Genomic DNA, 57,122 nt, shown 5'->3' with positions numbered 1-57,122 from the left:
ACCACGTGTTCGCTGCGGCGCTGGCCGCCCGTAACCTCGCCATCGTGGAGAAGATGGGACTCACGACGATCACCACGCCGTGTCCGTCGTGTCTCATGGCGTTTAAGAAGGCGAACCATAATATGGCAGACGAAGCCTTCAAGGATGAAGTCAATGAGCTCCTCGACGAACCTTATAACTGTGGTGTGGAGGCAAAGTCATCGCTCCAGGTGATCTACGAAGATATCGGCCTTGACGCCATTGCGGCAAGGGTGACCCATATATTGCCTGATCTCAAAGCCGTTCCTTATTATGGATGTATCCTGAACAGACCCCCGGACATCGCCCGGTTTGACGACCCGGAGAATCCGACAGCCATGGATAAGCTCCTTGCCGCCCTCGGGGTCGAGGTTCGTGACTTCGCGTTTAAGACGGAATGTTGCGGTGCGGCTTTCAGTATGCCCAAACGTGAGATGGTGAACGAGCTCACCTACAAGGTTCTTTTAATGGCCGTAGAGGCCGGCGCGAACTGTGTGGTTGTGGCATGTCCGCTCTGCCAGCAGAACCTTGATCTGAGGCAGGGCCAGGTGAACAGTCTCATGAAATCGAATTTCAAGCTTCCTGTACTCTACTTTACTCAGGTCATGGGTCTTGCGTACGGATATTCCCCCAAAGAACTCGGTCTCGATAAGATATTTGTGAGCGCCGATCACGTGATCAGGCGCGTGACCAAGAAAGAATTCGAAGTTGAGAAAGCGGCAGAAGAGGCAGCTAAGAAAGCGTCCAAAACCAAAGCAAAGGGCGCATCAGAAGAAACCAAACCAGAGGAGACCTGATCCATGCGGGTTGGTGTATTTATTTGCCATTGTGGAAGCAATATCGCGGGCACTGTCGACGTGGCCAGGGTAGCAGCCGAAGCGAGAAAACTCCCCGGTGTTGCCTTTGCAACGAACTATATGTACACCTGTTCGGAGCCGGGCCAGGACGAGATCAAGGCCGCTATCAAGCGGGAGAAACTCGACCGGATCGTGGTGGCGGCATGTTCGCCCCGCATGCATGAGAATACCTTTCGTAAGACCATCGAGAAGGCAGGGCTTAACCGGTATTTCCTCGAGATGGCCAACATCAGGGAGCATGTTTCCTGGATAGGCCTCGATAAAGAATCAAACACGAGAAAGGCGCTCGACGAAGTGGCCATGGCCGTGGCCAAAGTGCAGCAGAATAAGCCTCTGTACGCGGCATCCTTCAAGATCAACAAACGGGTCATGGTACTGGGCGGCGGTGTGGCAGGTATGCAGGCAGCCCTTGACTGTGCAGACGGCGGTCTGGATGTGGTCATGGTGGAGAAAAGCCCGGCCATCGGCGGCATGATGGCCCGTCTCGACAAGACCTTCCCCACAATCGATTGCTCCATTTGCATCCTTGGGCCTAAGATGGTCGATGTGGGACAGCACGAGAAGATAAAGCTTTACGCTTACTCTGAGATCGAAGAGATCAAGGGATATGTGGGCAACTACCAGATCAAGATCAGAAAGAAGGCGGCCTATGTGGATTGGTCCAAATGCACCGGTTGCGGCCTCTGCATGGAGAAATGCCCTACCAAGAACGCCTATGACTATTTCAATTTCGGCGCCGCGCCGACGCGGGCCATTAATATCCCATTTCCACAGGCGATTCCGAAAAAGGCCAAGATAGACCCGAAATACTGCCGTCAGTTCACCAAAGGCAAATGCGGCGTCTGTGCCAAGGTCTGTCCTACCGGCGCCATCAGCTACGAGCAACAGGACGAGATCGTGACGGAAGAAGTGGGCGCCATCATTGTAGCCACAGGCTACGGGCTCATCGATCAGGAAAGGCTTCCTGAATACGGCGGGGGCAGATATCCCGATGTGATCACCGGCATCCAGTATGAGCGCTATCTCAATGCGTCGGGCCCCACCTCGGGGCACATTATCAGGCCCTCGGATCATGAGGAACCCAAGACGGTCGTCTTTGTCGCCTGTGCGGGCTCCCGTGACAAGTCCATCGGCGTGCCTTACTGTTCCAACTTCTGTTGCATGTATATCGCCAAGCAGGCGATCCTTACCAAAGACCATATCCCCGATTCACAGTCCTACGTCTTCTATATGGATATTCGTTCGCCGGGCAAAGGCTATGACGAGTTCACGCGTCGGGCCCAGGAAGACTATGGGGTAAAATACATTCGCGGCCGCGTATCGAGGATCTACCCAAAGGGCAAAAAGATGGTGGTCCAGGGCGTGGATACGCTCCTCGGCACGAGGGTCGAAGTGGAAGCCGACCTTGTGGTCCTCGCCACTGCCGCTACAGCGGCTGAAGGTGCGCCGCAGATGGCAGAGAAGCTCCATATCTCCTATGACACATTCGGGTTCTACGTTGAAAGTCACCCTAAACTGAGACCTGTGGAGACGAATACATCGGGGGTCTTCCTCGCGGGCGCATGCCAGGGGCTAAAAGACATTCCCGCATCGGTGACCCAGGGGAGTGCGGCGGCGAGTAAGGTGCTCTCGCTCTTCTCCAAGGACATGCTTGAGTCGGATCCAGCCATTGCTCAAGTCAATATGAATACCTGCGTGGGCTGTCTTAAGTGCCTCAAGACCTGCCCCTTCGGCGCCATCGTTGAAGACACGCTACGGAGTGGCAAGAAGGTCGCCAAAGTCATCGAGACTGTCTGCGCCGGATGCGGCGTCTGCACATCTACTTGTCCCTGCGGCGCTATTCAGTTGCAGCATTTTACGGATAATCAGCTCCTCTCGGAGGTTAATGCCATATGTCAGACGTAGCATCAAAGGAACTGCGCATCGTCGGCTTTCTCTGTAACTGGTGCTCCTACGGCGGAGCCGATACTGCCGGAGTGGGGCGGTTCAAACAGCCCACGGATTTGCGCATTATCCGGGTGCCGTGCTCCGGACGCGTAGACCCGCTCTTCGTGGTAAGAGCGCTACTCACCGGCGCTGACGGCGTGCTTGTCTCCGGTTGCCATCCCCGCGATTGCCATTACTCCGACGGCAATTTCTATGCACGCAGGCGTCTTGAGATGCTGAAAAGAATGCTTCCCTTCGTGGGCATTGACGATAAGAGGTTCCATTACACCTGGGTTTCCGCCTCGGAAGGCCAGAGGTGGCAGCAGGTCGTGACTAATTTTACGAAACAGGTGCATGAGCTTGGTCCGCTCCACGAGAACAAGGAGAAGGCAGAGTGAGTACGGAAAAACTGAAAGAAGCCATACGCAAAGTATTTCCCGATGTTGAAACGGTCATCTGCTGGCAGGAGGGCTTTGATAAGATCCACACCACACCCTTGTTTATGACCAGGGCAGATGATGCGGACAAGGCCGTATGGAACGCGCTCTGTGTTCAGAACCTAGCTGCTTACCTCCCCTCGCAGAAGAAGAAAGTTGCCGTGGCGGTTAAAGGGTGCGACTCCAGGACTATTGTCCAGTTTATGCAGGAAGGGCTTATCGACAGAAATAATGTGATCATCATCGGCATCCCCTGCAAAGGGGTGGTAAATATCAAGAAGGTTTTGAAGGCGATCGATTATCAGCCCATCGAGTCTGTGACTATAGAGGGCGGCAAGGTGGTGGTGAAGACCGCAAAGGGTGAAACGACCCTCAATGTTTCCGACGTGTGGCCCGACAAGTGTAAGACCTGCCGGTATCCCACGCCGGTCATATACGACGTGCTCGTTGGTGATGTCATCGAATCCGATAAGCCTGCCGTAAGCGTGTACGATGATGTACGTGACTTCGACGCCAAATCGCTTCAGGAGCGCAAAGCCTATTTCGAAGAACAGTTTTCAAAATGCATCCGCTGCTACGCCTGCCGCAACGCATGTCCCATGTGCGTCTGTCAGGACAGCTGCATCGCCGAGACGCGGGACCCCCATTGGATCACACAGAGAATGAGCCTTACCGAGAAGACCATGTTCCATATGATCCACTCGATCCACCTCGCCGGACGATGTGTGGAATGCGGCGAGTGCGAGCGGGTGTGCCCCATGGATATCCCTGTGGCCAAGATCAAGAAGAAAATCAATGCCGAAATGAAGGACCTTTTCGATTATTCGACGGGGGTCAATCCCGACGATAAACCACCTATGTATACATTCAATGTGGACGAAGCAAAAATCAAGGAGCACAAACTCTAATGGCCAAGACAGGATTTCTTCCAAAGGAGAAGGTACGGGCATTTCTCGATGCATTGAGTAAAGATGCCGTGGTCCATGTACCCGTGGCCGAAGGCGAGGTCGTCTCCTTCAAACCCTACAGGACAGACACCGAGATATGTCTTTCCAGACCGGCCAATACGTCCCCTAAATCAGTCATCTATCCGCAGTGCGACAGACTCATTTCCTTTACGTATACCAAAGATCCTGAAGACCCGAAGAAATCGAGCGTAGCTGTGAGCGACGCAAGGGATTATTCAAAGGCGGTCATCTTCGGATGCCGTCCCTGCGATGCCAAGGGATTCACCATATTCGACAGGGTCTTTATTGAAACCGACACGGCCGATCCCTACTATCAGGAACACAGGGAAAAGACAACCATCGTATCGCTTGCCTGTGAGACGCCTTTTGCCGGATGTTTCTGCGTGGCCGTGAACGGCGGACCCGTGGACAAAACAGGCTCCGATGTGCTGATGACCGATACGGGCAAAGGATACTATCTTGAATCGGGAAGCGAAAAGGGTGACGCCCTGCTTAACCTCCCCATGATCGAAAGCGGCGCGCCGTATGAAAAAGAGGCGCACAAGATACAGAAAGAAGCAATACCAAAGGTGAAGAACCCATTTCCGGCGGACGCCACGGCCACGGTCAACGCCACACTCTTCGATACCGATGAATTCTGGCAGCAGGTAGCGGCCAAGTGTGTGAGCTGCGGTGCATGCACCTATCTGTGCCCGACCTGTTACTGTTTTAACATTACCGATGAACAGGCCCGTGACAAGGGGGAGCGCTTGAGGACCTGGGATGCCTGCATGTTTCAGCACTTCACGCTTGAGGCGAGTGGCCATAATCCGAGACCGGCTAAGTCCCGGCGCTTAAGGAACCGTGTGGGCCACAAGTTCTCGTATTACCCTGAAAAATATAGCGGCGCTATCGCCTGCTGCGGTTGCGGACGGTGCATCAGGCACTGCCCGGTTTCCGTTGATATTAGCGAGATTGCGGGTTATCTCAAGGACCCGAAACAAGACCCCAAGAAGTGGGTTGAAAGAAACACAAAGGCCTAAAAAGGCGGAGTTTGTCATATGTCAGAGAATTGCCAGTGCAAGAACCCGTACCTGCCGGAGATCGCAACGGTCACACGGATCATCGAAGAGACGCCGAACATCAAGTCTTTTCAAGTCGTATTGAACGATCCCGAGAAGATGAAGACCTTCAAATTCGAGCCGGGCCAAGTGGGACAACTCTCTGTCTTCGGTGTAGGCGAATCAACCTTCGTGATCAATTCTCCGCCCACGCGCATGGGATACCTCCAGTTTTCTGTTATGAAGGCAGGCGAGGTTACCGCTGCACTCCACCAGATTTACGAAGGCGACCAGATCGGCGTGAGAGCGCCGCTCGGCAACTGGTTCCCGTACAACGAAATGAAAGGAAAGAACATCCTCTTCATCGGCGGAGGCATAGGCCTTGCGCCCCTTCGCACGCTCATCCTCTACATGCTCGATAATCGGGCTGACTACAAAGATATTACCATTATCTACGGATCGAGGACGCCCCCCGACCTGTGCTACAAGGACGACCTGAAAGAGTGGGAAGAACGATCTGATGTGAACCTCATCCTCACCGTTGATAATGAATTTCCCGGCTGGGACAAAAGGATTGGCTTTGTGCCCACGGTGCTTAAGGAAGTGGCGCCCAAGCCGGATAACACGGTGGCTATCACGTGCGGACCGCCCATCATGATCAAGTTCGTGCTTGAGGGTCTGGCGGGACTCAATTTCCCCGCAGAGAATATCCTGACCACGCTGGAAGCGAGGATGAAGTGCGGTATAGGCATATGCGGCAGATGTAATATGGGGCACAAGTATATTTGTAAGGATGGACCGGTCTTCAGTCTCAAAGAGCTTAATGAGCTGCCTGAGATTTGATCTGTAAATATATTGGCGATAACGACAGGCGGGGACTTACGTTCCCGCCTTTTTTATCGCCAATGTTGCATCTGGCCTCGCTCTTTTCGCGCCTAATACCGCTGACTGCGGGGCCGCGCGATGCTCAACGTATACTCGATACGCCTGCGCTCGGCAGCCCCTTGCCATCGGCATTATCCATCGAAAATAGCTTCGGCCTGAAGGATCCGAAGACGTAATATTGTTCGTTGACTACCGTTGGGCATCTTGTTATCATAAAGAAAATGTTCAATAGGTGGAGAATAAAGGGGACGAGTGGTCGATTTATAATAAATTGATTATGGCAAACGCAATCAAGATAAGATTTCTAAAGGAACTGACAAGAAGATTCGGTAAGGCCAAACAGCTGTCTGGTAGTTTGTCGCTATTCGATATAGGGGATGGTCTATCACGGATATATATAAGATATTCCAAAGTACACCCGGGAAATCGATCTTGGTATGGGTTGAGGGAGGATGACTTAAAGCAGCTTGAGGGTTTCGACTCTTTTATCTGTTTTTTGTGGGATAATCAAACGGAGCCGGTCTTCATTCCATTTTCAGATTTCGAGGATGTGTTCCGTTCTTTAACTCCGGCCTCGGACGGTCAATTTAAGTGTCAGATTTATCACGAGGATGGACTAGAACTTTACATCGCGAATGCCGGACGTTTCTCAATAGAAAGTTTCTACGGTTGAAAAATAATAGATGATCGTGTGGAAAAGGGCAAAATTGTGGCCATGCCCGAATTTAGTCATTCACAAATTCAGACATTGATAGGCTCTATTGGCGCGATTAAGGGATACAGCGTTTGGATACCTGTGAATGATAGAAACAAACTCGATTGGAATGTGGCTGAAAAGTTTGTTTGCATGGATGAGCTCCCTACAAGATATAAGCCAATTAGTGGTGTCGTGAGTGAAGTAGACGTTACATGGTTGCAAAGGGGTTCAAGCGAAATGCGAGCGATGTTTGAAATTGAGCATTCCACCCAGATCTATTCGGGTCTTTTGAGGTTTAACGATCTTCACTTGGCAGAACCAAATCTCAAGCCGAAATTCAGTATTGTGGCGAACGATGTGCGGCGAACTCTTTTTCTTCGACAGATCAGTAGACCCACTTTCAGACTCAGCGGTTTGGCAGAGGTCTGCAATTTTTTGGAATATAGAGATGTGCATAGTTGGTTCAACCGAGTAAAAGGGGTGAGCACATGAAGCTTTGGATATTGAGTTCGGTAAAACGAGGGTTCATCAGAGAACCGGAAATCTTCGACAATCCATTTGAAGCCAGAAAGAGAAAGAGGGAGTTGCTCAAAAACTTCAATCCCGACTACGACGAAATTGCGATATTCAAGAAACAAATCGAACCCCGTTCTCCTGCGGATGGGTCGTTGGCATAGCCAGCGTCTGAGACAGTTACTCCCATACAGCCTTGATATTCAATATTGTCTGGAATTAGAGAAGTGAACTAGACACCAGGCCGTTCTACTCCTTCTGTTCGTGTATTTAACGGGAGCCAAGGTATCCCCGTATCAGGGTTCGCTAATCCTTGCGAAAGAAATATGAGTTGTTTCTCACAGCAATCTCACCATCATCCGTGAAGCACACAGGCGGGGGACGCATCCGATGCGATTGCGCATGCCTTTCTGAGACCAGTAAGCTCAGTTGATACCCGCCGCATAATTTGCTTGACTTTCTTTTCGGAGAGAGGTAATATAGTATGACGATCATGCAACATAACTATAATGGAGTCAGTCGTGAAAAAGATGCAAGTAGATAAGGTCTCTCAAAGTGCGCTTCTGCTTTTCCCGTTGGTGAAACGCCTGTTTAACGGTGATCCGGGCGATCCGGCGCTTACATCGCTCAGAAATCAAACCTACCACATACTCCGCATATTGGAAAGGAAGGGGCCTCTTCCTGTGTCCGCTATAGGCAGACAGCTCTTCATCGCCAAACAGAACATGACCACCTTGATCGACAGGCTCATGAATGACGGTCTGGTCGAACGCAAGGATCATGCCGTGGATAGAAGAATAGTAGAGATCACCATAACGAAAGGCGGAAGAAAGTCTTTGGAGGCATTGACACTCGGTTTGAAGGAAATTGTTGAAGCAAACCTGGCTAGGTTGAGCCATGAAGACGTCGAATCACTCGGTTTAGCCTTTGAGATCATACGGACCATCGTGCGTAAACTGGAATAATAGAAGGTCATGATGAACCGTGCTGAGATATCGCTGAAGGAGGTAAATCTTGTTTGAGCAGAAAATGTCGAGACGTGCTTTTCTGGCATTGTCAGTGCTAGAAGCAGCCTCCCTTAGCCTCGGCCGGTCAAAGGCGGGTGCTGTGTTAGCGGCAACGGGTAGCAACGCGGATCGCCCGGTTGTAGTAATAGGGGCTGGCCTGGGCGGGCTCAGCGCTGCCGCGCATCTTACACGATTGGGCGTACCCGTGACCGTCATTGAGCAGCATGCGATCCCCGGAGGATACGCCACCGCCTTTTTAAGGGGGGATTTTACCTTCGATGTGTCGTTGCACCAGATTTCCTTGAGCGCCGGCACGGCCGCGGTTCTCAAAGAACTGGGAATACTTGACAAGCTCGATCTTGTGCCCCTGCCCGGGCGTGAGGATGAAAAGTCGCTGATAGAGAGGCTCGCCCGAGACTTTCCGGCAGAAAAGGATGGGATAGCAGGGTTTATAAAAGAGATCACAAGAGTCGCAGACGAGATATCCGACCTTTCAACGAACAGGGAGAAATCTCAGCGCGTTTCCGTTCTCAACTATCCAGGGATACGCAACATACAGGGCAAAACACTCGCAGATATACTCAACGCCTATGTGAAAGATCCGGAACTCAAAGATCGTCTCGCTTACGGCTGGGGTGCCTACGGTTTGCCGCCTTCAAAGCTCTCTGCCTTTTATTTCGCCGTTGCCCGCGGCGGCAGTTTGAGGAATGGATCGTGCTATATCCGACCCAGATCCCAGAAACTGAGTGATCTGATCGCTGAGGCGGTTACAAGCCACGGAGGTAAGATCCTTTACGGCGCCCGGGCACAAAAAATCAAGACCGGGGACGGCGCTGTTCAGGGCGTCCTATTGGAGGACGGCAGAGTTCTTCCTGCTGTGGCCGTAGTGAGTAACGCCAGTGCGATCACCACATTCAAAAACATGCTGTCCCCAGGGGTAGTCCCTGATGGTTACCTCAAGAGGCTTGACGGGTTGGTACCGAGTATTTCGAGCTTCATCGTGTGGCTCGGACTGAACGGGGATGCGAGACAGACCATCAAATCTTATCGTCAGGGATTTAGAACCGGTCGCGGCATTGAGGCCGACTGCGGGGCGTGTATGAAGGGTGAAGCTGAGAAGGTATCCTACAGCATGACAGTTTACGACCATCTGTTTGATGGATATTCCAGGCGAGGAAAATCGACGATCACACTGCTCTGCTTGAGCGGCTATGAGCCGTGGCGCAGGTTCGAGGCCGATTACCGGGCCGGACGCAAGAGCGACTATTATAAAGAAAAAAAGAGATGGACCGACATCCTTATCTCACGGGCGCAAAAGGATATGTTCCCGGGGCTTGCTTCCATGATTGAGACGAAAGAATCGGCCACACCGCTCACCAACTGGCGTTTTACCGGCAACCCGGAAGGCGCCATTTACGGGTTCAATCAGACCGTGGACAACGCCTTCATGAACAGGCTTGATTGCAGAACGCCGATAAAAGGACTCTACCTAGCGGGCGCCTGGGCAACTCCCGGCGGAGGGTACGGTGGCGCGCTGTCCGGCGGCGAGAAGGCTTTCATCGCTATGGTGGAAGACTGGTCAAGGTAGCATATATCCTACCACGCCTGGCTACCTTCCATCACAGGATTTGGGTTTATTGGGGCTTGGTCGGCTAACCCCCCGATCACCCATCTTTCCACACCGTTGCAATAGTGTGCTGAGAGAGAAGGGTTACCGGCCGTCCACCGTGCGCATGTCACACTTCTTGCCTTGATTTATCATTCGTATCAGAATATAGTCTATGAATGGGGTGGTGCGCTACGACAAAAGGCGCACCTATTGGACTTGACTATGGGGCGGACAGCGCCTTTCAAACGGCTACGATGCGATACGCGACGAACCCATTCTCACCGTATCTTCCATTCTCAAGGTCTTGCAATAGTTAAAGGTATCTAATTGCCAGGAGGTGGTACTGCAATCGTGAACCTGGGACCTGAGAATGGAAATTCAAAAACGGAAGCCGACATCATCCTAAAAGTTGAAGAGGCCCAGATCAAGCAGTTGTATCGAAGAAATAGATGTCAAAAGGCTTTGGTTTCGAGGTGTGTGCTGAGCAAGAGTTTCGATGTTCTTGTTTTCTTCGAAACGACCTGCATGTTTATTCTGTAAAGGCGTGCTTCATAAGGGATTGTAGAAATGATGAAGCCACCTATCGAAGACCTTCCCCTGGGACAGTCCGTCGGGATCTCAAATAGTTCCTGGGCCGTACTCTTGTCCGGATTAGCAACGACGATCTGTAGAAGCAGATCGTCCGGATCGTCGCATGACACATTCGTTAAGGTGTAGGCCAGAGTTACGGGCAGTCCCAGGTACACGGGATTTGGCTGCGCCCTGACAAATCCGGTGAGCCCCGACACCTCGAGGGCCTCGCTGCCTAATGCTATGGCTTGCATCTCGTGGTCGGAAAGACAGAACATCTCGCTCATCGATTCGGTCTCATCGCTCTTTCCCGCAATTGCTTCACCCTGAGGGAGAGTCTCGTTTGCGGGGCAGGCAATGAGACTTTCCTGCAGCGCAACATCAAAGATACCTTGCTCCTCCGTTAGAGACTCGGTCGTCATACAAGCCGGCTCTTCCCGGCTATCCGTAGCGGAGGACTCCTCCGTCACAGCCTCCTGTGGAGGATACGCTCCCATCTCTTCCACAGAGGCTTGCCAGAATGCCTCTTCACTACGGACTTCCTCCTCGTCCTGCGCACGGATAGTGACCTGAGAATCGGCTGGCCCTAAAGCCGGGGCTTGACCCTGCCAAAGGCCCCAGTCTTGCCCACAGATGGCAGCTTCCGGTTCGTCGGGCTCAGCGGTGGATGCTTCCGGGAAATCCCACGGGGCAGTTTCCTGGTCTTTAATAGGCTCGGCTGCATCAGTTGTAACAGGATCAGCGTGAACGGTAACGGTCGGCACTTCAACCTCCTCTTGCGGCGCATTTGTTGTTGGGGACGAGAATATCTCAACGGAAATTTGATCGTTCAAAGAATAATGTTCGGCTGTGATTGCTGCCTCAGCGAAAACTGAGGACGTGTCGTAAAGGGGTTCCTCTCGGGCCATGATCTCGAGGTTGTCAGGCTCGGAACATATGTCTGCTTGAGGCTCCTCAACCGTACCGGGATCAATGTTCTCGCAGATGCTTTCGGCTGAAATCGCCTGACAGCCGATCTCATCGGCTTGAGTCTCGGCTATGATCGTCTCGTTCCACGGCTCCCCTGGGGTGGGCTCATTCTGCCCTAATCCCATCTTAGCCAGGAACGAACCCTCCTCTTCAAGGGAAGAGACAGGCTCTTGAACAAAAGCCGCAGGACGGCTCGTCGAATCGTCTTGTGCAGGCGTCTCGGGCTCTGTCTCGGTCTCTTCCACCCACGTATTGTTGGGCTTAGTGCTCGAAAGACAGAACGGTATAAGGTGAACGGGATCCAACTCAATGGTCTCCCCGGCGGCTACGATGATTCTATAGGTCTGCTCGACGTATCCGGCATGGGAGACTGTGATTCTGTATACGCCTGGCTCCATATCGACGATAGAGAATTCTCCCTCTTCATCCGTTGTTGTCGATGAAGCATTTTTCAGGGCTACCGAGGCGTTCTCGATCGGCCGGTAGGTCAATCTGTCATAGACTATGCCGGCAATGCCCCCGGACGCGCCCGTTGCACTATCGCACGTATGGTCCTGATAGCGCCGGGCAGCGTGCTCGATTGTTTCTATCTGGCCCGCATCCGATGGATCGTGCAGATCATGCTCGTTGCTCAAGATTCGGGCTGTCTCGCCTAAGTCGTCAACTATCAACTTCAACCCACCCACCTTCTTTTATATACTGACACAAATGCTGAACAAGTGTAATGATGTATGTCACAGGATAGAAGATAGCAGAGCTATGGCGGCTTAGGCAGGTTTTGGACGTACCGCCCTTAAATGAACGTACTCACGCTTGACTAACACAGAGATGACTGATTTCGAGTCCTAACGTATGCGCCGCCTAACTTCCTCTTACCTTACGCGCAGGCCAGAGGGCGGCGCAGGAAACACAATCGACGGATAATAGGCAATAGTCCATTGGCCGAAATAGACAGGAGATGCGGTTTGGGAATACGCGATGTTGAAGTATCCACTCTCGCCCCACCCGGTCCCCCAACTGTGTACCCCACGATAAGAATGGCATGACCACCCTGATAGGCGCCGTTCACATATTCATAGACCCCGCTCATGTATGAGAAGAAGTCATAATAGACGTCCATGGTTGTAACGAGCGGCCCGTACGTGGCCAGTGCGTTTTTGAGATCTTGTACTGAGACGGTCGTGGTGTTGACATATGACCAGGAGATGATTTTTCTGACGCTACCCTGCCATCCTTGAGTAGCATTGCCACACACATCATCCGACGATGAAGCGGTGTAGGGAAAGTAGGTCTCAGGGGGCAATCCCGTATCGCGGACATAGTCCGCTGCCCGGTTGATATAACCTCCGTTGCAGCTTCCGCAACTCCCCTGGTCTCTAACCGCGGTGACGCGGCCGTTTAGCCTCCAGTCAAACTGTGTCGTAAGCGTCGAGAGAGGCGCGGCGACTTGAAGTACAGGTTCGTTGCCGGTCGCTACCTCCTTGACGAGCCCCAGCCGCTGCCTTTTTTCGTGGTCCGATAATCGTGAAATCGATGTTTCATCAGCAATCCATCTTGCCCTTTTATGCGCAATCGCGGCGCGTATGTCGTCTAATGGCGTAGAATTGGCCAACGATCCCGTGAAAATTAGGATGGCCGCAATCGCGGCTAATGTCCGTATGAACCTGCTCACTAATCTCTCCGCCATGATAGCACTCCTTCACGATACCATTTTTAGTGGCCTCCAGGAAAGAGGCTCAAACAGACAATAAGCGTGCGTGTGATAGCGCGGGAACCACGGGGGGAACAAGATAACAACATTGGCACAAGAGAGTATAACATACTCCTGGCTATATCTAAGTGATTGGCATCACACGGACAGGCAGCCGACCCCCATCAGTTAAAAAAACTTTGGATGTGTGGCGAATCAGTGTAGCCAAGGGTTTCCCGTGATGCTATAATGGTATGCTGGCCGCGAGCGTAACGGCCAGGACAAGGAGTGAGGCACATGCCAGGTGTTTTCGCGCTTATGCTCCATAGCCACATTCCCTATTGCCGTAAGTCAGGGGTGTGGCCTGCGGGAGAAGAGTGGCTTTTCGAAGCCATGAACGAGACGTATATCCCTCTACTCAGGGCGCTCAAAGCCCTTTATTTGGACGGTATCAAGCCCCGGATAATGGTCGGCTTTGTACCCGTGCTTATGGAACAGCTTGCCGATGTCTACATGAAAGAACGTTTTCGCGCCTACATGGAAGACAAAATAGAGCGGGCGAGACGGGACGCGGAGCGTTTCCGTGAAGACAAGACGAGACAGGCCATTTCTCACTATTGGTTCGATCTTTACGAGCGCAATTATCATGCGTACAGGGTCGATTTTCACGAGGATATCCTGGGAACTTTCAGGTGGCTTCAAGATGAAGGCGCTGTGGAGGTGCTCACATCGGCGGCGACACATGGATTCTTGCCTCTTCTCGAACACGACAGCGCTGTGTTCGCGCAAGTGCGAGTGGGCGTAGAAACCTACAAGACATACTTCGGCCGTAGTCCCCGCGGATTCTGGCTGCCGGAATGCGCCTATCGGCCTGCCGAGTGGTCTCAAAAAGAGGGACGGATGCGTCGTGCCCTCGATGAGTGGCTCGCGGATCATGGCATCGAGTATTTTTTTGTGGAGGGGGTGGGTATCACCGGCGCTTCCTTTGTGCAGAGGCGGCATGACGACACGGGTCCTACCACTTATCAGGGTTATGGACTTGCCTCCGGCTGCGCCGTATTCGGGCGGAACGAGGCCACAGGAAGGCAGGTCTGGTCCCCGGATGAAGGTTATCCCGGCGATTGGAACTATCTTGAGTTTCACAGAAAGGACCACGAATCGGGATTGCGCTATTGGCGGGTCACGGGACAAACGGACAAGGAATACTACGACCCGGAGGCGGCCTCACGTTCGACTAAAAACCACGCTCACCACTTTGTGTCCCTTGTCTTAAGTCTTTTGGGCGAGGCCACGACCTGTAAGACAGAACCGATCGTAGTTTGCCCCTATGATTGTGAACTTTTCGGTCACTGGTGGCACGAAGGGGTGTCTTGGTTGGAAACTATCTATCGCCTGCTCGCGGATACCCCTGACGTTGTGAGTCAGAGCCTGGGAGACTATATCGATCGGCACCGGCAGGAGTTCTCCACGATCGCCATGCAACCGAGCAGTTGGGGTTTGAACGCCGATTTCACGGTCTGGAAAAACCCCGAGCATGGCTGGATCTGGCCTTACATCAACGCGAGCGTGTTGGAGGCTGAACAGGTTTTTGCCGGAACCAAACCCACAGACCAGAGGGGAGAACGCATCTTCAAACAGATGGCCCGGGAGCTCCTCCTCATGCAGGGCAGTGACTGGCCATTCCTGCTCTTTACCGCCCAGGCCAGGGAGTATGCCAACCAGCGTTTCCACCATCACCACCAGCGATTCCGTAAACTCATCTGGGCCGCAGGCAAATTAAGCGATGCGGGCAGACTCTCGGAGGCGGAGCTTGCAGAAATAGAGGACATTGATTATTGCTGGCCGGCGCTCGACTATTCGCTTTTTACCCGCCGGGACGACGGTAAGCCGTCTTCGTCCGAGTAGCGTCGCTCACACAATCTCGATCCCCCCTATTACCTCTTTTCACCGCTCAGGAATTCTTATCATTGCTGCCGCGAAGAGATTGCAGAGGGCAATGATTGCGCCCATAAGAAAGACGTACTGGAATCCGAAGGCGTTCCAGATTATCCCACCCAGAATGGCCACGGTAATGGAAAAGATGTGGTCGATAGTTACGGAACTCGTGAGCGCCGGCTGAAGATGATCGGGATGAAGGGCGATCTTTTTCATATAGGTAGAGCGGGCCATGTTGACGGACATGAGCATCTGATCCAAAAGAAAACATGCGCATGCGACGAGAAACGCCGTCCTCTCCGCAAAAAAGGACCTGGAGAAACCGTATCCGAGGCAGACAAACACGAGCAGCACTGCCTCCGATATAAGAACGAGCCGTTCCCCGAAGTTGTCTACGGCCCTGCCTAAGAACGGTTGAAATACCACGCCGATGACGCCTCCGATGGTGAGAAGCGTAGCTATGCTCTGTGTTGGCTGATGAAAGATCGTGACGAGTACCCAGGGGGCGAAAGTCAAAAACAGTTGTTTCCTGGAGCCATAGAGCACGGCCAGCACATAGTAGAGGCGGTATTCGCGGTGAAGGTTGAGGTACATAGCGGGCATATGGGTCTTGTCTCGCTTCATGGAGAACATGAAAACGGCCGCGAGACCGAAGGCCGTGGCGGCAAAGAAAAAGGTGCAGGGAAAGGTGAAATGAAGAAGCCTGAATCCGAGATATACAATGGCGCTCCCGAGAATGGCCGAGAGGTTCCTTACTGCGTTCAATTGTCCGAGACGGCGGCCGGCCTGGCCTTCTCCGGCGAGGTCCATGCCGATCGTTGAGGACAGGGGTATGAAGAGGTGCTGTCCAAGGCTGTAGACGAAGAGCCAGGCTATCATGATCGCGTAGACAGGCGAAACAAAACCCATAAGCAGCGAGCCAGCGGCGCTCATAAGCATGGTTACAGCGCCGAGCCGACGGCTACAGAGAAACCAGAGCGAGGCAGACACGAAGACCGTGAGGAACCCGGGGAACTCTCGTGGGAACTCAAGAAATGAGCGGCCAAAACCTGTGAGCGCGAACCTCTGGTCCAGAAAATTGTTGAATATGGAATCGAAGATGCTGGAGCCCATGCCCATGGCGAATATCGCGGCAATAAATAATCTGAGTTCCCGCGGCGCGCGGGTGATATGCCGAAAGGAGATTCTCATAGCTTATGGTGTCTCCTATTTCCCGGTAGCCATGATCATGAATCGGCCGTTTAAAGCATTTCGTGCGTTAGTCTCGACCACGATCATTTCTCTGAACATCCCTTGCACTCGCCGGATGATGTTTATTTCGCTCGTGACCGATTTACCCGGTTCGATCACAAGTTCCGGCCTCGGCTCTAAGTAGACTTTTCCGGTTTCCTGCGAGTAAATCTTTTTGATGACGAGCGGAAGGTTTCCCGTATTTCTTATGGTAATTATCTGTCTCTGCTCCGTACCCTGGGGGACTGTGATGTCAATCCTCCGCGGATCCACCTGAATCTTTGCACTGGGGGCTTCTCGCACCTCTCCCGTCATTACGATCTCAGTTTCTTGGGTATCGGCATCCGTAGATATGTCGATAGTTTTTTTGAAGGGACCCGGGAGTCCCGATGTGGCGTAAGTGATAATGAGGGCAGTCGTTTCTTTCGGTTTCAACACGCGCTTACCAAGCGCGCCCTCGGTGCACGCTCAGTTGGTCCTCACTTCCGTTATGGTGAGATCGGCATCTCCTACGTTTGTGAGCGTGACCGACACGCGGGCCGTAGCTCCTTCGTCGATGACACCGAAGTCGTGAGAGAGAGGCTCGGCGCTCAGTCTTCCAGCGCCGCCGTAAGCCGACCCCGTAAGGCAGGCAAGAAAAAGAAGTCCCATAAAGATAGCACCCAGTCTTCTCTGTTTCTTCTTCATTTCGTATTCTCCCCTGTCATTTATTCAGGACTTGAGACCCGTGAACAGACCGGACCTTTTTTTGGTAGTCGAAGTTTGCATCCTGACCAGGCGTATGGCATCTTCTGCAAGCGGCTTGTCCCATTGAGCGGACCGGAAGCCCCACTTCCCCGCCCGTTTCGACGTGTTTACGCCCTGCGCCGTGGCACTGCTCGCATTGGACACCGGCCATCTCAGGGGTGAGATCGTAATCGATAAATCCGCCGTCCTCCCCGTAGCCCGTTACATGGCATTTCACGCACCCGGGCAGATTCTCCTGGGAGGATTTCTTGAGACTCTCGAATGTCCTGGCGTGCCTTGTGGTGAGCCAGCCTTCTGTGAGGGTTTGATGGCATGAGGAACAGGCCTTAAAGCCCACGTAATTTCCTGAGGCATCCTGGGCATACGCGGGACTTTCTTGTCCGATACGCACACAACAGAAGATCAGCAAGGCCATAACCGCGGGATAGGAGAACATGCGCATTTCTATTTCTCTACGGGATAACCTGCCTCAATCCAGCCCCGTATGGAGGGATCCGCCAACACCTTGACGTCGAAATATCCGAGGGAAGATAGCTGAGCGGCTATATCGGAACTGTCCGATTCGCCTGGTCCGCAATCGCAATAGACCACGACGAGTTTGTCCGGCGGAATATTCTCGACGTCGGTGAGCGTGACTCTTGTCTTCCAGGGAAGATTTATCGCCTTCCTGATATGCCCTCTATTGTAGAGACTCTTTACCTGGGCATCAATTATCACCACGTCAGTTCCGGAGTCGATAAGGCGTTTAAGTTCCTCGATGGTAATGCGCGGAATCTCTTCGTGGCTTGCTTTACATATCCTAGCTGCGTAAGGCGTCATAGCTATCATGACAACCAGAATGAATGCGAGCTTTTTTAGTGATAACACCCTGTATCCCTCCTCTTCACAAGGCAGCAGCCTAAGACAAGAGTGGCCGCCACCGGATTCCCTCAATACCTTGGAGCGGGACCTGAGTCCCATAAGTCGTCAACGCCCGCTTTTCGTGAGTGTGGCGCCGTGCACGAGTTTCGTCTCCTGCGAAACCCTGAAATAGGACATGCCGAACGTATAAGCCGGTATGCCGCCCGATACAAGGATTGTGATATCCCTGGGGGCGATAACGACCGGAACCTTTCCGCCAGGCTTCAATACTTCTTCATAGGCAGGTATCCTGTCAGTAGGCATAATATCGTAGTGCAGCATGTCGCGGGCCTTGCTGCCTTCGATCCTGTCCCTAACCGCCTTTACTTCCTGTGCGGTCAACTCTTCGAACGGTATGCTCGTTTTTTCGTAGAGATATTTCTGCAGACTTGCCCTGGTGTAACCTCTTCTGTTCAGTTCTCTGGCAAACTCAGGCGCAAGCACCAGGATGTGTTTGGACGGGTGCGCGGACGGTATTGCCTGCCCTCGCTTGAACAGGGTGAATATGCGCCGATCGTGGCTTATATCGGCGACGATCGCATCGAGGATTGAATCGGCGCTCCAGACCGCCACAGCTCCTCCTCCGTACACGGTCATACCGGTTGTTGCCGTGTATCCGCCCACGGTCGAAACGGTGACCGCGCTCTCGTCCTTCTTGAAACCGATGCTCACATGGTAGGGTTCCCAGGGACTGAACTGTTCATTTTCGGCAAAGGTGAAAAATGTGTGGGAGGAAACGCGCCCTATGAGCGCCATATCGTTCTCCCCGGGCCAGAGATGACCGATATTTAAAAGACTCAAACGAAGGGCATGACCGATGGTGTTGTTTGCCCTGAATCCGTGGCCAATGAGGCCGGTTCCTGAATTCATGCCGATCTCTTTAGCTATGGGCCCGTGTACGATGACGGCAGGAAAAAAGGAGCCCGAGGAGGTGAGCACGTGCACAAGGTCGTAATCTTTGGCGGTAAAACCTTCCATAGCCGCTATGATCACGGGCAGATACTCGGGTTTGGCCCCAGCCATTACTGCGTTGATTGCGATCTTCTCTACGGTCGCTTTACCGTTCTTCGGAGCGACGATGCCGACCACCTCGTCTTTAGACCGGCTTGTACCGGAGAGCATCCATTTGACCCGCTCTGGCGTCGGCGGGATAAGCGGAAGCCCGCTGCCCCAATGATTGGCCAGGAAGAGGGCGTTGAATTTCTCCAGGGCTGCTCCGTAATTTTCCGCCGTGATCTTGATTATCCTGTCCATGGCGGTCTTTTTTGGTTTGGGATTCAGTTCCTCTCTGGTGAGCGGACGGGTCAAGCCCGCGATGAGGACCTGTACCGCGCTATTTGCGACAGGCTTTATCTGATCACGGCTTATCCGCCGCTGAAAGAATTCTTCTCCCGGCACCGCCACCCTTCGAAGTGTGGGCATTCCATTATCTTCAGCGGATAGTTCGGCATCATGGGAAAAATTGTCTGCTACGATATAGACAACCGGTTTTCCAAGCTTCTCTAACCTGATGGCACCGGACACGCCGGCCCAGCTGCAGGAGCCTCAGTCACCCACGCCGTACATGAAGACGTCGCACTCCTTGGCGATCTTTTCCGCCATGGCTTGCCCGAGGTCAAAAGGGCCTTTGTATCGTATAACCTCAGCCGAAGGATACCTGGTCTTGAGTTGTTCTTCCACCACGTCCCAAAAGTTCTCTCCGCCTTGTTTGCCGTTCCAGTAGATGCCTATTTTCTTGCCGTCAAGGCTTGCCACACGGGCCGTAGGCACGAAGACGGGCGGTGGGGCTATTTCTCCCTGGGGATTGAGTACCGCAAGCGTAACCGCGGCGTGCGTTACCCCCGCAACAGACAGAAAGCAGGCAATACACATGCATAGTGCGGCGGTCCTCGTCAGAACAAAGCGAATAGATCCGGTTCCCATATGGTTTCCTCCTGTTGCCCTTTGAATTTTTGAACGGCTGCTCATAAGTTGTTACATGCCGATCGCCTATTGCCTCTTGATGCGGACAGGCTCCCCTCTGGTAGCGGTCTTGAGCCGTGGTGTGCGCTTGTCGCACCGCGCCCCCGAAAGAGATCCTATCGTGCTTAGATAACTACTGCCAAACCACCTTGTTGTCAAGGTTTTTTATCCCGCTCTTCAATTCCTAGACGGCCCGAAAGCCTCCTGGGCACCTAACGGGTTCGAGAACGTGAGGTGCGGCTGGTTTCGGCGCAATATATGTATTGCTTTTTTTGTATACGGCGCATATGTTTATCGAGTAAGCAGAGGGGCATGGGGACGCATGTCGATTGCTTATAACCAAGAGCCAAAGGAGGACAATATGAAGAAATATGGCGCAGAGTTTTTCGGGACCTTCTGGCTTGTGCTTGGCGGGTGCGGCAGTGCCGTGCTGGCCGCTACATTTCCTCACGTGGGCATCGGTCTTTTTGGCGTTGCCCTGGCCTTTGGTCTGACTGTATTGACAATGGCCTACGCCATCGGACACATATCCGGCTGTCACCTGAATCCGGCAGTCTCCGTGGGGCTTTGGGCCGGCGGCCGTTTTCCGGGAAGCGAAGTCCTGCCCTATATCGTCGCCCAGGTGCTGGGCGCTATTGTAGCGGGTGGCGTGCTCTATGTCATAGCCAGCGGCAAGGCCGGCTTTGATGTATCTGCGGGTTTCGCCTCAAACGGCTACGGGGTCCGTTCCCCCGGAGGCTATTCTCTACTCGCTGCCCTGGTTACCGAGATCATTATGACCATGATGTTTCTCGTCATCATTCTCGGTTCCACCGACAAACGGGCGCCTCAAGGGTTTGCTCCCATCGCAATAGGTTTGGGCCTTACCCTGATCCACCTCATCAGCATTCCTGTGACTAACACCTCGGTCAACCCCGCAAGGAGCACAGGGGTAGCGTTATACGTCGGCGCGCCGGCCCTGTCTCAGTTATGGCTTTTCTGGGTCGCTCCTATCATCGGCGGCCTCCTTGGGGCGCTTGTCTATCGATTGGTGGGCAAGACCGAAGATTGATCGATAGAAAGAAAGCGTCTTTTGATAAGCCATTCGAAGATGCCCGATGAACTCTTGACAGCCCGCCTGAATTTTGGGTAGCCTATTGGCCGTGACGGACCGTATCAATTTAGGCGCGCTTGAGAGTTTCGACGCGGATCATCTGAGAGATTACCTCAAGTTTCTTCTCTGGCACTACCGTGTTGTGGACGGTTTCTGGTTTCTTTCGGTGGAAGAGAAATATGACCGCGCCTCGGCCGAACATCTCGACGAAGTAGTCTGGGGCAAGATAGCGGGCATGTCGGCAAAGGACCTTGTAAAAAGGTTCCGCATCAAAGACAAAGGTCTTCAGGGGTTCGCCCAAGCCATGGCGCTCTGTCCGTGGACCATGATCGTAGGCTTCAAGATTGAAGAGAAAGACGATGAGGTGACAATTACCGTCCCCGAGTGCGTAACGCAAATAGCTCGTGTGAAGCGCGGCTTGCCGGAATTCCATTGTCGTGACATGCATCAAAGGGAATTTGAATCCTTTGCACATGCCCTTAACAAGGACATCAATGTGGAATGTGTCTTCGCGCCTCCTGAGCATCCTTCCGACTGTTTCTGCAAATGGCGATTTACGCTGTAGCCTTCGCGCTTGGTCGAGAAGACAAATAAGGAAAGTGCGCGAGTGCAGCATCTATGAGGACCTTTGGAAGTGTGATGCAATGGAGGACCTCCAAGAAGTAAGCTACGATTATAGTTCTACTCTCGTGACCACACCGTGAAGCTTATTGGGCGGAAGGTCATGAAACTGAACGAAAGGAGGCGCGAGTCTCTTCATGATGGAAAAGATTTTCCAGAAACCGTTATGGGTAGATATTTCCTCCAGACCGTAAAAGATCCCTTTTTCTTCTATTCCGGCTTGTTTGAGTATGCCCTCGATGTTGACGACCTCCGTGTAGCCCATCTTTATCTCAAAAGCCCTTAGCCCGTCTGCGAGATTCTCTTTAAAAGAACTCGCGACCCCGTAGGGCTCATCCAGCGTGACTATTGAGACGATAATATTGTCTTCGTAAATGATGTTATTCATGAACATGGTATGGACAATATATGCCGGTATCTTCTGGGTGCTCCGCGCGAAGAACAGGGCTGTCCCTCGTATCCTGTTCAATTCCCGGTACAACTGGTTGTAGCTTTCGAGAAAAACATTGAGTTTCAGAGGGCTCATGGAACGATAGAGTTTGCGTTGTCCGCCCGTATAGATCAGTATGATGGAAAGAGGAATGGCGGCTATGACGAGAGACCAGTATCCTCCGTGGGGAATCTTATAAGAGTTGGACAAAAGAAAGGCCAGATCAACAACGGTAACAAAAACCGCGACGCAGGTTTTGAGCTTTTCCTTCCGCAGATAAAATATCATCGTCATGATTACGCCCGTGAGCGTCATGGTGCCCGTGACGGCGAGTCCGTAAGCAGCGGCCAGTCGACTCGATTCCCTGAAGAGAAACATAATGAACAGAACGGAGATTAAAAGGAACCAGTTGACAAAGCCGATATAGATCTGCGACCGCAACTTTTTGGAGGTGTAGTCTACCTTGAACATGGGCATCAGACGCGTATTGATGCCCTGGTAGACCACGGAGAACATGCCGCTGATCATGGCCTGAGACGCGATGATCGTGGCGATTATACTCAAGATGAGAAAAGGTATGTAGAGAAGAAGCGATTGGTGAAAGACCATGTCAAAGAGTACGTTCGTGGAGGAACCCCCGTTTCTTATGAGAAATGCACCCTGGCCCAGATAATTGAATGCAAGTCCCACAAAAACGAAATACCAAGCCCTTATGATAGGCTTACGGCCAAGATGTCCCATGTCCGCATAAAGCGCTTCACCGCCGGTTGCACAGAGGATTACCTCTGACAACACAAAAAACCCAGGAATCCCGTTATGTGAGAGAAACACGAAGGCATAGTAGGGATTTACGGCTTTGAAAACGAACGGAACGTGTATGCATGAGATAAGACCGAAAATCCCGATAGTGAAGAACCAGATAAGCATGATGGGTCCAAAGGCGCCCGCCACCTTTTCAGTCCCCTTTTTCTGAAAAATGAAGAGAATAATGGCTATAATACCGGCCAGAACCGTGAGCGTGATCTGTCCCGTGTCCTTGAAACCGGGGATGAGCACAATACCTTCCACGGCGCTCAGTATACTTATCGCGGGCGTTATGACCCCGTCACCTATGAGGAGTGAAACCCCTATGAATGTGAGAATCGTGACAAATACGATATGCCTCGTTTTCTTAAGAAGGCGAATGAGAATGCTGCGCAAGACAATAGTGCCTCCCTCTCCCTTTTCTCCGAGGCTCATGGCGAGCCAAGCGTACTCAATCGAGACGAGGATTGTTAAAGTCCATATGACGAGAGAAATGACCCCCATGACATTGTCTGTGGTCGGTTTTGTGAGAAGAAAGATGACGGTGACGGTGTAGATCGGGCTTGTGCCTATGTCCCCGAAAACAAGCCCCAGTGACTTTATGACCTCTTTATTGTCTGCAACGAATGAGTTCTTTGTCATGATATTGTCGCGGAGCCGACTGTATTCGGTTGAATCTTCACGTCCCGTTGCTTGTTTATTGAGCTATTTTACTGTGGGATTTGAAGAAAATGCAACTGAATATTATTTGCAGAAATTTTGCTTGACAATAGTTCTAACTAGAACTATATTACCTATCATGAAACCGGGTGGTGTAATCGCAGCCATATCTCTCATACGGAGTCTATCCCATGAGTTTATCGCGAGAGAGCTCAAAGGGTCAGGCACTGCGGACATCGCTCCTTCTCACGGCGATATTTTGCATACGCTCTATCTTACCGATGGTGTCCCTATGAAAGAGATTGCCAGGGGCATAAGGAAGAAGAAAAACACGGTTACCGTACTCACCGATAAGCTGGTTACGCTTGGCTACGTGCGTAAGGAGGATGATACGACAGATAAGCGCTCCACGCGGATCTTCCTGACAGAAAAGGGCAGGGCCCTGGAGACGACTTTCCGCGAAGTCTCATCGAAGCTCATAAGAAGAACCTATAGAGGCTTCTCGCGTGCGGAACAGGATATACTGATGGCGTTTTTGGAAAGGATAGAAAATAATCTGAGATAATTTTTTTACACTACTTGTTCTATATAGAACAATATACAAAAAAGGAGGTAGTCATGAAAGAACTTGTCGATTTTCTCAAAGCGAATCCGCTTGGTTGCCTGGCGACAACTAAGGGGGACAAACCCAACGCTCGACCATTTCAATTTATGCTGGAGGATGGCGGGAAACTTTGTTTTTGCACCTCGAACAAAAAGAATGTGTTCGCGGAGCTCAAAGCCAACCCCAATGCCTGCTTCAGTTGTTCCGGTCCTCAAACGCAGTACGCCAGGATATGGGGAAGCGTAAAGTTCGTGACGGACGCAGAGACGAAGAACAAGGTGATTGAGTCGAACCAGCTTGTCAGGTCGATTTACAGGTCCGCTGATAATCCGGACTTTGAGGTTTTCTATTTTACGAATGGAAGAGCGTTTCTTGGCGACCTGCTCGGCCATCCATCGATGGAATACCCCCTGTGACACCTGTGAGGGTGGTTTGCAAGAAGATCACCCGGTAGACGGGCCGCATTCGTTGTGACTGGACGGCTTCACGAAGAGAGGGCGGGGATTACGGGATCCCAACACATTTCCGTTTCCTCGCCTGCTTCTTCCTGCACTGACATTAGTGAGCGATCATGGCGGGGAGAAAACAGCGCGGATTAGCGTGAGCCATAGTAGTCCTGGAGGGCTTTGACTTTAATCGATCCCTTCCTCATAATCTCAATGGCATTGACCACGGCCTGAGCGCCGGACAGAGTAGTGGTGTAGGGTATTTTGTACTGCACTGCCCCTGATCTGATGAGGACCTCATCGGCCTTGGGGTTTCTTCCGCTCGGTGTGTTGATGATAAAGTGGATCTCCCCGTTTTTGATCATGTCCACGATGTGAGGCCGCCCTTCCGAAACCTTGTTAACAGGCTGGACTTCAATGCCGTTGTTGGCGAGGACCTTTGCAGTCCCTTTCGTGGCGCAAATCTTAAAGCCGAGATCGGAGAGTTTCTTGGCGATAAAAACCACATTTCGTTTATCCCTGTTCTTTACGCTGAGAAGAACGTTTCCCTTGGAAGGGAGGTTTTGACCTGCGCTAAGCTGAGATTTCCAGAAGGCCGCGCCGAAATTGCCGTCAATACCCATGACTTCGCCTGTAGACTTCATTTCCGGGCCGAGGATCGTATCGATCGCCCCAAAACGATTGAAGGGGAAGACTGATTCCTTGACCGCAACATGATCGATCTCGAACTCCTTTGTAATGCCGAGCTCGGAGAGCTTCAAACCCGTCATGAGTTTGGCGGCAACCTTTGCCCACTGGATACCCGTGGCCTTGCTCACAAAAGGCACGGTCCGGCTCGCCCTGGGGTTCACCTCGAGAACGTAGATTACATCGTCTTTCACTGCATACTGGATGTTCATGAGACCGATGACGTTGAGTCCCTGTGCAAGCTTATATGTGTCGGCCTTGATGCGCTCGATCACATCGTCATCAAGAGAATAGGGTGGGAGGGCGCAGGCGCTGTCGCCCGAGTGAATCCCCGCCTCTTCGATGTGTTCCATGATGCCCGCGACAACGCACCTGTCGCCGTCCGCCACGGCGTCCACATCGATCTCAATGGCATCTTCGAGAAATTTATCGATGAGGATGGGCCTCTCCGGGGATGCCTCAGCCGCTTTCTCCATGAACGATTCAAGGTCGGTCTCGTTGTAGACGATCTCCATGGCCCTGCCGCCAAGCACATAAGATGGCCTCACGACCACCGGATAGCCTATAGTGGCCGCAATGTTCTTGGCTTCAGGAAATGACTCGGCGATACCGTTCTCCGGTTGTGTGAGGTGCAGTTTTTTTAGAAGCGATTTGAACTTGTCCCTGTCTTCGGCCACGTCGATACTCTCCGGCGTGGTGCCGATAATCGTGACGCCGGCCCGCTTGAGCGGCACGGCGAGATTGAGGGGAGTCTGGCCGCCGAACTGGACGATGACGCCGTCGGGTTTTTCGCTCTCGGCTATGTCGAGCACATTCTCCAGGGTGAGAGGCTCGAAGTAGAGCTTGTCGGATGTATCGTAATCGGTGCTCACCGTTTCGGGGTTACTGTTCACCATGATTGTCTCATACCCCAGTTCCTTGAGCGCGAAGGCGGCGTGCACGCAACAATAATCAAATTCGATACCCTGTCCTATCCTGTTCGGTCCGCCGCCTAAGATCATGATCTTCTTCTTGTCGGATCTGCGCGATTCGTCTTCGGATTCATAGGTCGAATAATAGTAGGGCGTATATGCCTCGAATTCGGCGGCGCAGGTATCGACAAGCTTGAAAACACTCTTGATCCCTTTCTTCAGCCGGTCGGCCCGTATCTCATCTTCACTTACGCCGATGATATCGGCCATCTGTCTGTCTGAGAAACCGTATCGTTTGGCCCGTACCAGCATCTCCTGCGGTAAACCGTCCGGCTCGTTGTTGAGGATGGGCAGCTCCCTCTTGTGAGCTTCCAACTCCTTTTCAAAAGAGACAATCTCTTCGATGTTTTTCAAAAACCAGGGGTCAATGCGGGAGAGGTCGTAAATCTCGTCGGTGCTCATGCCAAGCCGCAGAGCGTGGCGGATATAAAATATGCGATCGCTGTTGGGGATGGCGAGTTTTTGTTTCACATATTCGGGATCGCTCTTCGAGGGCAACCTGTCGTTGGTGATGCCGAATCGGCCGATCTCAAGCGATCTTAAGCCTTTCTGGAGAGATTCTTTGAATGTCCTGCCGATCGACATGGCCTCGCCCACTGATTTCATAGAAACGGTGAGGGTTTCATCAGCTCCTTTGAATTTTTCGAAAGTGAACCGTGGGATCTTGACCACACAATAATCGATCGTGGGCTCGAATGAGGCGGGTGTCATTTTTGTAATGTCATTGGGTATCTCGTCGAGCGTGTAGCCTATGGCGAGTTTTGCCGCTATCTTGGCGATGGGAAAGCCCGTCGCCTTTGACGCGAGCGCGGAGCTACGGGAGACACGGGGGTTCATCTCTATGACGACCATTCTGCCGGTATACTGGTTGACGCCAAACTGGATGTTGGAGCCGCCCGTCTCAACGCCAATCTCTCTGATGATGCGAATGGATGCATCCCTCATGGCCTGGTACTCTTTATCGGTCAAAGTCTGGGCCGGGGCCACGGTAATGGAGTCCCCTGTGTGCACACCCATAGGATCGAAGTTTTCGATGGAGCAGATGATGACCACGTTGTCTTTCCTGTCTCTCATTACTTCCAGCTCATATTCCTTCCATCCGATGACCGATTCTTCGATGAGGATTTCGCTGATGAGACTGCTCTCAAGTCCTCGCTGAGCCAGGATTTCGAACTCCTCGATATTGTAGGCCAGGGACGCCCCGGTGCCGCCTAAGGTATAGCTTGGTCGTATGATAAGGGGGAAACCGATCTCCTTTGCCACCTTCCGCGCGTCTTCAATATTGTATGCAAGCCCGCTTTTCGGTATATCGAGACCGATTTTCTCCATAGCGGCTTTGAACTCTTCCCGGTCTTCGGCCTTCTTTATGGCCTTGTAATTGGCGCCGATGAGCTCCACGTTGTATTTGTCGAGGACGCCACGTTCCGAGAGAATAGTGGCAAGATTGAGCCCTGTCTGGCCACCGAGCGTAGGAAGGAGCGTGTGGGGCCTTTCTGCCTTTATAATCTCTTCAAGGATTTCAGGCACGAGAGGTTCGATGTAGACCCTGTCAGCCATATCGGGATCGGTCATGATTGTCGCAGGGTTGCTGTTCACGAGGATGACTTTGTACCCTTCTTCCCTGATGGCCTTACAGGCCTGACTTCCAGAGTAATCAAATTCGCAAGCCTGGCCGATGACGATGGGCCCTGACCCTATCAGCATTACGCTCTCGATGTCGGTTCTTTTCGGCATTATCCCTTCTCTCTGTTTGTCAGCATCATATTCTTAAATTTTTCAAATAGCCCATAGGAATCGTGGGGGCCGGGGGATGCCTCAGGATGGAATTGAACGGAAAATATGGGGAGCTTCTCGTGTTCTATCCCTTCTACGGTTCGATCGTTGAGGTTCACGTGCGTCACCCGAATCGGGTGTTCCTTGATCGAATCTACATCCACGGCGAAACCGTGATTTTCGGATGTTATGTATACCTTTCCCGTGGAGACTTCCTGAATGGGCTGGTTGGCGCCCCTGTGGCCAAACTTCAGTTTATATGTTTTTCCCGCAAAGGCTAGACCCAAAAGCTGTTGTCCGAGACAGATACCGAAGATGGGCACGCGTCCAAAAAGTTGTCGTATTTCTGTAATCGCGTACGGCACGCCTTCCGGGTCTCCAGGCCCATTACTGAGCAGTACGCCGTCCGGTTTCATGGCGAGAATCGTTTCAGCCTTCTCGTAAGCGGGCACGACTGTGACAGCGCATCCGACTTTTCTTAACATCCTCGGTATATTCATCTTGACCCCGAAATCCATGACCACGGCACGGAGGTTGGGCAACCGGGCCTCAAGGTTTTTAGCCTTGCGTCCTTTATTTGCGGTCTTGCTCGCTTGCGTCTTATGGCCGACCCCAGATTCCATTCCTTCCGTGTATTCATATGCCTTTGAACAGGTGACCTCTCTGACAAGGTCCACCCCGATGATGCCCTGCCAGTCTCGCGCCTTCCGAATCAGGCTTTCGGGATTCAGGTCTTTCGTGGATATGATGGCTTTCATGGCGCCGCGCACCCTGAGATGCTTTGTAAGCGCCCTGGTGTCGACCTCCTCTACGGCAATGATGTTATGTTTGGCAAAGTAGTTCTTGAGGTCGCCGCTCGCCCGGAAATTACTCGTGACCTTGCTGAACTCACGGGCAACGAAGCCTTCAACTTTTGGTCCCCCCGATTCCACGTCTTCATCGTTTACCCCGTAATTCCCGATGAGAGGGTACGTCATGGTCACGATCTGTCCTTTGTAGGAAGGATCAGTCATGATCTCCTGATACCCTGTCATGCTCGTGTTGAAGACGATCTCTCCTTGTTTTTCGCCCTCTATACCGAAACCCTTCCCTTCGAATACCGTCCCATCTTCGAGGGCGATGAGCGCTTTCATTTCTCCCCCTTGCATGCCGCCACGCATATGCCGCATATGTGGTGACCTATATTTCTCTCTTTTCTAAAGCGGTTCAACATTTCATAACATCCTTTGTGATCAAAGTGGCCTGCCGTCTCTTTTATGGCGGATGCGGGACAAACGGCGAGACAGGCAACGCACGCTCCGCAGTTCTTCTCAGTCGGTTTCCCCGTTAAGACCGGCATATCGGTGAGGACCGTATTGTACCTCACGTAAGCGCCGAAGACCGGATGAACGAGCAGGTTGTTCCGGCCTATAAAGCCCAGGCCGGCGATGACCCCGATGTGTTTGTGGGAGATATGCCCGCGCTGATTTTGCCAGTCGATCACCTGAGAAGCGGCAAAGGGCAGGGCACGGTAACCCCTGTTTTCGATCTCCCTTGAAAGTTGATACCCTATCATATCGAGCCTGTAGTTGAGCTGCCGGTAATGATGGAGGTATAGCTGTGTCGGCCCATGGGTGAGGGTGTCCATGACGCCCCTCGACAGGATGATCCCGAATGAAATGGCGAAGGGTAACATTCCCTTAATCTGGTTATCGAGATCCGTAAGCTCTTTGTCATAAAAGGACATATCACCGAAGCCAAAGACGTCTACCTTGTACTCCTTAAGACAGGCCGCTATTTCCTTGGTGCGGTTCTCCATATTTTTCAATAATCCTGGCTACCAGCTGTAATTCGCATCGTTGCGTTTGAAACTGCGAGGCGGAAACGACGTCGTATCCTTCGTATTTTCGGCTTCACTCTACCGGACTCAACATGCACGGCTATGCGGCCGTACCTACAGCACTCCCTTCTTCTTAAAATGGACCAGTAAGGCTGTGATGGAGGCAGGCGTAACACCGGGAATGCGGGAAGCCTGGCCAAGCGTGAAGGGCCTTATTTTCGTGAATCGCTCCACCACTTCTCTGGACAGACCCGATATTTCCCTGTATTCTGTGTCCGGAGGGATTTTCCTGTCTTCGAGTTTCTTGGTCCTCAGCACCATGTCCATCTGTCTGTCCGTGTAGCCACGGTATTTTACATTCAACTCGACCTGATATGCAATATCTTCTTCAAGATCATCGAACCCTGATTCGATGCGCTTGATCTCTTCAATGGTAACTTCCGGTTTTTTCAGGAGTTCTTCAAGGGTCGTGGGGTTCTTAATCGCTTGCATCTCTTTAGCCTTGAGCATCTCATTCGTTTCTTTCGTGGGTTTTAAACGTACGGAACGCAGCATCTGATGTGTTCTCTCTATCTTAGACCTTTTGTCCGAAACCCTTCTTACGCGCGCCTCGTCGACCAAACCCAGACGGTATCCTTTTTCGGTCAGCCTCAAATCGGCGTTATCTTCCCTGAGAAGGAGTCTGTGCTCAGCGCGGGACGTAAACATTCTATAAGGCTCGTCTACCCCTCGGGTAACGAGGTCATCGATCATGACGCCGATATAAGCTTCGTCCCTGCCGAGGACGAAATCTTTTCTACCGCTCACCCTCAAAGCCGCATTGACCCCTGCCATAAGGCCCTGGGCGCCTGCTTCTTCATATCCGGTGGTGCCGTTTATCTGGCCGGCAAGGAACAGACCCGCGATGCCTTTTGTCTCGAGCGTTGGGTAGAGTTGTGTAGGAAAGACAAAATCATACTCGATGGCGTAGCCGGGACGTGTGATTTCCGCACGCTCGAGGCCCTCTACGGTTCTCACCATGGCGATCTGAATATCGAGGGGGAGACTCGTTGAAAGACCGTTTGGATAATACTCCACCGTATCGAGCCCCTCAGGTTCTATGAAGACGCGATGGCGTTCCTTATCGGCGAACTTGACGAGCTTGTCTTCGATTGAGGGGCAGTACCGCACACCCGTGCCCTTTATCTTTCCCGTATACAAGGGCGATCTGTCAAAAGCTGCGCGAATCACCTCATGGGTTTTTCCGTTGGTATAGGCGAGCCAGCATGGCACAAGCCTGCCGGTGATCTTGTCCGTGAGGAAGGAGAAGGGCGAGGGTGGATCATCGCTCGGCTGGGCCTCCATCTTTGAAAAATCGATGGTCCTGCCGTCGAGTCTCGGGCAGGTACCGGTCTTGAGCCTTCCCAATTCGAGGCCAAGGTCTTTCAAGCTCTGTGCCAGCCCGAAAGAGGGGAAATCGCCCATTCTTCCCGCTTCAAATTGTTCGAGCCCGACGTGAATCAGTCCCCTAAGAAATGTACCCGTGGTGACGACGACCGCTTTTCCGGAAAATTTCTCGCCCCAGCTCGTTTCAACGCCGATCACCCTGTCGTTTTTTACAACAAGCCTTTCCACCACAGCCTGTCTGATAAGGAGGTTTTCCTGCCTCTCCAGACGTTTCTTCATTTTCAGGGCATACTGGGCCTTATCGGTCTGGATACGGGTAGCCCGGACAGCCGGCCCCTTCTTCATATTGAGCACGCGAAATTGGATACCGGTTGCATCCGTGTTGATCCCCATTTCACCGCCAAGGGCGTCGATCTCCTTCACAAGGTGTCCTTTCCCAAGGCCGCCCACAGCAGGGTTACAGGACATGTAAGCGATATGATCGAGATTGATCGTCAAGATAAGCGTTTTGGCTTTAAGGCGTGACGCCGCAAGGGCGGCTTCGCAGCCCGCGTGACCTGCTCCAATGACGATGACGTCGAAGTTTTCCATGGTCTTGTCGTACCGGATAAACGGTGCTACATTATAACAAGAATAGGCTGTATTTTCAAGAGCTTCGTGGAGGGTTGCTGCATAAGGACCGGTGATGGAGGGCGTTCCACACGTTCCGGTTCAATTTTTCCTGGCCGCATGTTACCATGTATTGAAATCCAAAAAAGGAGGGGCCCATATGGAAGAAATAGCGATTGGTAAAGTGGTGGGATATTTTGCAAAAATAGGGGTTGCGGCGATTCAGGTTACCGACAAGGAACTAAAAGTGGGCGATAGAATAAAGATTAAGGGCCATGTGACGGATTTTGAACAGGAAGTGGAATCAATGCAGGCGGAACACGAAAATGTGGACAAAGCAGAGGCCGGTTCCGATGTGGGAATTAAAGTAAAGGAGAAGGTTAGAGAGCACGATATCGTATATGTGGTGAGGTAAGGTGAGGCCACCGAAGGGCGGCAGTTGGTAGCTGACAGATCGCCGTTTGTGTGCTATAAAACTTAAATAGGAGGCATTGTCCGCCGGCGTTGGGCTTTAAGCCTTGACATCGTCTCCGGTATGCCCCGAACGTGTGAGGCGAAGCCTCTTAGCTCACAACGTGGGCGAGAAGGGGAGGCTCCGACAGCTCCGCTGGCGGAGGGGGCGACGCGAGCCCCATAAATGGAGGAACAAATGGAAGAGAAACGATTGGTGGAAAGGTTTAACGACGTATTCGTAAAAACTGTGCCAATTTTCGAAGACATAAAGAAAGGGTTCTTTGCGCTAAAACTGGACATGCTTAAGCGGAGCAAGAGGGAATTCAGGGATTTGCTCAAATCACGGGTCGGTTACGTGCAGGACATCATAGAGCAAAAGGAAAAGAGCGCCGCGCAGAAGGAATATTTGCTTCTTCTCCCCATGTTTCAGACAATGGCTTTAGCCATCGAGAACCTGATGAATAAAATGGAGACCAAGGTAGAGCTCAGCATCCTTTTCAGTGAAAAAGCCCTTGCCGAAATCGAAGAAATCTTTTCAATCGTGGAGGAGCAGTTCCGCGATACCAGGGATTACGTAATCACGGGGAATCCGAGGCTCAAGGCAAACATCAAGGCGAGCTGGGAAAAGATATTCAAGTTGACTGACGAATACGCCGTGATCCATCAAAACAGGCTTATTATCGGTGTGTGCATGCCCACGGCATCCTATCTCTACCTCGATATCATCGATTCCATCAAACGGATCGCACGGGGGTTGAGCGAGTTTTCGGAAAAGGTTTAGCATCTTTGGAAGTACGTCGCGACGCCCTGAGAGGGGCCCTCAAAGAACAGACCATAATCAAGCAAATAGCTGCGTACCCCTTTTCAGGCAGTGTGTATCTCGTGGGTGGGGCAATCCGGGAGATTCTGCTCGACAGGTCGCCCGAAGACTATGACCTCGCATTGACCCGTCAAGAAGACCTGACCAGGCTCGAAGCTCTGTTCAAAAGGCCGTGTTTCATGTTGGGTCGAAAGCCGATCAGAACCTACAGGATAATGGCTGACAGCGCATGTTTCGATGTTACCGTGGTCGAAGGCGCCATCGAGGATGACTTGAGGCGACGGGATTTTACCATGAACGCTATCGCCTATGATATAGGCAATGATCTGGTTATTGATGCGGTGGGCGGCATTGCGGATATCAAAAAAAGGGTCATCCGCTACCCGCAAAGGGAATCGATAGCCAGCGATCCGTTGAGAATGCTCAAGGCCATTCGCCATTTCTCGACGCTTAAGGATTTTACCCTGGATGGAGAGCTTCTCCGATCAATTGCTCAGTCCAAACAGCTGATACTCAGGGTGGCAGCAGAGCGGATCAAGTACGAAATGGACCGGATTATTGTGGCCCCGAATGTGGCGCAAGGCATAAAAACGCTTGATGAGACAGGGCTACTCTTTGAGATAGTGCCTGAATTGTTTGCGTTGAGAGAGCTCGACGTCGAAAAGGGATTCCTCCTTGAAACGCTGGGCCACACCCTCGATGGTTTCCGTTTTCTCCACCACCTGAATATGGAGGTGGGTCTTGACGACCTTATGCTACGAAATGTGGGTTACGCCTTTCTCTTTCACGATCTGGGCAAAGCGCAGACCTTCTCTTACGACGAGAATAAGGGTGCGGTTCATTTTTTCCATCATGAACGTTTTTCTCAGGAGATAGCAGGTCGCATTATGGAAAGGCTCAGATTCAGTCTACACGAGATGAGGGCAGTGCTCGCCCTTATTCAAAGTCATATGCGCATATTTTTGATCAGCAACGACCAGACCACGGAAAAGGCCATAAGACGGCTCATCTATAAAATGAAGGATATGACCCCGGCACTCATCGTCCATACGCTCTGCGATATGTATGGCAGCTCGGGTGGGGCGGATAACGATTCGACTGAGGCCGTCAGACGATGCTCAAAGGAGATCCTTCACGCCTATGATGAATCCTTAAAGGCGCCCCTTCCGAGGCTCATTTCCGGGGATGATCTTATCTCTCTTGGTTTTGCTCAGGGCCCTTTGGTCGGCAGATGCCTCAATGAGGTGTGGGAGAGGCAGATCGGGGGAGAAATCGTAGACAGGGATGCAGCGCTCGTTTACGCCAAGACTTTCCTTAGCGAGACAGGATCGTAACAATGAAGAGACAGATTACGTCATTACCCCTGCATGGCGGCAAAGCCCCGGCATGGCTCTTCGCAAAGATGAAGCGACTCTCTGCGGCCCTGATAGAAGTCATCGTCCTCGAATTCGGGCCGGAAGAGTTCTTGCGCCGTATAGCGGATCCGGTCTGGTTTCAAGCCATGGGATGTGTTGTCGGGTTCGATTGGCATTCAAGCGGTGTCACCACAACACTCTGCGGTGCATTGAAGGAAGGACTTCTGACCCTGGGCGATGAAATGCCCATTGCGATTTGCGGCGGAAAGGCAAAGCGAGCTATTGAGACGCCGAGGGACATCATGCTTTATGGTGAGAAATGGGCAGTGGATACGGAACATCTCGTGTCATTAAGTCGCCTCTGCGCCAAGATAGATAATACGGCGATCCAGGACGGCTACAATCTCTATCACCATACATTTGTCTTTACCAGAAGCGGCGAGTGGGCGATCGTCCAGCAAGGTATGAACACAGAAAAGAAGGACGCCCGTCGTTATCAGTGGCTCTCACGAGACAACCTCGATCTTCTTTCAGATCCTCACACAGGTATCACCTGCGACGGACGAGGCCCGGTTCTTGACTATACGGCGAGCCAAAGCTCGGCAGCACGCAAGTCTGCCGTCGATTTTGCGCGAGAAGACCCCGACACCATGGTAAAGGTCTGGAAGGATATTGCCCTTTCCATGCCCTCAAGGCATTATATTAGCTCGGGAGATTTTAACGAAAAGCGCCTTTTCAGCATGTTTCGTACGATCCATGAATCCGGGCCGGAGACTTTCAAGGATCTCATTGAGATTCGCGGCGTGGGACCGCGAACGGTCTCAGCGTTGGCCCTCGTCTCAGAGCTTGTCTACAAGACTCCGCCGAGTTTTGAGGATCCGGCGCGTTTCAGTTTTGCGCACGGAGGCAAAGACGGCCACCCCTTCCCTGTGGATAAAAAGACCTATGAACATTCCATAGAATTCCTTAAGTCCTGTCTGGACAAGGCGAAGATGGGCGATCGAGACAAGCTTGACGCCTTCAAACGTTTGTCGGAGCGCTGAAACCTGCATGGTACATGCGGGTAAGGAAGACACCCACGTCGCGGGCTCGCTCGCCTACCAAAAGGTTATGCAAGACTGACTGTCGGGACATCGCGCCAAAATCTGATACAGAGAAATGAAGCGTGAGAGGCTGCCCTTTTTGGTCTATTTGTTCATTCCGGTCAGAGCTTGAAGCATGTCGATGTTGACAGCAATAACTTTCCAGTTCCCCTGTGGTGACTTGGCCATTCTGAAAGCCACCGTGTCGCTGCCGCGGACCTTCACGGCCGCACTGTCGCCCCGTTGGGTGATGCTCAGGCCAAAGATGCTTACCTGGCTCACATTATCGAAGAGAGCACTGTGATCCGGGGAGGAGATGTACGAAACAATCTGGTCCCGCAACTGCTTTTTTAAGGACGGAAGGTTTTGCGTGATTATCCGTCTTGCGACGGTATTTTTTTCTGTGGGATCCGCCTTGTTGAATGTCTCCGTGAATGCATTCTCGATGAGCGCGTCTGTGTCAAGGTATCTGAGAGCGCCCTGGGCGTCATGTCTTAAGAGTGCCCTTTTGAACTGGTAGAGGTCGTAACGGGGGGCTTCCTTTATACGCACATAGCCTATGGCTGACCCGACAAGGATGCCCGCGAGTATCATCACCGTGAGATACGTGGTGCTTTGCTTGTGTGCACGCGATGATTGAGCCACATCCCCGCCTTGGCTTCGGTATTTCAGCGCGATGTCTTCTGAAACCGGATTGATGTGATTACCCAGTACCTCTCGTCGGTCTTTTGAAGGGTGATGGTGGTTCCATCCTCCTGTTCTACCATGGCGGTTTCCCCCTCAATGTTGATTGGCACGGTAAAAACGTTCCATTTGGTTACAGGCTTGAACAGAACCTTTTCCTCAGGGGAATCGATTTCGTGGATAATGCGTTTCTTGAGCGCCTCTTTGTCGCTCATTCGGGTGATCTCATCGGGCAGATAGCTTACAACACTATCCAGATCCAAAAATTTTTCGGCGGTCTCACCGCTCGAGAAAACCACGGCTTTTTTGAACTCGATCAAGGCGTACCGCGGCGTGCCTTTAAAGTAATAATATCCGTAACACAGAATGCCCACGACCACGGCAAAAAGAAGAAGCTTTGATATTGCACCTTCCTGATTTCTCGCCATCCCGCATCTCATGGCCCCCTCCCGTCTATGCTCAATTCAAGCTCTCCTACAGATTCAGCTTTGCCTTGAGAAGTTCGCCGAGGCTACCGAGACCATTTGAGGATTGCTCTTCTTCATGCGTCTTCTCCCTATACTGCGTGTAGGTGTCGCGCTCAACCTTTTCATCAACCTTGCTTCTGCTTAACACCACGCGGCCGCGTTTCTCGTCAATCTCGATGACAACGGCCTGCATCGGGGCTCCGGAAGGAAACATGCGGCTATGGTTTGTGCCCTTCAAGGTTCCCATTTCTGAATTTGGAATGAACCCGGTGAGACCGTCGCTAATTTTCACCAGGATTCCTGCGGAGATGACCCTTTCAACGATCCCGTTTACGAGTTCACCGATAGAGGGAAACGTGATATCTTCGGGGGCTATCTTTTGTTCCATGGAGAGCGAGATCCTCCGCTTTTCCGGGTTCACTTCAAGAACTCGAGCCTCAACGAGCTGCCCCACTGTGAGCACCTCTTTCGGGTGGTTGATGCGTCTGCCTGCGCCCAGTTTTGACACAGGGATGAGACCGTCTATCCCCGGTTCGAGGTTGACGAAAGCACCGAAGCTTTCGAGCCTGACAACGGCGCCATGTACGAGACTATCAGGTGGGTATTTCGTGAGACTGTTCAAGAAGGGATCGGGAAGGACGGCCTTGAAAGAGAGTGTTATTCGTTCACGTCCCCAGTCGATATCGATAATTCTTACGGTCACCTCGTCGCCGACGGCGAAAAGGTCGGATGGTTTTTCTCCTCTGCTCCAGGACATCTCGCTCAAGGGTATCAAACCGTCGACACCCCCCAGGTCCACGAAGACTCCGAAGTTCTGTATGGACCGCACTTTCCCGGTCACATCCATGCCCGGCTGCAGGCTCTCTTTAAAACGTTTGCGCTTAACCTCTTGCTCCTCTTCAAGCAGGACTCTCCTTGACAGGACAACATTTCGCCCGTTTTCCTTGTACTCGATGATCTTGAAGGGAAAAGTCTGGCCGATATACGAATTTGCTTCGCGGCTGCCTCTGAGATCTATCTGCGAAAAAGGACAGAAGCAACGGATCTTACCCGCCATGACCTCGTATCCTCCTTTAAGCTCGGCGCTCACCCTGCCATTTACCGGCAACCCCGCCTCATAGGCGTCTCGAATACCGCCGAGGTCTATTGTCGAGTAACCGCGGATAAGCGTGGTAAACTTTCTCATGCCGTTGGCGAAGGAGACGAAAAAGGCTTCAATCTCATCTCCCTCTTCGATGCTTTTTTGTCCACTCTCATCAAGGAACTCTTTGAGGTCCACAACGGCCTCGCTTTTTCCTCCAAGATCGAGATACACAAAATCCCCCGAGATGCCCGCTACTCTGGATTTTACCTTTTGACCGGGTTCGTATCTCTGGGAGGTTTTTGAGGATCTTTCGAAAAGTGCGGCGAAATTCTCTTCCTGCTCGGCGCTTGCATCATTATACGATTCTTCCTGCACGATCTCTTTCTGGGGTTGTTGATCCATGATTACTTGTTTCTCTCCTTTTACGCTCTGCGATTATTGTATGATGTTTTCAGTAATGTACACTTTCTTGCGAACGATGTCCAGTCCGGTTGTGGATGACCCATTTGACAATCATCAGGGTATGGCATAACATATTTTGGTTTTTCACCATTTCATTTCGCCACTATGGTGGCAAAAAAGGGAGGAAAAGGCAATGTCCTTTATGACAAGATTTCTGAGAAATACGGGGCTCACGGCGATTGCCGCCGTCAGCGTTTTAATCCTTGCGAGCCATGTAGAGGCAGAGGAGAGGATCCCGAAAGAGCCCAAGGAAAAACTCGGTTACAGCATCGGGGCGCAAATCGGTACGGACATGAAGAATTTTTCTATAGAAATTGATCCTGACATGGTCGCTCAGGGCATAAAGGACGCATTTGCCGGAAAGGTCAAGCTGAGAGACGAGGAAATAAAGGCCGCTATGGATGACGTGAACCAGGAGATACGAGCCAAGCAGACAGACAAGATCAAAGCCATCTCCGAAAAGAACAAAAAGGATGGAGAGCTTTTCCTCACCCAGAACGAGAAGGCGAGCGGGGTAGTGAAACTGCCGAGCGGCCTCCAATACAAGGTGTATAAAGAGGGCAGCGGAAAAACGCCCAAAGCCGACGATACGGTTGTTGTGCACTATAAGGGCACGTTCATTGACGGCACCGAGTTTGACAGCTCGTACAAACGCAACCAGCCCGCGGAATTCAAGGTGAATAGCGTTATCCCCGGCTGGACCGAAATTCTCCAGAAGATGAAGGTAGGGTCCAGGTATCAGATCTTTATCCCCTCGAATCTTGCCTACGGAGACAGAGGTTCCGGCCCCATCGGACCGAATGCGGTTCTCGTATTTGACGTCGAGCTTCTCGCGATCAAGTAAGGTTCGAGGGTGGACGTTCAGGCGAAATATGAGGCGCTGAGAGACGTTATTGGAAGACTGGGGAGCGCGCTCGTGGCCTATTCCGGCGGCGTGGACAGCACGCTGCTTCTAAAGACCTGCATTGATGTGCTGGGAACCGAGAACGTCCTTGCTCTTATGGGCACCGCGCCCATATTTCCGGCCAAAGAGATTGAGGAAGCCAAACGTACCGCGAGCGAGATCGGCGCAGCCTGCCTGTTTTTCGACACGGCGATTTTAGAGAATCGATCTTTCATTGAGAATACAAGAGAGCGTTGCTATCATTGCAAAAAGAATCTTCTTGCCAGAGCGGTGAGCGTTGCAGTCAAGAGAAATCTGACATACGTCCTCGACGGAACAAACTTCGATGATGTGGGTGACTTCAGACCGGGAGCCAGGGCGTTACGCGAAATGAGCGTTCGCTCGCCGCTTCTTGAGGCTCAGCTGACCAAAGACGACATCCGGGTTCTGTCCGAAAGATTCTCTCTTCCCACGCGCAAGAAACCTTCTTACGCCTGTCTTTCCACGCGCATCCCTTACGGAACCCCCATTAGCAGGGATCTGTTAAGAAGAATCGAATCGTCCGAGGAGTTCATTAAAAATGCGGGCATACCGCAGGTGCGGGTGCGCTATCACGGACATACGGCTCGGATCGAAGTGACAGGGCAGGATTTCGCGGCGCTCCTGGAACAGCGGGAGGTTATCGTGGATGCGTTGAAACGGTACGGTTTTATCTATGTTACCCTGGACCTGGAAGGGTACCGAACGGGCAGTATGAACGAGACGTGAACATCGTTCAGTCGGTCTTAAACCTTAAGAAGGATCTGTCCCCTATGAAGGCAATGGTTATAGACAGGATTTGCAATCTTGAGAAAGAGGTTGAACCTCTGCGACTTGTTGATATGCCGGTCCCAGTGCCGCATGATGGGGAAGTTCTCGTAAAGGTATCAGCGTGTGGTGTCTGTCACACGGAGTTGGATGAGATCGAGGGAAGGACCCCACCCCCAAGATTCCCTGTGGTACCGGGGCACCAGGTGGTCGGCCACGTTTCTTTAACCGGGAAGGGGGTTACAAAATTCAGGCCAGGCGACAGGGTCGGCATCGCATGGATACATTCCTGCTGCGGAAAGTGCAGGTTTTGCCTGGAAGGAAACGAGAACCTCTGCGAGTGCTTCGAAGCCACGGGCAGAGACGCGGACGGCGGCTACGCCGAGTTTACCGTTGTGCCGGAGAGATTTGCCTACCCCGTACCCGCCTCATTTGATGACATTCAGGCTGCGCCGCTCCTCTGTGCGGGCACTATCGGCTACCGATCGCTTCGGCTTGCCGATATGAGCGATGGCAAGACCATAGGGCTTGTCGGATTCGGGGCATCGGCCCACCTCGTTATTCAGATGGTACGGTACAAGTTCCCCTCGTCTAAGGTTCTTGTCTTTGCCCGTAGCGCTGAAGAGAGGGCCTTCGCAGAGAAACTTGGAGCTTATTGGACGGGGGATACCGTTGATGATCCGCCTGAAAGACTCGATTGCGCCATCGATACCACGCCGGTGTGGGGAAGTATTGTCCATGCTTTGAAGAATCTTGAGAAGGGAGGCAGGCTTGTCATTAACGCCATCAGAAAGGAAGAGACGGACAAAAAAGCGCTTCTTGCCATCGACTACGCCAGGCATCTCTGGCTCGAGAAAGAGATCAAGAGCGTGGCAAATGTGGCAAGCCAGGACGTGGCCGAATTCTTAACCCTGGCGGCGCAGATTCCCATCAGACCGGAGGTGGAGGTGTTCGGGCTTAAACAGGCGAACCGGGCCCTTTTAGAGCTCAAACAGAAGCATATTCGGGGCGCCAAGGTCTTGAAAGTGGCGTAAGTATCGAAAAGAAGACCCTTTCGCCCCTCGGATTGGTTTGCGGGTAACCGTGCCGAGGCATTTTTGGACAGTAGAGTGGCCGTAAGAGAGGAGCGTGAAATGCGGGAATTTGAAGTATCAGAGAAAATGCTTTCTGAGTGAAGCCAGGAGGGCTACCAAAGCCCCCGGTATGATAAGCCGGGAGAAAGTAAATGCCGAAGACGGGACTTGAACCCACACAGGCAAAATGCCTACTAGACCCTGAATCTAGCGCGTCTGCCAATTCCGCCACTTCGGCATCTGTTGTTATATTAAACTATATGGATATGATTGATAAGTCAAGAGGTGGATATGAAAATTTTCGAATCGCTGGGTGCGCTTGAGCGCTTTCCAAATCCGGTTGTCACCATCGGTAATTATGACGGCATACATATAGGCCATCGGAGAATCATCGCGGAGGTCGTTCAAAAGGCCCGGCAAATATCGGGCACGCCGATGCTCATGACTTTCTATCCTCACCCCCAGAGCGTTCTGAATCCCGAGGCGTATACCCGTCTTGTAACGCCGCTCCATCTCAAGAAGAAGCTCATAGAGACATCAGGTATTGAGGTCTTGGTGATCGTTTCCTTTGACGAAACCTTCAGGAATGTAGGCCCTGAGAGCTTCGTAAAAGACGTTCTCGTGAGCAAGGTGGGCGTGAAAGCCGTGGTCATCGGATATGATTTCAGATTCGGAAAGGCCGGGGCCGGAGATATCGCAATGCTCAAGAGACTGGCGGGTGAAAATGGTTTTTCCGTTGACGTGGTCGACGCGGTGACCATAGAGGGTGAAAAAGTGGGAAGCAACATGATCCGAAAATTGATCATGAACGGCGAGGTAGGCCGGGCGGCGATCTGTCTTGGGCGGCCCCACGTGATAGAAGGCATCGTGGTGAAGGGAGAAAAAAGGGGCAGAGACATGGGATTCCCCACGATCAATCTCGAAACCATTTCCGAGCTGGTTCCCAAGAACGGCGTATATGTGACGGAAGTTGAGGTTGACAACATACGGCTGCCTGCCGTGACGAATATCGGATTTAATCCCACCTTTGACGGGACAAAACTCCTGGTGGAAACCTACATTCTCGATTTTTCCGGCGACCTTTACGGCAGAGAGGTGGCGATCCATTTTCACGAACGCATACGGGACGAAATCAAGTTTGAAAGCATGGATGCGCTGAAAGAGAGGATAGCCAAAGATGTTGAAGTCACGCGGAGCCGATTTCAGTCGGTGAAGACGGGAGACTAAAGAGTCCGCTCAGGACGAGCCTACTCCCCGCTACCGGCCTTAAAAACATAGACCCCGCCGATAATCGGATCGCGGTCGTGTCTTTCCAGAAGAATCTTCAATGTGTGCTCCTGTAGCTTGATACCTTTGGGGATCAATTTTACCCCGCTGATCGCGTACACATCTTCGGCGATAACCATGCCTGCTTGAAGTTCTTCTACATGGATCTTGTATTTATTATGTGAAAAATCCTTATCGCTCTCAATGATAAACTCCGCGAGAGACATAGCCACGGCAGGGTCCAGGATTTTGTTCGACGATTGGCGTATTTGCTGGAGTATCTCTTCCTTGGTATGACCGGCCTTGGTAAGCTCTTCCTGGAGTACGATGGACCTTAAAATGGTAGCGCCGGCCGATATTTCCTTGGCAATAAGCCCGTCGGGAACGCCTGAGCCGTCATAGTTCTCCAGCTGATAATGTATGGAATCGGCCGCGGCCTTGAACCCGGAGATAGCGGAAACGATGAATGCCCCGATGGCCGGATATTGATTGAAAACCGTCTTTTCGTCAGGGCTTATCGTCCCGAGGAGCTTATTTGCAATATTATCGGGCAGCCCGATTTTCCCGATTTCATGTAGCTGTGCGCCGAATATGATCTTTTGCTTTTCGTCGATGGATAGCTTCATGGTTTTGCAGATATGTTCGGCAATCTGTTTTGCTATCTCAGCCCGATCGGAAGCCCCTGGAAGCCTGAAGTCGATAGTTTTGAGCAGGATCGCCGTGAGTTCCGTGAAATTACGCTCAAGAACTGCGTTTGCTTCGGCGAGTTTTTCCTTCTCAAGCTGTAATTCCTTTTGAAGCAGTTTAATCCTGAGAAAAGCCCTGATCTTGCTCGTCAGGATCACGGGGGTAGTGGTCTTAACTATATAGTCGTCGGCGCCGTGCTCGAATGCCTCAGTCTGGTGGCTGACCTCTTTTTCCGCGGTCAAAAGAAGGAAGATTACCGAGGAGAGTTCCTGGGTGCCTTTAACCTTCTTGCAGAAGTCAATACCGTTCATGACCGGCATATAATAATCGCTTATGATGAGATCGGGCCTGGTTTCGAGGGCAATCTGATAGCCCTTCGCGCCGTTTTCAGCTTCAAAGGTATTAAACCCGGGATATTTAGAAAAAAAGACGCTTAGCATCTTCCGGTAGGAGGGTTCGGCATCAACGAGAAGAATCTTGATGGGGGGTGTGCTCGTTTGATCTGTCTCGGTCATTTCTTACCTATCTCCGGCGCTACTTGTGGCTTTTGAGCCGCTACTTCGGGTTTTTGAGGAGCGATCCCCTGGACGGCCTGTTCCGTAGCGGCTGCGACGAGTATGCTTACCCGCCTGTTGGCAGAATCCAGAGGTTGGTCGGGGTGCTTGAGGTTTCTGTCGGCGTAGCCGCGGACCTGCAGGACCTGATCTTGCCTCACGCCGTTCGCTTCCAGGATTCTCCGCGCCGTATTTGCCCTATCAGAGCTCAATTCCCAGTTCGAATAATCTTTTCCCACGTAGGAACGTGCGTCGGTGAATCCTTCGATCATGATGTAGTTGTTCAGGCGACCGACCTCCTGGGCGACGAGTTTCAGGAGTTTTACTGTCTCGGGCTTGACCTGTGCGCTTCCCACGTCGAAAAAAAGCCCCGTAGAGTTCTCCACAAGCTCTATTCTAAGCCCTTCTTTCGTGACGGTAATCTGAATCTTATCCTTGAATTTATCGAATTCGGGGATAGCGGCAATGGCTTCTTCCAGCTTTTTTGCTTCAGCCTTCAATCGCTCCATCTCTATAGCGGCGTCGGAAGTAGGCGAGGGCGCTGTGCCCGAGGAACCATCCAAAATACCTCCGCCCTGGCCGTTTTCGAACACCCCGGGGTCCTTAAAATACGCCGAAATGGCCTGTTTTACGGCGTTTGACTGGCCTACGATCCAGAGCACAATAAAAAGGGCCATCATGGCCGTGACGAAATCAGCATAGGCTACTTTCCATGCCCCGCCGTGGTGGCCGTCATGCCCCTTTTTCTTCTTGACGATAATCCGTACGGGGGTCTGGTGGTCTTCGGCCATTATTTGATTCCTTTCACGAAGTTCTCCATCTCCTGGAACGTGGGCCTAAAGTCGCTCGGTATGGAGCGCCGGGCGAATTCCACGGACACGATGGGGTTGAAACCCTTTGCCAGAGAGATGATGCCGGATTTTATCGATTCATAGACCTTGGAGTCCTCTCCGGCCTCCAGGTCGAGATGGGTGGCCATGGGCTGGATGAAGCCGTAAGACAGAAAGATTCCGAGGAAAGTGCCGACGAGCGCGGCGGCTACCTTGTGACCGATCTCCTCAGGTGGCCCATTGATGGCCTGCATGGTAATAACAATACCGAGGACCGCAGCCACAATGCCGAGACCCGGCATGGAATCCCCTATCTTCTGAAGAATGGCGCCGGGCTTCATGCCTTCATCGTGATGGGTCTCGATATCGAGATCCATGAGTGTTTCGATATCATGCGGTGCAATGCCGCCGAGAACGATCAGTCTGAAGGTGTCGGTCATGAAGGAAATGATGTGATGCTCTTTAGTGATGTTGGGGTATTTTGTAAAGATCTTGCTGTTTTCCGGATGCTCGATATGCGATTCCAGGGCGATGAGGCCGTCTTTACGCGTCACTTGAAAGATCTCATACATGAGCTTTAAGAGATCCATGTGGAGCTGCCTTGTAACGCTCCCCCCTTTCAAGGATCCGATGACCTTCTGGATGATTTTGATAAGTAACTTTTGCGGGGCTGAAATGACAAGGGCTCCGAGGGCAGCGCCCCCGATGATCATCAGCTCGGCCGGTTGCACGAGGACCTTCATGGGTCCCCCTTCCATGATGAACCCTCCGATCACGGACCCGAGCACAACGATGGCGCCGATGATTACGATCATATATTATCTTCCACCTGTCCCCTGCAGGTAAGACACCTTACCGGCAGGGCTTATTTTTTGAACAAGGCAGGATGCAACCGCAGCTTACGCACCTTGCACGTATATTGTTTATCGGACTAGTACAGGAAAAAATAAGGGGTGGGGTCAGGAAATTACACGGGGAGGCCTAATTTCTGAGAAACGATATCTATCACTTCAGGCCTTAAACAGGCCCGCATCGCGGTAGACAATCTTTCCCCCCACCATGGTGAGAAGGTTCTTGCCTCTGAGCTTCCATCCGTGAAATGGGGTATTCTTTCCCCTGGAGAGGAATTCATTTTTGTCCACGGTCCATTTGATGTCTGTATTGAAGATGATAAGATCAGCCGGTCCCCCGACCGTGAGCTCGCCCGAGGGGAGATTAAGCATCCGGGCCGGATTGACGGTCAATTTTCGGATGAGCGCCTTTAACGGAAGCAGACCCTCATGGGTCAGTGCGAGCGATAAGGCCAGCGCGGTTTCAAAGCCCGAGATGCCGGAGGTCGCGATATCGAATTCTACCTCCTTTGAAGTGGATTCGTGAGGCGCGTGGTCCGTGGCGATGATATCGATCACGCCGCTTCTCAGGCCGTCGCGAATGGCCTTAAGATCATTTTTCGACCGAAGGGGCGGATTGACCTTGGCGTTTGTGTCATAGCCGAGCGTTGCTTCATCGGTCAGGGTGAAGTAATGGGGGCAGGTGTCGCAAGTAATCTTTCCAAACTTCTTTTTGGCCCTCTCGATGATCTCGACGCTTCCAGCGGTGGAGATATGGGTAAGGTGCATAGGGGCGTCCACATATCGGGCAAGGGCAATGTCTCTTTCCACGATGATCTCTTCGGCAATAGAGGGGGTTGGCTCTAAACCGCTTAACAGAGAGAAAAGACCCTCATGAACATATCCCCGCGCAAGGGTTTCGTCCTCACAGTGTGAGATGACCGGAAGATTGAAGAGTTTCGCGTATTCGAGGGCCCTTCTTAAGAGCCCGGCATTCTTGACCGATTTTCCGTCATCCGAGAGGGCGACAATGCCAGCCTCATACATCTCGCCAATCTCGGAAAGCTCCTCACCAGCTAAGCCCCGGGTAATGGAGCCGCAGGGTAAAACCCTGGAAGCCCCTCCGGACCGCGCTTTCTCAACAATGAATTCGGTAACGCTTTTGTTGTCGTTCACGGGCATGGTATTTGCCATGGAGACCACGGTCGTAAAACCGCCCTTGGCCGCCGCCTGTGTTCCTGTTTTGATGGTTTCCTTATATTCGTATCCCGGTTCTCTTAGATGGGCGTGGACGTCGATCAGCCCCGGGGCCACAATGTGGCCTCTCGCATCGATGACCTTCGTTCTCTTGTTCGTCTCACTGATATGTCTGTCAATTTTTTCCACGGTAGTCCCATCGATCAAAATATCGAACCTGCCGTCCAGGTCGTTCGCGGGATCGACGAGCCTCCCCCCCTTCACAAGAATCTTCATGATTCCCTCCCGGTGAGGAGATAGAGCACAGCCATCCGAACCGCCACACCGTTCTCAACCTGGTCGAGGATCACGGAGTAGGGACCATCCGCCACTTCATCAGCGATCTCGATTCCCCGGTTCATGGGCCCCGGATGCATAATAATCACATCTTTCTTTGCCCTCTCGATATGTTCTTTCTTGAGTCCGAATAATGTTGAGTATTCCTTCACGGAGGGGATGACCGACGCGCCGCCCCGCTCCTTTTGGATCCGTAGCATCATAATCACATCGGCGTCCTCTACCGCCCTATTCATATCGTATTCTTTTCGCACCCTAAGTGTTTCTATGCCGGGGGGGATCATGGTCGGCGGCCCCGAGCAGACCACATCGGTGTCAAAACGGGAAAGTGCGAAGATATTCGACCTGGCCACCCTGCTGTGGGCAATATCTCCCACGATGGCTACTTTGAGCCCATCTATCCGCCCCTTCTTTTCACGTATGGTATAGAGATCGAGAAGCGCTTGGGTCGGGTGTTCGTGGGCGCCGTCACCCCCGTTTATCACCGACGAGTCCATAATTTTGGCAAGCATGAGAGGCGCACCCGGCATATTGTGGCGTATAATAATTGCATCAGGCCGCATGGACTCGAGGTTTCTGGCTGTATCCCGAAGCGTTTCCCCTTTTACCGAGCTGCTTGTGCTTGAAGAGATATTGATCGTGTCAGCGGAAAGACGTTTTGCGGCGATCTCAAAGGACGTCCTCGTCCTGGTCGAAGGTTCGTAGAATAGGGTGATTACAGTTTTTCCGCGGAGCGTCGGGACCTTCTTGATGTCCCTTCGAGATACCTCTTTAAAGGAATCGGCGGTTTCGAGGATGAAAAGAATCTCCTCTTTGGAGAGTTCCCTAATACCGAGGAGGTCTTTTCTGGTCCATTTCATGATGATTTCTCGACCACGACTTCATCCTTGCCGTCAACTTCACCGAGTCGTACATGAACCTCTTCTCTCGCGTTCACCGCATAGGCGAGACCTGCGTAATCGGGATGCATGGGGAGTTCCCTGTCGCCCCTGTCTACAAGCACCGCGAGCTGGATCTTTTTGGGTCTGCCGAGGTCCATGATGGCGTCGATTGCTGCCCGTGTTGTTCTTCCTGTGTGGATCACGTCATCGACGAGGATAATAGTCATATTATTGACATCAAAGGCTATCTCCGTCTTTCTCACCTCAGGTGATTTCATGGTCGATATGTCATCACGGTACATGGTGATGTCGAGCACTCCGACGGGGAGCTTTATCCCTTCAATGCCCTTTATTTTGTTCTGGATCCGGTTTGCGAGGTAGACGCCTCTCGTTCTTATGCCGATAAGACAGAGCGCCCGAGAGCCCTGGTTCTTTTCCAGGATCTCGTGGGTCATCCTGTTGATAGTGCGTTCTATGGCGTTGCGGTCAAGAAGAACCTTTGTTCTCATCAGTCATCCATACGTATGGCTTTCTGTGCACAGCCATCAATACACGCCCCGCATTCGATACAGTCATCCGGCAGACGGACCGACACGGAACCCTCCTTGTTGGAGAGCACGTCGTAAGGGCATATCGTCACACATTCCCCGCAATCGGTACAGACGTTTTTTGTGATATAAGGCCGCACTCTGAAATACTACTATAAAGGGTTTCGGATGAAAAATCAACAACAGACCACTCTCCCGAAACCCTTGATTCTTAAGCAATACCCTTAAGGTTCAATAGGGCTTATTATCCTGCCATTCCGTACCCTCTGCCGGGCTCGTGCTCTCTTCCTTCTTGTCCAATTCTTCAAAAGGGATCTTGTCTCGTGCCGGCTTTTTTCTTTGGTCCTGTCTGGGTATAACAAAGGGCGGCTGCTTCTCTTCGACAGGCGCGGCCTGCGGAATGTCAAATATGGCCGCCGGCTTTTCCTCGGGCGCCTCCACCTGGATTTCTAATGGTTTTTCCTCCGACACAGTCGTCGGCATCCTTTCCATGACAGACTTGCCGTTGAATACGGCCCCATTCTCGACAGTCAGATAGGGAGTTTTCAGGTCGCCATTATGGGTGGACGTTTGTTTTAGAATGACCTGGTCCTGAGCGGTTACATTACCGGTAACTTCTCCATGCGACACAAGGGTTTTTGTGGCAATGGTCGCCGTCACTTTAGCGGTGGGTCCGACCACGAGAAGACCCTCCGATTGGATTTCTCCCTCAAAGATGCCTTTGAGCATGACAGAGGATTTGAACTTTATGGCGCCCCTGATCTCTAGATCGTCAGCAACAACTGTGGTTATCTTTTCTTCTTTAATTTCCTCTAAAACAGGAATCTCTGTTGCCATGCATTTACCCCCTTTGGGTTATTTTGCAGCCACACCTCGCCTCGCCTATTTCACGGTAATGTCTTTTGCTCTCATTGCGCAAGAACCGTTGAATACGGCCCCATTCTCGATAATGATGTTGGGCGTGGAAATATCACCGTTATGGAGAGATGTGCTCTTCAGGGTTACCTGCTCGTTGGCGACCACATTACCGGTGATCTCGCCATGGGAGATCAGGGTCTTTGTCGTAATTGTCGCCGCCACCTTGGCTGTAGGTCCCACAACCAGGAGTCCTTCTGAGAATATCTCACCGTCAAAAACACCTTTCAGCATCACAGATGACTTGAACCTGATGGTGCCCTTGATCTCCAAGTCGTCAGCAACAACTGTCGTGATGTCTTTTTCATCGATTTCTGATCCATTGGTTTTTTTCTCGACTACCATAGCTCCTCTCCTTTAGTAGTTAATTATTTGGATCATGCTTTGCGCATATCCATTGTATTTTTAGCTGCAACATACGTGCCACACAATATCCTGCTGTTTGCGATGTTCTTGCCGATAGTATGAGGGATTTAGAGAGCAATTGGGTTCAAGTCCCTCAAAAGATTCTTTCAACCTTCTTTTCGTCTCCCGTCTCGCTTTCTTCACGGGCTTCATCGTGTTTTCGCATATAAGAGTGACCGGCAAAAAAGGCGCCCTCCGATACGGTGAGTTTTGTCGTATGAATATCTCCCTCCACCGCACCTTCCGGTCTGATCTCAACAAATTCATGTGCATTGATATTACCTTCTATACTCCCGTTCACCTCTATGTCCCGTACCGTTATATCTCCTTTGACCGCGCCCGTTTTGCCCACGACCAGAGAATCGGCCGCAACATTTCCCTCGATGACGCCATCGACGCGCAACATCCCTTTGGTTGTCAATTCGCCCCTGATTGTGGAGTCTGGTCCAATGAGCGTCTCGAGAGGAGTTTGCTTCTTTTTCAGTATCACAGGGTATCCCCCAGGTAGGGAGCGGGATTCACCTGCTTGCCCTCTTTCCAAACCTCGTAGTGCACGTGGGGACCCGTGGAAGCCCCTGTTGAGCCGGACATGGCGATCTGCTCACCTTTTTTCACCTTCTGCCCCACGATCACATAGTTCTTTCGATTGTGAGCGTAGGCGGTGCTGAAGCCGTGTCCGTGCTCCAATACCACGATATAGCCGCTCCCGTTCGTCCAGCCTGAAAAACTTACGATGCCTGGCGCCGTTGCCTTTACATTCGTGCCCGGCGGTATCCTGATGTCAACACCTGTGTGCTTTATGACGTCGCCCGTGATCGGGTGCACCCTCATTCCAAACCCTGAGCTGATCACACCCTGGACCGGCCAGCCCGAAGGGGTTGCCATATAGACATCTTTCTGTTCGGCGATGAAGGCCTTTATTGCAGCCACGGATTCGATGGTCTCGTTCACCTGTTTCTTCAAGGCCTCAATATCCAGAGAGCCCGTATCCTGCAAGTCTGCCGAGTTTATTATGTCCTTCTTTGATTTCATGGCGAGCAGCTTGGAGAGCTCCGTGTTTGTTTCCTTAAGGGATACTATGGTTGATCTCAAGTCGCCGAACTGTCTCGAAAAATAGGAGAGCTTATTCCTCATAACATAGTAATCAACCATTTTGAAGCCCACGGAGATAACGTAGATTGCCCCGGTTATCGAAAGAAGGCAGCAGACAGCGAGCCCTATCAAAGATACTTTGAGCTTGAATGGTCTTGTGCGTGAATGAGGGACGACCATAATGGTAACAGGTGTCATACACCTCTTGAGAAAAGGTCGGTAATTCATTCCTAAATCTCCCCTATCCGTGACACTCTATAATGAATCAAATGTGTTGTCAAGCCTTTCTCACGGCAAATCGGGCGACACGAAAGGTCTCCAGGAATGTAAGATGCGATGATTACGCGAGTCTTGTGAAGTCACCGCCCCGCTTAAGGGGTATGGTGATAGAAAAGAGGGTCTTTCCGGCGCTTATCTTTTCCATTGCTTACCCCATGGTATTTATACGAGAAATGTGATATATAATAATCTGCATAGCTAATAATCTTCCTGCCGGCGAATCAGTCGTAACAGTTTTGAACGGGTTTTTTGCGGTTGCAAAGATCAGGAGCCACAAATGGAGACATCATATTTTATTCACGATGAACTGCCGGACAAGCGGCGCTTGTCCGAACGCTTGAGGCAGGAAGATGGCGCTATGGAGTCTCATGAAATTCTGAAAGCAGAGCCTCTGCCGGATGCGGCCGAGCCATTCCTGCGAAGAGGCCCGCGCGAGCACTTAAAAGAGGCAAAAAAGGCGCTCGCTGACGGATACAGACCGAACAGGGATCCCATGAAGGCCGCCTGGGGCAGGGTGGCTCAGGCTGAACGTCACTTGAGGGCAATTGATTCGAGGTCCAAAGCATATGGGGAAGCTCGAAGCCTTATGAAAGTAGTAGCCACCAGGAAAAAGGCAATCGAGAAGGTGTCCGCGGCTCTGGCTAAGCGTCTTATGATAAGACAACGCGAGATGCTGACGGACGAGTTCGAATTTTTCTATCTCTCAAGAGGTATGGATGCACGCATTGTTCTTACGGGCCCGGAGAAAGCCCATCTGAGAATGGAGTGCCCTCATCTATCTGAGGCCTTCGTTCACAGAATGGTGAATGATACTGATTTTCTCGTTTATCTCGGAAGGGCCGGATTCGTAAGGGTGACCCTTGGAGACGGAGAAGGGTTTGTTTGGACGTATCAGTTCAGTTCGGAAGAAGTTTAGGAGAGAATATTCTATAAGGAGGACCTGTGTTAATAGGAAAGGTTATAAAGAATTCCAAAGAACGGCTTATGGTAACGGTTACAGAACAAAAAGGGGCTAAAGTGATAGACCTCAGGGTCTATAACATTATTAATGATGGAGAACTGGTGCCTACGGCAGACGGCCTTGTTCTTCCGCCCGAAAAGGTGGAGCCGGTCATCGAACTCTTGAAGCAAGCACAGAAGACAATTTTGGCCTCGTGAGAAGAGCGAATTCGGCGCGCCGGTTTCTTTTAGTCGTACTGACCATGAAAACGTGAGGAGGCGGTCTTGTCAAAACCATTTAGGAGCGACAAAAGAAGGAAGGAACTCTTGCGCTTAAAGAAGCAGGAGGAGAAACGGCTCAGGCGTTTCGGCAAGAAAGAGAACGCAGATGAGAGCCCCGTGGACGAAGGCACGCAGGCCCCCGATTTGGACGCGTCAGAATCGGCTCCGGAAGCCGAAAAGCCCGAGGCTTGAAAGAAAAAATAAATTTTTTTAATAAAATCTTGACCTTTGTGTTTATCTGTGAAATACTTAACATGAAGTTTCGGAAATCGCTGTTGTTTGTGAAGCATAACTTTTGGCTGTCCTCACCATAACACAGTTCCGTAATCTTCAACATTTTTTTAAAGGAGGTTTTATTTTATGGCGAAAGGAACTGTCAAGTGGTTTAATGAAGCCAAAGGTTTTGGTTTTATTACGAAAGACGATGGCGTTGATGTCTTCGTCCACTACTCCGCAATTCAGGACAGCGGATTCAAATCACTTTCAGAAGGCCAGCAGGTGAATTTTGACGTTGTTCAGGGTCCCAAGGGACTGCAGGCGACAAACGTCGTAAAATCGTAAGCCGATACGGGGAGCCCGGCGTGCCGGACTCCCTTTACTCCATTAAGATATTCCCCCTCGAAACGCTCTAAAGCGCAGGACGGGTAGGTTTTGCGTTCAGTGCGGTCGCAGCACAATGATACCCGGTTTATCTGAGATGTATCCCGAAAAATCCTGATCCACAACCTTTCTCGCGGATGGCGCCGAGGAAGCGTGGCGCAATAATATCTGAGCACCTTTTCTGACAATAATGCCTACGTGGGAGACATCGAGGCCGGCAGAGGCCGAAAAGAACCCCACATAATCGCCGGATTTGAGGCGAACGAGCACTGAGTCGTCCACGGCCGTGGACGGAACGTAGGTTAATTCTCTGTCGAAAGGTTCGATGCCCGCCAAATAAAGCGAACCGTCATCTTTCACGTTTAATGTTTTTGTAACGCGCTGAGTCCCGGCATGACCCACACGCACGGTAACATCCGACACGAGGTCCCTGTTGTACTCCCGCCAGTCTGTGAAGAAATGATTTCGCGTCAGGTAATTGACGAGACCCTTCTTGTACCGAAGAGCCCGCAACCTGTCCTTCATTTCGGCAAACGAAGAAGACAGACGCATCGCCTCTACCGAGTCGAGGAATGTGAAGCAGTCAAAAGCCGTGAGATTAATGACCAATGCCTCCTGGGTGGATACGTCACCGATGAGGGTCGATTCCTTATAAGGAGCGCCCAGAAAATGCTGAGAGAGAAAAACGATACGTTCGCCAATCTCCTCCATTTCCGTTGCCCGGGTGAGGAGCCTGTCGATCGCCCGACCCGTCCATTTTCCCAGTACCAGTGAGTCGCGCATATCTGATTTGTTAGCCATCGGGGTAGTCCGTTCGCTTTTTTCTCAAGCTTACCATATAAAACAAGAAACTCAGTTAAGATTTTTGCTATAATCTCTTCCGTGCGGCTCACCGATGGAAGGCTTCAAACGGCAGAATTCATTACACGACCAAACACCTTTGTGGTCGAGTGCGTAATGAAAGGAAGGGTTGTACAGGCGTATCTGCCCAATCCTGGCCGGCTCTGGGAGCTTCTCATACCGGGCGCTACCCTCCTTCTCAAGCCAAACCAGGGGCACGCAAGGATTTCCTATACCGTTCTGGCTGTCGAAAAGCGAGGTGTGCCGATCATGCTTCATACACACCTAACCAACGATGTCGTTGAGATGCTCCTTAAGAAGCATCTCGTGCCTGGTCTCGAACGTGCCCATATGGTCAGACGGGAAGTCTCTTTCGGCCACAGCAGATTTGATTTTCTCTTAAAGGTGGACGGTCGGGAGTTTGTCCTTGAGGTGAAGAACTGCACCCTCTTTGGCCGAGAACTCGCGATGTTTCCCGATGCGGTAACCGAGCGCGCGAGCCGTCACCTCAACGGGCTTCTCGAGCTCACAAAAAAGGGCCACAAAGCGGGTGTGCTTTTCGTGGTTGAGTGGCCCTATGCGCGCTACTTCATGCCTGAGTACCATACGGACTATCAATTCTCCCAGATCTTTCTCAAATGCCGTGATGCACTCTATCTCAAGGCCATAGGGCTCACCTGGCTGAAAGATCTCTCCCTTGTTCCGCGTGTATCCGAACTCACGGTACCCTGGGCGCTCGTTGAAGAGAAAGTTCGCGACAGTGGGTGTTATATTGTCGTGCTTCACCTTGAAATGGATGCCGACATCGTTATAGGGGCGCTCGGGAGCATCTCATTCAGAAAAGGGTATTACCTCTACGTGGGTTCTGCAAGAAGGACTCTAACGAAACGGATTGAACGCCACCGGCGCCTTCACAAGAGACTTTTCTGGCACATCGATTACCTTCGGGCGCGCGCGTCTTTCCATAAGGCCCTCGCTATCCGCACATCGGACGATATAGAATGTGCGTTGGCCCGGGATCTCCAAAGGATTGCGGACTGGTCCGTGGCGGATTTCGGCTCTTCGGACTGCGCCTGCGAAAGCCATCTCGTTGGCATGGAGCATAACCCCATTTTATCTCCCCTTTTCATTGAAATACTGTATAATTACAGAATCAGATCCGTAGAAAAAGAGTTGGACCATGCCCGTTATTGATGTTCACACGCACGGCGTCGGTGGGTACGAAACAAAAGGCGCCGGACCCGACGATATTATCCGGATTGCCGAAATCCACGGCTCTTACGGGATAGACGCCGTAATTCCGACGATTTATTCATCTTCGATCAAGCGCATGAGGGCTGACATTGCCGCGGTAAAGAAGGCAATGGAAATGCAGGGGTCAGGGGTCGGGGACAGGGGATGGGGAAGAAAAAAGTCCTCAAAACCTCAAACAAAGAAGATGAAACCCGCTACGATTCTGGGCGTGCATCTTGAGGGGCCCTTTCTCAATCCCGTGCGTGCGGGGGCTCTCGACGCACATTCTTTTCTGCCCGCCAGAATATCTCATTACAAAGAACTCATCCAGGGATTCGGCGATATCGTGAAGATCATAACCGTCGCGCCCGAGCTTAAAGGCGCCACAGGGCTTATCAAAACAATAACGGATACCAGCGTGATCGTGAGTATGGGTCATTCGGATGCAACATACGGCGAGGCTGAAGCGGGCTTCAATGCCGGCGCAAAAGGTATAACACATATCTTCAACGCCATGCGGCCTGTGCATCATCGCGAGCCCGGGATAGCAGGTTTTGGCCTCACGAACCCGCATATTTATGTAGAGGTTATCGCGGACCCATTTCATCTGCATCCAAAGACAATTGAATTGATCTTTGGCGCGAAAAAGCCTGACAGGATCATCATCGTGTCCGATTCTGTGAAGGCAGCAAAGAAAGATGCCTGCACACTGGGCGTCGCAGATAGAGCGGGAAGGTTACTTGGCGGCTCTACGCCCGTTACCGAATCAGCCCGATATCTTGTGGGGCTTGGATTTCCAAAGAAGATTGTTGAACGGTGTGTGAGCGTGAACCCCGAAAGATATCTCGCAGAAAGCGGTCTAAGAGGTATTAGAACAATCTGTTCTTAGGTTGAGGTTACTTAAGAACCCGCCAATCAGACTAATATTAATATCGTCATAATTGCAAATTGGGATTACACGTGACTTCATCCGGTTCGGTAATGCTGAAGAGCCACCATCGTGAGCCCTTACGTCCCCGCCGCGGTTGTCTCTCGAAATAGATTTTCATGACGCCCGCTCCTGGCATACCGACCTCATACCAGTGTTTTCGTACGTACAGCTCCTCACTTCCGTGACGGCACCTGCCTGTCTCATGCCAGATGCGCAACACATTAGCTACCTCGATGGTAGCCCCTCGCCAGATGAACTTAAGGGGCAGGCCGGGTTCTCCTGCCGCCATGCGTAATGTGTCGCAGGTTGATGTGATCGGCCTTATAGGTTCGCTGATCAAGCGTTCAGACATGGTGGTTCAGGCTCACACTCCCCGTTCGATTACCCCTGATTACCGGTACGGGTTGACTCTATCAACTTATGGAGAATCTCTATCTGTTCCTGTTGCGTGGCGAGCAGGTCCGCCCACTGTTTCTCCCGCAGGATATCTATCTTCTCGTGCAAAGACATAATCTCGAGTTCAGCCTTGAGATTCACTTCGTAATCATGCTCGGCGTCTACCCTGTCGTTTGCTGCCTGCCGGTTCTGTGACATGAGGATCACAGGCGCCTGGATAGCTGCAAGCATGGAGAGCACCAGATTCAACAGGATGTACGGGTATGGATCAAAGGAGCTTTTCCATCTGATGAGAAGAAAGGAATTGAGCGCGACCCACAAACAGAGAACTATCGCGAACGAGACGATGAACGTCCAGGAGCCACCAAACGCCGCCACGGAATCGGCAAGACGCTGGCCGAATGTGAGTTGAGCCTGACGCTCCTCATGGGCATTCCTGCTGACATGAAGACGCTCTGCAAAGCGCCGGATCACATTCTGTTCAGCCGGACTCAGAGATTCAAATTCCCTGTGGAGCAATCGCTTGGCTACCGCATAGATATCGGGGTTCATATTTCCTCCATTTCGCCTATGACAATTCTTTGTCTTTCATATTACCAACAATTTGTATCCGTTTAAGGGAAGTATTATACAATCGTCAGGGGAAGACAAGAGAATTATTCAGGTCACAAGACGAAATGAATGCGAAATGGTCAATACTCTCTTCCCTTACGAGCAAGGACGATCCCTCTCTCGCCGTGTTCGAGACTCGAAGAATCGATAATTCTGTACGTCAGAGCAAGCGGAACGAGTGGCCGTGAAATAAATCTGACGCCTATCAAGTGTTCCAGTCTTCTTAGGCCGAGGAAAGTTTCGATGCATAACGAGGAAGCGCGGCGGAGGGAACCGGAAGCATATCGTGTATATGTTGAGGATTCACGACGTCGAAGCTGACGTAGGAAGGCGCGAAAATCTCCTTGGCCTATAAATAAAAAAATGGCCTGCGTCATCTCCCGCAGGCCATTTTTATTATGAAATTACTTACCCTTCAATTCCCTAAACTTCGCGG

General features: G+C 51.8%; 58 protein-coding genes, 1 tRNA gene and 1 pseudogene (1 of these 60 running past the window's edge). 29 read left to right on the top strand and 31 right to left on the bottom strand.

Features of this window, described 5'->3' with window-relative positions; all coding sequences use genetic code 11:
* From VMT62_02595 to VMT62_02550, 10 genes are all read left to right on the top strand, one after another.
* On the top strand, positions 1-815 hold part of the coding region annotated (locus VMT62_02595) for a CoB--CoM heterodisulfide reductase iron-sulfur subunit B family protein (protein ID HVN95292.1) (this coding region is incomplete at its 5' end). 155 nt of the annotated region lie to the left of the window's left edge; 815 of 970 annotated nt are visible.
* A 3-nt stretch (positions 816-818) separates the two neighbouring features.
* A complete protein-coding gene (locus VMT62_02590) occupies positions 819-2,780 on the top strand; it encodes a CoB--CoM heterodisulfide reductase iron-sulfur subunit A family protein (protein HVN95291.1) in 1,962 nt (653 codons plus the stop codon).
* A complete protein-coding gene (locus VMT62_02585; GenBank protein HVN95290.1) occupies positions 2,768-3,199 on the top strand; it encodes a hydrogenase iron-sulfur subunit in 432 nt (143 codons plus the stop codon). The genes VMT62_02590 and VMT62_02585 overlap by 13 nt, the downstream gene beginning before the upstream one ends.
* Positions 3,196-4,146 (top strand): 4Fe-4S dicluster domain-containing protein, encoded by a 951-nt coding sequence (locus tag VMT62_02580; GenBank protein HVN95289.1) that lies wholly within the window; start codon positions 3,196-3,198, stop codon positions 4,144-4,146. Before VMT62_02585 ends, VMT62_02580 begins: the two co-directional genes overlap by 4 nt.
* Entirely contained in the window at positions 4,146-5,228 is a 1,083-nt protein-coding gene (locus VMT62_02575; GenBank protein HVN95288.1) for a 4Fe-4S dicluster domain-containing protein, read from the top strand. Before VMT62_02580 ends, VMT62_02575 begins: the two co-directional genes overlap by 1 nt.
* Before the next feature lie 18 nt (positions 5,229-5,246).
* Positions 5,247-6,089 carry an FAD/NAD(P)-binding protein gene (locus VMT62_02570; protein HVN95287.1) on the top strand — a complete coding sequence of 281 codons (843 nt, stop codon included), beginning with the start codon at positions 5,247-5,249 and terminating at the stop codon, positions 6,087-6,089.
* A 733-nt stretch (positions 6,090-6,822) separates the two neighbouring features.
* Positions 6,823-7,320, top strand: coding sequence for a hypothetical protein (locus VMT62_02565; protein HVN95286.1), 498 nt, complete (start codon positions 6,823-6,825; stop codon positions 7,318-7,320).
* The gene (locus tag VMT62_02560; GenBank protein HVN95285.1) at positions 7,317-7,505 is read left to right on the top strand and encodes a hypothetical protein; all 189 of its coding nucleotides are present in this window, start codon (positions 7,317-7,319) and stop codon (positions 7,503-7,505) included. The genes VMT62_02565 and VMT62_02560 overlap by 4 nt, the downstream gene beginning before the upstream one ends.
* A gap of 366 nt (positions 7,506-7,871) precedes the next feature.
* The gene (locus VMT62_02555) at positions 7,872-8,306 is read left to right on the top strand and encodes a MarR family transcriptional regulator (GenBank protein ID HVN95284.1); all 435 of its coding nucleotides are present in this window, start codon (positions 7,872-7,874) and stop codon (positions 8,304-8,306) included.
* Between the two features lie 49 nt (positions 8,307-8,355).
* Positions 8,356-9,936: an FAD-dependent oxidoreductase gene (locus VMT62_02550; GenBank protein HVN95283.1), complete on the top strand. Its 1,581-nt coding sequence runs from the start codon at positions 8,356-8,358 to the stop codon at positions 9,934-9,936.
* Positions 9,937-10,409: 473 nt separating this feature from the next.
* On the opposite strand, the gene VMT62_02545 is transcribed toward VMT62_02550, so the two are convergent.
* Positions 10,410-12,173, bottom strand: coding sequence for a carboxypeptidase-like regulatory domain-containing protein (locus VMT62_02545; GenBank protein HVN95282.1), 1,764 nt, complete (start codon positions 12,171-12,173; stop codon positions 10,410-10,412).
* 200 nt (positions 12,174-12,373) lie between these two features.
* The gene (locus tag VMT62_02540; GenBank protein ID HVN95281.1) at positions 12,374-13,183 is read right to left on the bottom strand and encodes a C1 family peptidase; all 810 of its coding nucleotides are present in this window, start codon (positions 13,181-13,183) and stop codon (positions 12,374-12,376) included.
* Positions 13,184-13,483: 300 nt separating this feature from the next.
* On the opposite strand from VMT62_02540, the gene VMT62_02535 reads away from it, so the two are divergent.
* Positions 13,484-15,091, top strand: coding sequence for a 1,4-alpha-glucan branching protein domain-containing protein (locus VMT62_02535; GenBank protein HVN95280.1), 1,608 nt, complete (start codon positions 13,484-13,486; stop codon positions 15,089-15,091).
* A 39-nt stretch (positions 15,092-15,130) separates the two neighbouring features.
* Here VMT62_02535 and VMT62_02530 read toward each other — a convergent pair whose 3' ends face one another.
* The 7 genes and pseudogenes from VMT62_02530 to VMT62_02500 form a co-directional block, all read right to left on the bottom strand.
* Positions 15,131-16,312, bottom strand: a complete 1,182-nt coding sequence (locus VMT62_02530; GenBank protein ID HVN95279.1) for an MFS transporter — start codon at positions 16,310-16,312, stop codon at positions 15,131-15,133.
* A gap of 15 nt (positions 16,313-16,327) precedes the next feature.
* Positions 16,328-16,804: pseudogene (locus VMT62_02525) on the bottom strand (hypothetical protein).
* Positions 16,805-16,819: 15 nt separating this feature from the next.
* A complete protein-coding gene (locus VMT62_02520; GenBank protein HVN95278.1) occupies positions 16,820-17,038 on the bottom strand; it encodes a hypothetical protein in 219 nt (72 codons plus the stop codon).
* Between the two features lie 16 nt (positions 17,039-17,054).
* Positions 17,055-17,534, bottom strand: a complete 480-nt coding sequence (locus tag VMT62_02515) for a cytochrome c family protein (protein HVN95277.1) — start codon at positions 17,532-17,534, stop codon at positions 17,055-17,057.
* 8 nt (positions 17,535-17,542) lie between these two features.
* A complete protein-coding gene (locus tag VMT62_02510) occupies positions 17,543-17,965 on the bottom strand; it encodes a rhodanese-like domain-containing protein (GenBank protein HVN95276.1) in 423 nt (140 codons plus the stop codon).
* 99 nt (positions 17,966-18,064) lie between these two features.
* Positions 18,065-19,522, bottom strand: a complete 1,458-nt coding sequence (locus VMT62_02505) for a UGSC family (seleno)protein (protein HVN95275.1) — start codon at positions 19,520-19,522, stop codon at positions 18,065-18,067.
* A 21-nt stretch (positions 19,523-19,543) separates the two neighbouring features.
* On the bottom strand, positions 19,544-19,921 hold the full coding sequence (locus tag VMT62_02500; GenBank protein HVN95274.1) for a hypothetical protein: 378 nt from the start codon (positions 19,919-19,921) through the stop codon (positions 19,544-19,546).
* A gap of 400 nt (positions 19,922-20,321) precedes the next feature.
* On the opposite strand from VMT62_02500, the gene aqpZ reads away from it, so the two are divergent.
* Positions 20,322-21,011: an aquaporin Z gene (aqpZ, locus tag VMT62_02495; protein ID HVN95273.1), complete on the top strand. Its 690-nt coding sequence runs from the start codon at positions 20,322-20,324 to the stop codon at positions 21,009-21,011.
* 91 nt (positions 21,012-21,102) lie between these two features.
* Positions 21,103-21,618, top strand: coding sequence for a DUF6125 family protein (locus VMT62_02490; protein HVN95272.1), 516 nt, complete (start codon positions 21,103-21,105; stop codon positions 21,616-21,618).
* Between the two features lie 108 nt (positions 21,619-21,726).
* Here VMT62_02490 and VMT62_02485 read toward each other — a convergent pair whose 3' ends face one another.
* Positions 21,727-23,550 carry a KUP/HAK/KT family potassium transporter gene (locus VMT62_02485; GenBank protein ID HVN95271.1) on the bottom strand — a complete coding sequence of 608 codons (1,824 nt, stop codon included), beginning with the start codon at positions 23,548-23,550 and terminating at the stop codon, positions 21,727-21,729.
* Positions 23,551-23,707: 157 nt separating this feature from the next.
* Here VMT62_02485 and VMT62_02480 point away from each other — a divergent pair, with 157 nt between their 5' ends.
* Together VMT62_02480 and VMT62_02475 are read left to right on the top strand one after the other, a co-directional pair.
* A complete protein-coding gene (locus VMT62_02480) occupies positions 23,708-24,133 on the top strand; it encodes a MarR family transcriptional regulator (protein ID HVN95270.1) in 426 nt (141 codons plus the stop codon).
* Between the two features lie 53 nt (positions 24,134-24,186).
* Positions 24,187-24,588, top strand: coding sequence for a pyridoxamine 5'-phosphate oxidase family protein (locus tag VMT62_02475; GenBank protein HVN95269.1), 402 nt, complete (start codon positions 24,187-24,189; stop codon positions 24,586-24,588).
* A 179-nt stretch (positions 24,589-24,767) separates the two neighbouring features.
* On the opposite strand, the gene carB is transcribed toward VMT62_02475, so the two are convergent.
* From carB to mnmG, 4 genes are all read right to left on the bottom strand, one after another.
* Complete coding sequence (gene carB / locus VMT62_02470; protein HVN95268.1) at positions 24,768-28,010, bottom strand: carbamoyl-phosphate synthase large subunit; 3,243 nt, start codon at positions 28,008-28,010, stop codon at positions 24,768-24,770.
* Entirely contained in the window at positions 28,010-29,182 is a 1,173-nt protein-coding gene (gene carA / locus VMT62_02465; protein ID HVN95267.1) for a glutamine-hydrolyzing carbamoyl-phosphate synthase small subunit, read from the bottom strand. Before carA ends, carB begins: the two co-directional genes overlap by 1 nt.
* A complete protein-coding gene (locus tag VMT62_02460) occupies positions 29,179-29,847 on the bottom strand; it encodes a reductive dehalogenase domain-containing protein (protein ID HVN95266.1) in 669 nt (222 codons plus the stop codon). The genes carA and VMT62_02460 overlap by 4 nt, the downstream gene beginning before the upstream one ends.
* 135 nt (positions 29,848-29,982) lie before the next feature.
* Positions 29,983-31,845: a tRNA uridine-5-carboxymethylaminomethyl(34) synthesis enzyme MnmG gene (gene mnmG / locus VMT62_02455; protein HVN95265.1), complete on the bottom strand. Its 1,863-nt coding sequence runs from the start codon at positions 31,843-31,845 to the stop codon at positions 29,983-29,985.
* 178 nt (positions 31,846-32,023) lie between these two features.
* Between mnmG and VMT62_02450 the strand changes: the two genes are divergently transcribed.
* The 4 genes from VMT62_02450 to VMT62_02435 all read left to right on the top strand — a co-directional run bounded on the left by VMT62_02450 (position 32,024) and on the right by VMT62_02435 (position 35,534).
* Positions 32,024-32,278 (top strand): hypothetical protein, encoded by a 255-nt coding sequence (locus VMT62_02450; GenBank protein HVN95264.1) that lies wholly within the window; start codon positions 32,024-32,026, stop codon positions 32,276-32,278.
* 234 nt (positions 32,279-32,512) lie between these two features.
* Positions 32,513-33,097: a hypothetical protein gene (locus VMT62_02445; protein HVN95263.1), complete on the top strand. Its 585-nt coding sequence runs from the start codon at positions 32,513-32,515 to the stop codon at positions 33,095-33,097.
* Positions 33,098-33,102: 5 nt separating this feature from the next.
* On the top strand, positions 33,103-34,470 hold the full coding sequence (locus VMT62_02440) for an HD domain-containing protein (protein HVN95262.1): 1,368 nt from the start codon (positions 33,103-33,105) through the stop codon (positions 34,468-34,470).
* A gap of 2 nt (positions 34,471-34,472) precedes the next feature.
* Positions 34,473-35,534: a DUF763 domain-containing protein gene (locus VMT62_02435; GenBank protein HVN95261.1), complete on the top strand. Its 1,062-nt coding sequence runs from the start codon at positions 34,473-34,475 to the stop codon at positions 35,532-35,534.
* A gap of 144 nt (positions 35,535-35,678) precedes the next feature.
* On the opposite strand, the gene VMT62_02430 is transcribed toward VMT62_02435, so the two are convergent.
* Genes VMT62_02430 through VMT62_02420 form a run of 3 tightly spaced genes read right to left on the bottom strand, consistent with a single transcriptional unit; the run spans position 35,679 to position 38,210 of the window.
* A complete protein-coding gene (locus VMT62_02430; protein ID HVN95260.1) occupies positions 35,679-36,218 on the bottom strand; it encodes a hypothetical protein in 540 nt (179 codons plus the stop codon).
* 23 nt (positions 36,219-36,241) lie between these two features.
* Entirely contained in the window at positions 36,242-36,697 is a 456-nt protein-coding gene (locus tag VMT62_02425) for a hypothetical protein (GenBank protein ID HVN95259.1), read from the bottom strand.
* A gap of 34 nt (positions 36,698-36,731) precedes the next feature.
* Complete coding sequence (locus VMT62_02420) at positions 36,732-38,210, bottom strand: S1 RNA-binding domain-containing protein (GenBank protein ID HVN95258.1); 1,479 nt, start codon at positions 38,208-38,210, stop codon at positions 36,732-36,734.
* Between the two features lie 193 nt (positions 38,211-38,403).
* Here VMT62_02420 and VMT62_02415 point away from each other — a divergent pair, with 193 nt between their 5' ends.
* Genes VMT62_02415 through VMT62_02405 form a run of 3 tightly spaced genes read left to right on the top strand, consistent with a single transcriptional unit; the run spans position 38,404 to position 40,994 of the window.
* Positions 38,404-39,114: an FKBP-type peptidyl-prolyl cis-trans isomerase gene (locus tag VMT62_02415; protein HVN95257.1), complete on the top strand. Its 711-nt coding sequence runs from the start codon at positions 38,404-38,406 to the stop codon at positions 39,112-39,114.
* A 9-nt stretch (positions 39,115-39,123) separates the two neighbouring features.
* On the top strand, positions 39,124-39,921 hold the full coding sequence (gene larE / locus VMT62_02410) for an ATP-dependent sacrificial sulfur transferase LarE (protein HVN95256.1): 798 nt from the start codon (positions 39,124-39,126) through the stop codon (positions 39,919-39,921).
* The gene (locus VMT62_02405) at positions 39,918-40,994 is read left to right on the top strand and encodes a zinc-dependent alcohol dehydrogenase family protein (protein HVN95255.1); all 1,077 of its coding nucleotides are present in this window, start codon (positions 39,918-39,920) and stop codon (positions 40,992-40,994) included. The genes larE and VMT62_02405 overlap by 4 nt, the downstream gene beginning before the upstream one ends.
* 192 nt (positions 40,995-41,186) lie before the next feature.
* Here the strand turns inward: VMT62_02405 and VMT62_02400 are convergent.
* Positions 41,187-41,271, bottom strand: a tRNA-Leu gene (locus tag VMT62_02400).
* 53 nt (positions 41,272-41,324) lie between these two features.
* On the opposite strand from VMT62_02400, the gene VMT62_02395 reads away from it, so the two are divergent.
* Positions 41,325-42,260 (top strand): bifunctional riboflavin kinase/FAD synthetase, encoded by a 936-nt coding sequence (locus VMT62_02395; protein ID HVN95254.1) that lies wholly within the window; start codon positions 41,325-41,327, stop codon positions 42,258-42,260.
* 20 nt (positions 42,261-42,280) lie between these two features.
* Here the strand turns inward: VMT62_02395 and VMT62_02390 are convergent, their stop codons facing one another.
* The 10 genes from VMT62_02390 to VMT62_02345 all read right to left on the bottom strand — a co-directional run bounded on the left by VMT62_02390 (position 42,281) and on the right by VMT62_02345 (position 50,802).
* Positions 42,281-43,501 carry an HD domain-containing phosphohydrolase gene (locus VMT62_02390; GenBank protein HVN95253.1) on the bottom strand — a complete coding sequence of 407 codons (1,221 nt, stop codon included), beginning with the start codon at positions 43,499-43,501 and terminating at the stop codon, positions 42,281-42,283.
* Complete coding sequence (locus tag VMT62_02385; protein ID HVN95252.1) at positions 43,498-44,331, bottom strand: flagellar motor protein MotB; 834 nt, start codon at positions 44,329-44,331, stop codon at positions 43,498-43,500. The genes VMT62_02390 and VMT62_02385 overlap by 4 nt, the downstream gene beginning before the upstream one ends.
* Positions 44,331-45,185, bottom strand: coding sequence for a flagellar motor stator protein MotA (gene motA, locus VMT62_02380; GenBank protein HVN95251.1), 855 nt, complete (start codon positions 45,183-45,185; stop codon positions 44,331-44,333). The genes VMT62_02385 and motA overlap by 1 nt, the downstream gene beginning before the upstream one ends.
* A 195-nt stretch (positions 45,186-45,380) precedes the next feature.
* The gene (locus VMT62_02375) at positions 45,381-46,673 is read right to left on the bottom strand and encodes a dihydroorotase (protein HVN95250.1); all 1,293 of its coding nucleotides are present in this window, start codon (positions 46,671-46,673) and stop codon (positions 45,381-45,383) included.
* Positions 46,670-47,593: an aspartate carbamoyltransferase catalytic subunit gene (locus tag VMT62_02370; GenBank protein ID HVN95249.1), complete on the bottom strand. Its 924-nt coding sequence runs from the start codon at positions 47,591-47,593 to the stop codon at positions 46,670-46,672. Before VMT62_02370 ends, VMT62_02375 begins: the two co-directional genes overlap by 4 nt.
* Complete coding sequence (gene pyrR / locus VMT62_02365) at positions 47,590-48,123, bottom strand: bifunctional pyr operon transcriptional regulator/uracil phosphoribosyltransferase PyrR (protein ID HVN95248.1); 534 nt, start codon at positions 48,121-48,123, stop codon at positions 47,590-47,592. The genes VMT62_02370 and pyrR overlap by 4 nt, the downstream gene beginning before the upstream one ends.
* 270 nt (positions 48,124-48,393) lie before the next feature.
* Positions 48,394-48,999: a polymer-forming cytoskeletal protein gene (locus tag VMT62_02360; GenBank protein HVN95247.1), complete on the bottom strand. Its 606-nt coding sequence runs from the start codon at positions 48,997-48,999 to the stop codon at positions 48,394-48,396.
* Between the two features lie 45 nt (positions 49,000-49,044).
* Positions 49,045-49,422 (bottom strand): polymer-forming cytoskeletal protein, encoded by a 378-nt coding sequence (locus VMT62_02355; GenBank protein HVN95246.1) that lies wholly within the window; start codon positions 49,420-49,422, stop codon positions 49,045-49,047.
* Between the two features lie 154 nt (positions 49,423-49,576).
* Entirely contained in the window at positions 49,577-49,972 is a 396-nt protein-coding gene (locus tag VMT62_02350; protein ID HVN95245.1) for a polymer-forming cytoskeletal protein, read from the bottom strand.
* Positions 49,969-50,802, bottom strand: coding sequence for a M23 family metallopeptidase (locus tag VMT62_02345; protein ID HVN95244.1), 834 nt, complete (start codon positions 50,800-50,802; stop codon positions 49,969-49,971). The genes VMT62_02350 and VMT62_02345 overlap by 4 nt, the downstream gene beginning before the upstream one ends.
* A gap of 328 nt (positions 50,803-51,130) precedes the next feature.
* Here VMT62_02345 and VMT62_02340 point away from each other — a divergent pair, with 328 nt between their 5' ends.
* The 4 genes from VMT62_02340 to VMT62_02325 all read left to right on the top strand — a co-directional run bounded on the left by VMT62_02340 (position 51,131) and on the right by VMT62_02325 (position 52,635).
* On the top strand, positions 51,131-51,769 hold the full coding sequence (locus VMT62_02340; protein HVN95243.1) for a hypothetical protein: 639 nt from the start codon (positions 51,131-51,133) through the stop codon (positions 51,767-51,769).
* 26 nt (positions 51,770-51,795) lie between these two features.
* Entirely contained in the window at positions 51,796-52,011 is a 216-nt protein-coding gene (locus tag VMT62_02335; GenBank protein ID HVN95242.1) for a PC4/YdbC family ssDNA-binding protein, read from the top strand.
* 66 nt (positions 52,012-52,077) lie between these two features.
* Positions 52,078-52,266 (top strand): hypothetical protein, encoded by a 189-nt coding sequence (locus VMT62_02330; protein HVN95241.1) that lies wholly within the window; start codon positions 52,078-52,080, stop codon positions 52,264-52,266.
* Positions 52,267-52,434: 168 nt separating this feature from the next.
* The gene (locus VMT62_02325; protein ID HVN95240.1) at positions 52,435-52,635 is read left to right on the top strand and encodes a cold-shock protein; all 201 of its coding nucleotides are present in this window, start codon (positions 52,435-52,437) and stop codon (positions 52,633-52,635) included.
* Positions 52,636-52,731: 96 nt separating this feature from the next.
* Here the strand turns inward: VMT62_02325 and VMT62_02320 are convergent, their stop codons facing one another.
* A complete protein-coding gene (locus VMT62_02320) occupies positions 52,732-53,475 on the bottom strand; it encodes an N-acetylmuramoyl-L-alanine amidase-like domain-containing protein (GenBank protein HVN95239.1) in 744 nt (247 codons plus the stop codon).
* Between the two features lie 81 nt (positions 53,476-53,556).
* On the opposite strand from VMT62_02320, the gene sfsA reads away from it, so the two are divergent.
* Both sfsA and VMT62_02310 read left to right on the top strand, forming a co-directional pair.
* Positions 53,557-54,708 (top strand): DNA/RNA nuclease SfsA, encoded by a 1,152-nt coding sequence (sfsA, locus tag VMT62_02315; GenBank protein HVN95238.1) that lies wholly within the window; start codon positions 53,557-53,559, stop codon positions 54,706-54,708.
* A complete protein-coding gene (locus VMT62_02310; protein ID HVN95237.1) occupies positions 54,695-55,636 on the top strand; it encodes a hypothetical protein in 942 nt (313 codons plus the stop codon). The genes sfsA and VMT62_02310 overlap by 14 nt, the downstream gene beginning before the upstream one ends.
* Before the next feature lie 46 nt (positions 55,637-55,682).
* On the opposite strand, the gene VMT62_02305 is transcribed toward VMT62_02310, so the two are convergent.
* Entirely contained in the window at positions 55,683-56,030 is a 348-nt protein-coding gene (locus VMT62_02305) for a DUF6504 family protein (protein HVN95236.1), read from the bottom strand.
* Positions 56,031-56,059: 29 nt separating this feature from the next.
* Positions 56,060-56,626, bottom strand: coding sequence for a DUF1003 domain-containing protein (locus VMT62_02300; GenBank protein ID HVN95235.1), 567 nt, complete (start codon positions 56,624-56,626; stop codon positions 56,060-56,062).
* Between the last annotated feature and the right edge of the window lie 496 nt (positions 56,627-57,122).

Source organism: Syntrophorhabdaceae bacterium, assembly GCA_035541755.1.
GTDB lineage: Bacteria > Desulfobacterota > Syntrophorhabdia > Syntrophorhabdales > Syntrophorhabdaceae > PNOF01.
This window is presented reverse-complemented; position numbering and strand designations above follow the sequence as displayed.

What these genes read in the sequence shown, in the direction of transcription:
- VMT62_02590 (HVN95291.1), top strand. Translation starts at nt 819, where the DNA reads ATGCGGGTTGGTGTATTTATTTGCCATTGTGGAAGCAATATCGCGGGC.
- VMT62_02585 (HVN95290.1), top strand. Translation starts at nt 2,768, where the DNA reads ATGTCAGACGTAGCATCAAAGGAACTGCGCATCGTCGGCTTTCTCTGT.
- VMT62_02575 (HVN95288.1), top strand. Translation starts at nt 4,146, where the DNA reads ATGGCCAAGACAGGATTTCTTCCAAAGGAGAAGGTACGGGCATTTCTC.
- VMT62_02570 (HVN95287.1), top strand. Translation starts at nt 5,247, where the DNA reads ATGTCAGAGAATTGCCAGTGCAAGAACCCGTACCTGCCGGAGATCGCA.
- VMT62_02560 (HVN95285.1), top strand. Translation starts at nt 7,317, where the DNA reads ATGAAGCTTTGGATATTGAGTTCGGTAAAACGAGGGTTCATCAGAGAA.
- VMT62_02555 (HVN95284.1), top strand. Translation starts at nt 7,872, where the DNA reads ATGCAAGTAGATAAGGTCTCTCAAAGTGCGCTTCTGCTTTTCCCGTTG.
- VMT62_02540 (HVN95281.1), bottom strand. Translation starts at nt 13,183, where the DNA reads ATGGCGGAGAGATTAGTGAGCAGGTTCATACGGACATTAGCCGCGATT.
- VMT62_02535 (HVN95280.1), top strand. Translation starts at nt 13,484, where the DNA reads ATGCCAGGTGTTTTCGCGCTTATGCTCCATAGCCACATTCCCTATTGC.
- VMT62_02530 (HVN95279.1), bottom strand. Translation starts at nt 16,312, where the DNA reads ATGAGAATCTCCTTTCGGCATATCACCCGCGCGCCGCGGGAACTCAGA.
- VMT62_02520 (HVN95278.1), bottom strand. Translation starts at nt 17,038, where the DNA reads ATGAAGAAGAAACAGAGAAGACTGGGTGCTATCTTTATGGGACTTCTT.
- VMT62_02515 (HVN95277.1), bottom strand. Translation starts at nt 17,534, where the DNA reads ATGTTCTCCTATCCCGCGGTTATGGCCTTGCTGATCTTCTGTTGTGTG.
- VMT62_02500 (HVN95274.1), bottom strand. Translation starts at nt 19,921, where the DNA reads ATGGGAACCGGATCTATTCGCTTTGTTCTGACGAGGACCGCCGCACTA.
- aqpZ (HVN95273.1), top strand. Translation starts at nt 20,322, where the DNA reads ATGAAGAAATATGGCGCAGAGTTTTTCGGGACCTTCTGGCTTGTGCTT.
- VMT62_02485 (HVN95271.1), bottom strand. Translation starts at nt 23,550, where the DNA reads ATGACAAAGAACTCATTCGTTGCAGACAATAAAGAGGTCATAAAGTCA.
- VMT62_02480 (HVN95270.1), top strand. Translation starts at nt 23,708, where the DNA reads ATGAAACCGGGTGGTGTAATCGCAGCCATATCTCTCATACGGAGTCTA.
- VMT62_02475 (HVN95269.1), top strand. Translation starts at nt 24,187, where the DNA reads ATGAAAGAACTTGTCGATTTTCTCAAAGCGAATCCGCTTGGTTGCCTG.
- carB (HVN95268.1), bottom strand. Translation starts at nt 28,010, where the DNA reads ATGCCGAAAAGAACCGACATCGAGAGCGTAATGCTGATAGGGTCAGGG.
- carA (HVN95267.1), bottom strand. Translation starts at nt 29,182, where the DNA reads ATGAAAGCGCTCATCGCCCTCGAAGATGGGACGGTATTCGAAGGGAAG.
- VMT62_02460 (HVN95266.1), bottom strand. Translation starts at nt 29,847, where the DNA reads ATGGAGAACCGCACCAAGGAAATAGCGGCCTGTCTTAAGGAGTACAAG.
- mnmG (HVN95265.1), bottom strand. Translation starts at nt 31,845, where the DNA reads ATGGAAAACTTCGACGTCATCGTCATTGGAGCAGGTCACGCGGGCTGC.
- VMT62_02450 (HVN95264.1), top strand. Translation starts at nt 32,024, where the DNA reads ATGGAAGAAATAGCGATTGGTAAAGTGGTGGGATATTTTGCAAAAATA.
- VMT62_02445 (HVN95263.1), top strand. Translation starts at nt 32,513, where the DNA reads ATGGAAGAGAAACGATTGGTGGAAAGGTTTAACGACGTATTCGTAAAA.
- VMT62_02435 (HVN95261.1), top strand. Translation starts at nt 34,473, where the DNA reads ATGAAGAGACAGATTACGTCATTACCCCTGCATGGCGGCAAAGCCCCG.
- VMT62_02425 (HVN95259.1), bottom strand. Translation starts at nt 36,697, where the DNA reads ATGAGATGCGGGATGGCGAGAAATCAGGAAGGTGCAATATCAAAGCTT.
- VMT62_02420 (HVN95258.1), bottom strand. Translation starts at nt 38,210, where the DNA reads ATGGATCAACAACCCCAGAAAGAGATCGTGCAGGAAGAATCGTATAAT.
- VMT62_02415 (HVN95257.1), top strand. Translation starts at nt 38,404, where the DNA reads ATGTCCTTTATGACAAGATTTCTGAGAAATACGGGGCTCACGGCGATT.
- VMT62_02395 (HVN95254.1), top strand. Translation starts at nt 41,325, where the DNA reads ATGAAAATTTTCGAATCGCTGGGTGCGCTTGAGCGCTTTCCAAATCCG.
- VMT62_02390 (HVN95253.1), bottom strand. Translation starts at nt 43,501, where the DNA reads ATGACCGAGACAGATCAAACGAGCACACCCCCCATCAAGATTCTTCTC.
- VMT62_02385 (HVN95252.1), bottom strand. Translation starts at nt 44,331, where the DNA reads ATGGCCGAAGACCACCAGACCCCCGTACGGATTATCGTCAAGAAGAAA.
- motA (HVN95251.1), bottom strand. Translation starts at nt 45,185, where the DNA reads ATGATCGTAATCATCGGCGCCATCGTTGTGCTCGGGTCCGTGATCGGA.
- VMT62_02375 (HVN95250.1), bottom strand. Translation starts at nt 46,673, where the DNA reads ATGAAGATTCTTGTGAAGGGGGGGAGGCTCGTCGATCCCGCGAACGAC.
- VMT62_02370 (HVN95249.1), bottom strand. Translation starts at nt 47,593, where the DNA reads ATGAAATGGACCAGAAAAGACCTCCTCGGTATTAGGGAACTCTCCAAA.
- pyrR (HVN95248.1), bottom strand. Translation starts at nt 48,123, where the DNA reads ATGAGAACAAAGGTTCTTCTTGACCGCAACGCCATAGAACGCACTATC.
- VMT62_02360 (HVN95247.1), bottom strand. Translation starts at nt 48,999, where the DNA reads ATGGCAACAGAGATTCCTGTTTTAGAGGAAATTAAAGAAGAAAAGATA.
- VMT62_02355 (HVN95246.1), bottom strand. Translation starts at nt 49,422, where the DNA reads ATGGTAGTCGAGAAAAAAACCAATGGATCAGAAATCGATGAAAAAGAC.
- VMT62_02345 (HVN95244.1), bottom strand. Translation starts at nt 50,802, where the DNA reads ATGAATTACCGACCTTTTCTCAAGAGGTGTATGACACCTGTTACCATT.
- VMT62_02340 (HVN95243.1), top strand. Translation starts at nt 51,131, where the DNA reads ATGGAGACATCATATTTTATTCACGATGAACTGCCGGACAAGCGGCGC.
- VMT62_02325 (HVN95240.1), top strand. Translation starts at nt 52,435, where the DNA reads ATGGCGAAAGGAACTGTCAAGTGGTTTAATGAAGCCAAAGGTTTTGGT.
- VMT62_02320 (HVN95239.1), bottom strand. Translation starts at nt 53,475, where the DNA reads ATGGCTAACAAATCAGATATGCGCGACTCACTGGTACTGGGAAAATGG.
- VMT62_02310 (HVN95237.1), top strand. Translation starts at nt 54,695, where the DNA reads ATGCCCGTTATTGATGTTCACACGCACGGCGTCGGTGGGTACGAAACA.
- VMT62_02305 (HVN95236.1), bottom strand. Translation starts at nt 56,030, where the DNA reads ATGTCTGAACGCTTGATCAGCGAACCTATAAGGCCGATCACATCAACC.
- VMT62_02300 (HVN95235.1), bottom strand. Translation starts at nt 56,626, where the DNA reads ATGAACCCCGATATCTATGCGGTAGCCAAGCGATTGCTCCACAGGGAA.